Genomic DNA, 57,671 nt, shown 5'->3' on the forward strand with positions numbered 1-57,671 from the left:
ACAAATGAAAAGTTTTTGCCTTGGAGAATCCTTAAAAGTTCTCGGACAAAAACGTTCCTTACACTATCATTTTACGACAGCAGCCATAGCTGCTCCCACTCCAATCCCGCAAGCCTTGCCGAGATTTTTCATTGTATCCACTTTCGTGCATTTCACATTGTGCTGTTCACACAGTGCAATGATTTTGGAAGTGAGCTGCGGATCACTATCTTCTGCGACATAGACTTCGGAAGCCATACCTGTCTGCACCATCCGCATGGTCTGTTTGGTACCAATTTTGACATGAGCATCTTGCAAGGCTTTTTCATTAGACATTGTGCATTCCTCCGAATAGAACCATGTACAATCAGCTGCCCACGCACCTTTGATATATTAGCATCTAGCGCAAGCAATGTCAATGCTAATCCTAAAACATTTTTTCAAAAGTTTACGCACATCAGGAATCGTCCACCTGTATTATACAAGCGTCCGCCTCCTGACGTACAAAACTTTCATTTTCCTCTAAAAGAGAAGAAATCTATTTAATCAACCGAAACTGGCTCAAGCTCTTCTACTGAAGATTGACCATCTTCTGGTTCAGCAAATTTGATGCTGCGGTAACGGTGCATACCAGTACCTGCAGGAATCAATTTACCGATGATTACATTTTCCTTCAGACCGAGCAACTGATCGACTTTACCTTTGATCGCTGCATCTGTCAATACACGTGTAGTTTCTTGGAACGAAGCCGCCGAGAGGAAGGAGTCTGTTTCCAGGGACGCTTTCGTAATACCGAGCAGGATTGGTTTAGCAACCGCTGGCTCTTTATCACTAAGAATCGCAATTTTATTAGCTCTTTCGTACTCATGCGTATCTACGAACGATCCTGGCAACAGCGTTGTATCCCCTGCATCTACGATGCGGATTTTACGCAGCATTTGACGGATCATAACTTCAACGTGCTTGTCATTGATTTCTACGCCTTGGTTACGGTATACGCGCTGTACTTCCTGCAAAATGTAGTTTTGTACGCCACGTACGCCTTTGATGCGCAGCATTTCTTTCGGATCGATGGAACCATCTGTCAACTCGTCACCAGCTTCAATTTCCATGCCTTCGCTTACGCGCACACGGGAACCGTAGGTAACGGAGTATACTTTGGATTCAGCTTCACCTTGAATTTCAATTTCACGACGATCTTTCGCTTCGCGAATCTCTTTAACTACACCATCAATCTCACTGATTGTTGCTTGACCCTTAGGATTACGAGCTTCAAACAACTCTTGGATACGCGGCAAACCTTGCGTAATATCGTCTCCGGCTACACCGCCGGTGTGGAACGTACGCATTGTAAGCTGTGTTCCCGGCTCACCAATGGATTGTGCTGCAATAATACCAACCGCTTCACCAATCTCCACGTGTTTACCTGTCGCAAGGTTACGACCGTAACACTTCTTGCAGACACCATGACTTGCACGGCAGCTGAGTACGGAGCGGATTTGCAATTTGGTGATTCCCGCTTTGATGATCGCTTCTGCTTTATCGGAGTCAATCAATTCATTGCGACCTGCAATGATTTCTTTCGTTTCCGGATGACGAACTGTCTCGAAGCAGTATCTGCCTTCAATACGGTCGTAGAGATCTTCGATAACCTCTTTACCATCCTGGATACGACTTACCGTAAAGCCTTTATCTGTACCACAATCGTCATCACGCACGATTACGTCTTGGGCTACGTCTACGAGACGACGAGTCAGGTAACCTGAATCCGCTGTACGCAGGGCTGTATCCGCCAAACCTTTACGCGCTCCGTGAGTGGAGATAAAGTACTCGAGTACTGTCAGACCTTCACGGAAGTTCGATTTGATTGGGAGTTCGATAATTCGACCGGATGGGTTGGCCATCAGACCACGCATACCGCCCAATTGGGTGATTTGCGATTTGTTACCCCGTGCTTTGGAGTCTACCATCATCATGATCGAGTTGTATCGATCCATGGACTTCATCAGGATCTCAGTGATGTCATCTTTGGATTTTGACCAGATATCAATGATACGGTCATAGCGCTCTTCATTCGTAATCAGACCACGACGGTACTGATTCGTAACGATTTGTGCTTTTTCCTCAGACTGTCTAAGAATTTCAAACTTCTCAGGCGGAACGATAACATCAGATACCGCAACCGTAATACCGGCACGAGTAGAGTACGTGAATCCAAGTTGTTTGATTTTATCCAGAATAACGGCTGTTTCCGTTGTATGATAAATTTCAAAACAACGTGCAATGATGGAACCGAGATATTCTTTGCCGACACCGCCAGCCAGAGGAGCATTCATAATAGCTTCTCTGAGATCAGCTCCTTTTTCATATACAAATGAGTGATCTGCAGTACCTTGGTACAGGTTCGCACGAGTCGCGTCATTGATATACGGGAAGCTTGCCGGGAAAATTTCATTAAAGATAATTTTACCGATGGTTGTCAGCAACATTCCTTCTTGCTGTTCTTCCGTGAAGCTTGTTTTACCAAGCGCCTTAACCGGAATAGCCACACGCGCATGCAGACCAGCAGTGCCGCGTTGGTATGCCGATACAGCTTCGTTAACTGTACGCAGGATCATACCTGTGCCCTTTTCTTCCTTGTTGTCCATAGTGAGGTAGTAAGAACCAAGCACCATATCCTGGGAAGGAGTAACAACCGGTTTACCGTCTTTCGGGTTCAAAATGTTACCCGATGCAAGCATCAGGATACGTGCTTCCGCTTGGGCTTCAGCGGACAACGGAACGTGCACGGCCATTTGGTCACCGTCAAAGTCGGCATTGTATGCCGTACATACGAGCGGGTGAAGACGAATTGCTTTACCTTCAACGAGAATCGGTTCAAATGCTTGAATACCGAGTCTGTGAAGCGTAGGGGCACGGTTCAACAGAACCGGATGCTCCTTAATTACTTCTTCAAGAACATCCCATACTTCAGGACTTACACGCTCAACTTTACGTTTCGCGCTCTTGATGTTGTGGGCAAGCCCTTTATTTACAAGCTCTTTCATAACGAAAGGCTTGAACAATTCAAGTGCCATATCTTTTGGCAGACCACACTGATACATTTTCAGGTAAGGTCCGACAACGATAACGGAACGACCAGAATAGTCAACCCGTTTACCGAGCAAGTTCTGACGGAAACGTCCTTGTTTACCTTTCAGCATGTGGCTGAGGGATTTCAAAGGACGGTTACCAGGACCCGTTACCGGGCGTCCGCGACGACCATTATCAATCAATGCGTCAACAGCTTCCTGCAACATCCGTTTTTCATTTTGCACGATAATATCTGGCGCGCCAAGATCAAGCAGACGTTTCAGACGATTATTCCGGTTAATTACACGGCGGTACAGGTCATTCAGGTCAGACGTTGCAAAACGTCCACCATCCAACTGTACCATCGGACGAAGTTCCGGCGGGATAACAGGAAGTACATCCATGATCATCCACTCAGGCTTGTTGCCGGAGTTGCGGAATGCTTCGATAACTTCCAGACGTTTGATTGCACGATTACGACGTTGTCCTTGTGCAGTGCGGAGCTCTTCCTTCAGGAATTCAAGCTCTTTATCCACATCAAGGTCTTGGAGCAGTTTTTTAACCGCTTCTGCGCCCATGCCAGCCTGGAAACCATATCCGTATTTTTCACGGTAGCTGCGATATTCTTTCTCGGACAACAGCTGTTTTTTCTCCAGTGGAGTTTCTCCTGGATCAGTTACAACATATGATGCAAAATAAATAATCTCTTCGAGTGATCTTGGAGACATATCCAGCGCAAGACCCATACGGCTCGGAATACCTTTGAAGTACCAGATATGCGATACCGGAGCAGCGAGCTCAATATGGCCCATCCGTTCGCGGCGTACTTTCGCACGTGTTACTTCAACGCCACAACGATCACAGACAACGCCTTTATAACGGACGCGTTTGTATTTACCGCAATGACATTCCCAGTCTTTTGTAGGGCCAAAAATCTTTTCGCAGAACAGCCCTTCCTTTTCCGGTTTCAACGTACGATAGTTGATCGTTTCCGGTTTTTTCACTTCTCCGCGGGACCAAGAACGAATTTTCTCTGGGGAAGCAAGCCCGATCTTCATGTATTCGAAATTGTTGACGTCCAACAAGGAGCAACCCTCCTTAACCAATTCCTGTATTCTAGGTTACGCCCTCTCCGGCCGAAGCCGGAGCAAGACGCGAGCCTGATGAAAAACGCCGGTCATCATGCGCTCGAAGCGGTTTATTCCGCTCCGACCTCTGTACCCTCAAGGTTGAGGCTGAGCTTATCGCTCGCAGCGTCATCTTCATCGTCCATTTCTCTCATTTCAATCTCTTGCTCATCTTCACTCAAAATCTTAACGTCCATACCCAAGCTTTGCAGCTCTTTGATCAATACTTTGAATGATTCAGGAACGCCTGGTTCCGGAACATTCTCGCCTTTGACGATGGATTCATACGTTTTAACCCGACCAACAACATCATCGGATTTAACAGTCAAGATCTCTTGCAGTGTATAAGCAGCACCGTATGCCTCAAGCGCCCATACTTCCATCTCCCCGAAACGCTGTCCACCGAATTGGGCTTTACCACCCAATGGCTGTTGCGTAACAAGTGAGTAAGGACCCGTGGAACGGGCATGGATTTTATCATCAACCATGTGTGCCAATTTGATCATGTGCATGACACCTACGGTAACTTCACGTTCAAACTCTTCACCTGTACGACCATCATACAGGACGGTTTTACCATTACGTTGCATTCCTGCTTCTTCCATCGTATCGAAGACGTCATACTCCTTCGCTCCGTCGAATACAGGAGTTGCTACGTGAATACCCAGTTGCATCGCCGCCATACCCAAGTGAACCTCGAGTACTTGACCGATATTCATCCGGGAAGGTACGCCCAGTGGGTTAAGAACGATCTGAACCGGTGTACCGTCTGGCAGGAAAGGCATATCTTCTTCCGGCAAGATGCGGGCCACGACCCCTTTGTTACCGTGACGTCCGGCCATTTTATCACCCTCGGAAATTTTCCGTTTTTGAGCGATATATACACGAACGAGTTGGTTAACACCTGGAGGCAGCTCATCACCGTTTTCACGGGTAAATACTTTCACGTCTACTACGATACCGTCAGTACCATGTGGTACACGCAAGGAAGTATCACGTACTTCACGTGCTTTCTCACCGAAGATCGCATGCAGGAGACGTTCTTCTGCAGTCAGCTCTGTCACACCTTTAGGTGTTACTTTACCAACTAGAATGTCGCCAGCGCTAATCTCAGCACCGATGCGGATAATACCGCGCTCATCCAAGTTACGCAACGCTTCTTCCCCTACGTTAGGGATATCACGTGTGATCTCTTCAGGTCCGAGCTTAGTATCACGTGCTTCTGACTCATATTCCTCGATATGGATGGATGTGTATACATCTTCCTTAACGAGTTTTTCACTGAGCAAGATCGCATCCTCGTAGTTGTAACCTTCCCAAGTCATGAAGGCAACAACGACGTTACGTCCCAGAGCCAATTCACCCATTTCCGTTGAAGGACCATCAGCGAGGATATCGCCAGCTTTGACAGCGGCACCTCTTTTGACAATCGGACGCTGGTTAATGCATGTTCCTTGGTTCGAACGCATAAATTTGTGTAATTTATATTTAACGATATCGCCTTTAACTTCCTGACCGTCCACTTCTTCAACACGACGGAGCCAAATCTCGTTCGCAGAAGAACGTTCAATAATTCCGTCATAATCGGAGACAATACATACACCAGAATCTTTTGCAGCTTTGTGCTCCATACCTGTTCCTACAAGTGGCGCTTTAGGAATCAAGAGTGGAACCGCCTGCCGCTGCATGTTTGATCCCATGAGTGCACGGTTGGAGTCATCGTTCTCAAGGAACGGGATCAGCGCTGTAGCGACGGATACAACCTGTTTAGGAGATACGTCCATGTAGTCAACTCGCTCACTCGGCATCGTAAGGATGTTATCCGACTGTTTGTTGTAACGTACAATGATCGCTTCTTCTTCAAATGTACCGTCTTCGTTCAACTTCGCATTCGCTTGTGCGATGACATAGTTGTCCTCTTCATCCGCTGTCAGGTAATCAATTTGTTCGGTTACAATACCTGTCTTCGGATCAACCCAACGATATGGAGCTTCAATGAAGCCATATTCATTTACACGGGCGAATGTTGACAAGGAGTTGATCAAACCGATGTTTGGTCCCTCTGGAGTCTCGATTGGACACATCCGGCCATAGTGGGATGGATGGACGTCACGCACTTCCATACCTGCGCGCTCACGCGTCAAACCACCGGGTCCGAGTGCGGACAAACGACGTTTATGTGTCAACTCACCCAGTGGGTTCGTTTGATCCATAAACTGTGACAATTGAGAGCTACCAAAGAACTCTTTAATCGATGCAATAACAGGACGTATGTTGATCAATGCCTGTGGTGTAATTACGTTAGCATCCTGAATGGACATTCTCTCACGAACCACACGCTCCATACGGGACAAACCGATACGGAACTGGTTCTGCAGGAGTTCACCCACCGAACGCAAACGACGGTTACCCAGATGATCGATATCATCCGTGCTACCAATTCCCTGCAGAAGGTTAAGGAAATAACTGATGGAGGAAATGATATCCGCCGGAGTCACGTTTTTAACGGACTTGTCAATGTTTGCATTGGCAATCAGTTTGACCACTTTACCGTCTTCAGTTGGTGAGAACACATCAATCGTTTGCATAGGGATTTCATTAGCATCCAGAACGCCGTTACCCACGTGATACGTGCGGAAACCAACGCTCTTCTCAAGATACGGCATGATTTCATCCAACAAGCGACGATCCACCATTTGACCTGCTTCAGCAATAATTTCGCCTGTTTCAGCGTCAACAAGTGACTCAGCCAAACGCTGGTTAAACAAACGGTTTTTGATGTGAAGCTTTTTATTCATTTTGTAACGACCTACATTAGCCAGGTCATAACGTTTTGGATCAAAGAAACGTGCTACGAGCAAGCTTTTCGCGTTATCAAGCGTTGGCGGCTCGCCCGGACGAAGACGCTCATAGATTTCAATGAGTGCTTTCTCCGTTGAATCCGTGTTGTCTTTGTCCAGTGTGTTGCGGATATATTCGTCATTACCGAGCAGATCCAGAATCTCAGCATCTGTGCCAAAACCAAGTGAACGCAGGAGAACCGTAACCGGTATTTTACGTGTACGGTCGATCCGGACGTAAACAACATCCTTCGCGTCCATCTCCAGTTCCAACCAAGCGCCGCGGTTAGGAATAACTGTAGCGGTATACGTTTTTTTGGCGTTTTTATCTACTTTGGTACTGAAGTAAACGCTAGGAGAGCGAACCAACTGGCTGACAATAACCCGTTCCGCACCATTAATAATAAATGTGCCCGTGTTGGTCATCAGCGGGAAATCTCCCATGAATACTTCCTGCTCTTTGACTTCGCCGGTTTCCTTATTAATGAGCCGGACTTTAACCCGAAGCGGTGCTGCATACGTAACGTCACGCTCTTTCGCGTCGTCTACTGTATACTTCGGTTCACCGAGACTGTAATCGATAAATTCCAAAATCAAGTTACCTGTAAAATCCTGGATCGGCGAGATATCTTGGAACATTTCGCGCAACCCTTCCTCCAAAAACCAATCATAGGATTTTTGTTGGATTTCAATCAGGTTCGGAACTTCGAGTATCTCGTTAATTCGTGCATAACTGCGCCGAGTGCGTCGACCATATTGAACAAGATGTCCTGCCAACTTAAACTCACCCCTCAATGTCTACTCACTTTAAAAATTTCGTTGCGAACCTCTGTTTGTAACCTTATAATGGTACACATACAGAGCAAAGCAATGCATCCACAAATAAAGAAAAGCCCTTACTCGAAATGTCGTTCGAAAAAAGAGCAACTTTGATCGGCGGATGTCTTTCCAAATCATTCTTATCCCCAGTTTGCCCAAAATGTACATATTATACGCCAAACGTAGGCATAATAAGCCCGTTCGGCGTAAAAAAAAGGTTGACATTTTTAGTTAGCTAAAGCCAAGTAGGGCATCTTAATACTGACATTTTACAATAATACCACGGCCTGAATTTCAAGTCAATAGTCCTATTGCAAAAAAAATGCTCCCCTGCTTACTTTACAAACTCGGATTCAGCTTTTGGTAGATACCTCATCCAATTTCACAGCTTTGAAAATCCGATAGCCTTTATCCTTCGTCACTTCTTCCACTCTTCCAAACAAAGATTCCAATTTTGCTTTTGCTGACGGGGCCCCTTGTTTCTTCTGAATGACAATCCACAACGAACCGCCTACCTTCAGATGGCGATGTGCCTGTTCGAAAATAGTATGAACCGTCTCTTTCCCAGCCCGTATAGGCGGATTGGTAAGTACAACGTCAAAATCTTGCTTTTTTACTTCAGCCAGTAGATTACTTTGTAACACGGTGACATTGCTAATTCCGTTCGCTTTTGCATTTTCCCTGGAAAGTTCAACGGCTCTCTCGTTGATATCGATCATGGTGACATGCCCATCCGGTACAAGTTTGGCTGCTGTAAGACCCATTGGCCCGTATCCACAGCCCACATCGAGAACATGAGCCCCTGATGGCAACTCTATCGCATCAATCAATACTCTGCTGCCATAATCGATTCCATTTTTGGAAAACACACCGGCGTCCGTCACGAATCGCAGACTGAATCCGCGAAGAACCGCTTCAGTTGCTCTGCGATCATGCGCTACTTGCGGTTTGTCCGAATAATAATGATTGGACATGCCCTCACTCACTTTCCATTTACAATTACAGCAACAAACCCCTTGATATAAGTCAAGGGGTTTGTTGTTTTGTTCATCTAGCTTATAAAAGCTAAATTATTTAACTTCGATTGTAGCGCCAGCTTCTTCAAGCTTAGCTTTAACCGCTTCTGCTTCTTCTTTAGCAACTTTTTCTTTCAATGCTTTTGGAGCGTTGTCAACCAGTTCTTTTGCTTCTTTCAGGCCAAGACCTGTGATTTCGCGAACTGCTTTGATAACGTTGATTTTGGAAGCACCAGCGTTAGTCAAGATTACGTCGAACTCGGATTGCTCAGCTTCAGCAGAAGCTACTGCACCTGCAGCAGCTACTGGAGCTGCAGCAGTTACGCCGAATTCTTCTTCGATTGCTTTAACAAGATCGTTCAATTCCAGTACAGTCATGCCTTTGATTGCTTCCAAGATTTGCTCTTTACTCATGAGTGAACCTCCATATATAATATTATTTTTTTTTAATTCATTGCCACCTAAGCAGCATTCAGATCAAGTTGCTTACGCGCCTTGTTCTTCTTTTTCCGCAACTGCTTTAACCGCAAGCGCGAAGTTGCGCACTGGCGCTTGAAGCACGCTGAGGAGCATGGAGAGGAGACCATCGCGGGATGGCAGTTCTGCCAATGCTTTAACTTCCTGTACTCCGATTACGCGACCTTCTACAACTGCACCTTTCAATTCCAGTGCATCGTTCTTTTTCGCGAAGTCGTTCAGAATTTTAGCTGGAGCCACAACGTCATCTACGCTGAATGCAATTGCAGTAGGACCTGTAAGAACACTATCGAGTTCTGTCAGTTCTGCTGCTGCAGCTGCACGGCGAAGCAACGAGTTTTTCAGCACTTGGAATTCGATCCCTGCTTCACGAAGTTGCTTACGCAACTCAGTTACTTGGGCAACGTTCAATCCGCGATAGTCAACAACAACAGTTGTAACGCTCTCGCGCAATTTTGCTGTTACTGCATCAACGGACTCTTGTTTTGCTTGAATCACTTTTGCGTTTGCCAATCTGTACACCTCCTGATCAAATTTATCCCATTAAGAAAAGCCTCCGTAGAATCACGAAGGCTTGATATATACTCATCATCGATTTGCATCGTTCTAAGTTCTATAATCACACCTCGGCAGGAAATTAAGCCAAATGGCACCTACTGTCTACGGCAAGCATATTCAAATGTCAACGGTCAGTCACTCGGACTCACAACTTTTATATCTTATCAAAAACAGGACAAGCCTGTCAAGAGATATTATCTAAAAGCTGCTGCGTTCACGCGTGCGCCAGGGCCCATCGTGGAAGAAAGACTAACATTCTTCAGATAAACACCTTTTGCTGCCGCTGGTTTAGCACGATTCAGAGCTTCCATGAGAGCTTTAAAGTTCTCATTGAGTTGCTCAGAAGAGAAAGAAGCTTTACCAATCGGTGCATGAATTTGACCTGCACGATCCAGACGATATTCGATTTTACCGGCTTTAATTTCTTGAACAGCCTTAGTTACATCGAAAGTTACCGTTCCGGCTTTAGGGTTAGGCATCAGACCTTTACCGCCGAGCAGTCGGCCCAATTTACCTACTTCACTCATCATATCTGGTGTCGCTACGCAGACGTCGAATTCGAACCAGCCTTGTTGGATTTTGTTGATCATGTCTGCATCACCAACATAGTCCGCGCCAGCCGCTTCCGCTTCTTTCGCTTTGTCACCTTTTGCAAATACCAATACGCGTTGTGTTTTACCTGTGCCGTGTGGCAAGACAACAACACCACGTACAGCCTGGTCTTGCTTACGAGGGTCTACGCCCAAACGAACTGCTGCTTCGATTGTTTCATCGAATTTTGCAGTAGCTGCCTTTTTCACAAGCTCTACAGCTTCTGAAGGCTCGTAAGTTGCTTCGCTGTCAATCAGCTTAGCAGCTTCCAGGTATTTTTTACCGTGTTTAGCCATGTTTTATTCCTCCTTTGTGGTGTTAGCGGATATACCTCCCACATCAACCGGTCGCGAATCGACCGGTTTTACGAAGCCATGTTTCTTATGAAAATTAGTCTTCGATGGTGATACCCATGCTGCGGGCAGTACCTTCGACCATACGCATAGCGGACTCAACGTCTGCTGCATTCAGGTCAGGCATTTTTGTTTCTGCGATTTGACGTACCGCATCACGTTTAACAGTAGCAACTTTTTTCTTGTTCGGTTCGCCGGATCCTTTTTCAACTTTAGCTGCCACTTTCAACAGAACTGCTGCTGGTGGAGTTTTAGTGATGAAAGTAAAGGAACGGTCCTCGAATACAGAAATTTCAACTGGAATAATCAATCCCGCTTGATCAGCTGTACGAGCGTTGAATTCTTTACAGAATGCCATGATGTTGACACCTGCTTGACCCAAAGCTGGACCTACTGGTGGTGCTGGGTTTGCTTTACCTGCTGGAATCTGCAGTTTTACCATTTTAATAACTTTTTTCGCCATGATTGACACCTCCTTGCAAAATAGTGGTTAACGGGTTTTTCAACCCTCCCACAAGAAACTTGAAGAGACTATATCTTCTCCACTTGCGTGTATTCCAACTCAAGCGGTGTTTCCCGTCCAAACATGTTCACGTGCACTTTCAACTTGCTTTTGTCTACCAAAATTTCTTCCACGGAGCCTACGAAATTCGCAAAAGGACCGACTTTAATACGTACGGATTCCTTAATATCGAACTCAATTTTCGGCTTAGGTTCAACCATACCCATGTGCTTCAGAATTTGTTCCACTTCTTCAGGCAACAAAGCAGTTGGTTTGGACCCAGAACCTGTCGAACCGACAAATCCTGTAACACCTGGTGTGTTGCGAACAACATACCAAGAATCATCCGTCTGTACCATTTCCACCAAGACATAACCAGGGTAAACTTTACGCATAACGGTTTTTTTCTTACCGTCCTTGTTTACCACTTCTTCTTCCATAGGAACAAGAACGCGGAATATCTTGTCTTCCATGCCCATAGACTCTACGCGTTTTTCCAAATTGGCTTTGACCTTGTTCTCATACCCTGAATAGGTATGAACGACGTACCATCTTTTTTCCATATCAAGCCACCGGAACCCTTCTTAAATAATCGCTTCGATCACAAAGGAGATGCCAATGTCAATGACCCAAAAAAACAGCGTCATAACCACAACAGTACCAAGTACGATCAATGTGTAGTTGGTCAGCTCTTTACGATTAGGCCAGCGAACTTTTTTAAGTTCAGCCCAGCTTTCTGAGAAAAAGGAAATCAGAGATTTGAAACTTCGTTTCACGCCGACACCTCCAAAAACTATCTGGTTTCGCGATGAGAAGTCTGCTCGTTACAAAACTTGCAAAATTTCTTCATCTCCATGCGGTCGGGGTGATTACGCTTGTTTTTTGTCGTAGTGTAATTTCTTTGTTTGCAGTTAGTACAAGCCAAAGTAATAATTACCCGCATGATGTACACCTCCCGAAGACTTCCACATTCAAGCAGAGTCTCTAAATTGATCCTGAAAAAAAGCCATAAATTTAGGCCTACCTAAAACACTTTATCACAAGGGTATAACCATGTCAATGAAAGAATAGCCTTTCATTCACTGGGTATTACTTCCGTACAACGTACTCTCGTTTCACATCTCTGTTTTTCTCTTCTCCTGCATGGACCGAGCGATTACTAGTATAAACATTCTTTGATTTTATAAACTTGAGACACTAAAAAAAGACTCAAACACCGAGCCTTTTCCGTCAACGACAACATGTGTTTAATTATCTCGAACTTCCAGGTACTTTTCAAGCTTGCGCTTCACGCGCTGTAGTGCATTATCAATGGACTTCACATGTCTGTCCAAATCTACTGCAATCTCTTGATAAGATCTCCCGTCCAGATACAACATCAATACTTTACGTTCCAGATCACTCAGAATCTCGGACATTTTATCTTCCAGGCCCACAAACTCTTCCTGATTGATGATAAGCTCTTCCGGATCACTGACCTGGGTTCCACAAATCACATCGAGTAACGTACGATCAGACTCTTCGTCATAAATTGGCTTGTCCAGAGATACATAAGAATTAAGTGGAATATGCTTCTGACGTGTTGCTGTCTTAATCGCCGTGATGATCTGTCTTGTAATACACAGTTCGGCAAAAGCCTTGAACGAAGCCAGCTTGTCCCCTTTGAAATCTCGAATGGATTTGTAGAGTCCAATCATTCCTTCTTGAATAATATCTTCCCGGTCTGCCCCAATCAGAAAATAAGATCTTGCCTTGGCGCGTACAAAGTTACGATATTTGTTAATCAAAAACTCTAACGCTTCGCTTTCGCCTTCACGGAAAGCTTCGACAATGTCTTCGTCACTTTGGTAATCATACTTGGATAACATGATATCTTTGAGGTCGACACTCACAGACAATCCCTCCGGCTGCAACGCAAGGTACCCCGTTACTCTACTCTATGAAATATACGATCAGTATATATGATGGCACCTCACACCGTCAACCACGCTCTGCCTAAAAAAGAACATCAATAACATAAATGTCAAGACTTTCAATATTCTAAATATTGTAAAAAGCGTGCTGTTATTCCCGCCGCCATCGCTCAAACTCTTTCAATACATCGGGACTTAACTTGCCCCCGAGTGTATTCCGTGTCGTCTTCGCCTGATCTTCTTCCAGTCGTTTCTTTAATTCTTTTTCGTTCTGCTCGACTTCAATCAGCAATTCCCTTGCAGATACGCGTAGCGCTCCCTGCCCAAATATGACATGTTGCTCTACCATGTCGCTCGTAGCCACATAGATTTGGCGTCTTCGCATGCTTAGTTCCCGAACGAGTCTCTCAATGCATTCGTCTGCCGTCTCTTTTTCCTTTGTAAAATAGATCTGTACTTTGCTCTGTGTAAAGGATTTACCGAGTCCAGGCACGAGGTAGGCGTCAAACACAACAATGACCCGCCGGCCGGAGAACGCCTGATAGTCAGCGAGCCGAAAGAGAAGCCTGTTACGCGCCTCTTCGAGCCCACTTTCAGCCAGTCTGGTTAACTCCGGCCAGTCACCAATCATGTTGTACCCGTCTACAAGAAGCACATCACGGGAATCAGCCATACCTTCTATTCCTGCGCTTGACGCGAGCGGAGCACTTCATACATGACAACACCCGCTGCCACGGAAGCATTCAGGGAATTAATCTGACCTTGCATCGGTAATTTGATCAGTACATCGCATTTCTCACGAATGAGTCGTCCCATTCCCTTGTTTTCATTGCCGATTACCAATGCCACAGGGCCAGTGAAGACTCCGTTACCAAAGACACCTTCATGAGCCGTGACATCTGTCCCTACAACCCACACACCTTCTTCTTTAAGGCGATCGATAGTCTGGCCGAGATTACTCACACGAGCCACTGGTACATACTCTACGGCGCCTGCTGACGTTTTGGATACCGTCACTGTTACCGCTGCCGAGCGACGTTTGGGTACAATGACACCATGCGCACCCGTGCAATCTGCTGTCCGCAAAATGGACCCCAGGTTATGAGGATCTTCAATCTCATCCAGCAGGATCAGGAAAGGATGCTCATTCTTCGCTTTTGCTGCGGCAAGAATGTCTTCAACCTCCACATAAGCATAAGGTGCCGCTTGTGCGACTACCCCTTGATGCTGAATGCCTGGTACTGTTTGGTCCAACTTACGCTTGTCCACGTGTTGAATGACAATACCGAGTTTTTTAGCTTCCGAGATAATAGGTTGAGTCAGATGTTTCTGTGCTGTATCGGCAATCCATATTTTATTAATGGTCCGGCCTGAACGCAGCGCCTCCGTCACGGAGTGTTTACCGGCGATCCATTCTTCTTCCATCGTTGTTCGATCCTCTCTGTAATGCGTTGTTTTGTTGAAATTTCTATTTTTTTGTCGGTGATGGCGATTGTTGTTCCGCGTGCTCAATGCCATGCCCGATCAGTTCAATCATGCGATCATGATGACCACTACTGTAGAGGTAACCAATGAGACATTCAAAAGCCGTGGCATGTCTGTACTCCAACACATCTGCATTTTTGGGTACACTCCCCGACTTGGCATTCCGCCCTTGCCGGACGATATCCCGTTCCTCTTCTGTCAGTTCAGCCTCAATCGTTGTAAGTATGCGGCTCTGTGCCTTCGCTGATACCAATCCGGTTGCACTACGGTGCAAATGATTGGGACGCATGTTGGCCTTCGACAACAGATATTGACGAACAGCCACTTCATATACCGCATCACCAATATAGGCCAGTGCAATAGGAGGAATCAACCTGGCAGGTCTGGAAGGGGGATACGGGAACCATCCTCCCTCTGTGACCTGCTCCTGTTGTTTTGGTGTATTTGGATGTCCTTCGCTCATTTGCGCCGCCATCTCATGCCCTGCGCCGTATCCTCAAGCAGAATACCACGTGCAGACAATTCATCGCGGATTTCATCCGCTCTTGCCCAGTTTTTGGACTTGCGCGCTTCTACACGTTCTTCAATCAGACGCTCTACTTCTTCATCCAAAAGTTCTGGCTCTGCGTCAGTATAGATGCGCAGTACAGCATTCAATTCACTGAACAACTCGAGGAGCGCACGAATGTCAGCCGCATTGACTACTTCTTGCTGCAACAGTTGGTTGGCTTCCCCTGCCCACTCAAACATTGCTGTAATTGCATCAGGTGTATTGAAATCGTCCTGCATCTTCTCGTGATACTGCTGACGAATTTGGTCGAGTCTTGCCGCAAACTCTGTTGAAATATCCTGATCTACAGTCACCGCATTCAGACGATGGTTCAGGTTACCTACAGCATTCGCAATCCGGTCCACACTGTTCTGTGCCTGCTCCATCGTATCATCCGTAAAGTTCAATGGATTGCGATAGTGGGTAGACAACATGAAATAACGAATCGCTTCGCGTTTATATTGATTCCGCAAGTCTTTTACAAGAACACCATTGCCAAGCGATTTCGACATTTTCTCGTTATCGATTCGGATAAAACCATTATGCATCCAGTAGTTGGCAAGCGGTTTGCCTGTTAATACCTCGGATTGGGCGCATTCGCACTCATGGTGCGGGAACTGCAGATCCTGTCCGCCCCCATGAATGTCTAGTGTATCCCCAAGGTACTCCCTAGCCATGGCGGAGCACTCAATATGCCATCCTGGTCGACCATCACCCCAAGGACTGGACCAGTAGATCTCACCTGGTTTGGCTGCCTTCCAGAGCACGAAATCTTCGGGATGCTCTTTGCGCTCGTCCACGCCTACACGGATTCCGAATTGCAACTCCTGCAGGTTTTGTTTCGAGAGTTTACCGTATTCGCTGAATTTGCCTGTACGATAATAGACGTCACCGCCATTTTCATATGCAAATCCCTTTTCAACCAACTCACGGATAAAATCAATAATGAGCGGCATGTTCTCTGTAACTCGCGGATTGCTGCTTGCCTTCGGAATACCCAGTCCTTCAAGGTCTTCATAATAGGCCGCAATAAACTTCTCTGCGACATGAGGTACGTCTGTTCCAAGTTGTTCTGCTTTGCGGATAAGCTTGTCGTCGACATCCGTGAAATTCACCACATAGTTCACTTCATGTCCTGTCTGTTCAAGGTACCCGCGAACCGTGTCGAAAAAGATAACCGGGCGTGCATTCCCGATATGGATGTAGTCATATACCGTTGGTCCGCACACATACATTTTTACTTTCCCTGGCTCTTGGGGAACAAAATCCTCTTTTGTACGACTCATCGTATTATAAATTTGAAGCGTCATGGTCACTTATCCTTTCATCCTATACTACCTATATTTATTGTATCACGTATCACGCACAGTCTCATTTTCACGGGCATTCTGCAGTGTACGTATCTCTTGCTGCAATCGTTCGAGTTCTTGTTGCATACTACGCAAGGAGTCAACGACCGGATCGGGTAACTGTTGACTGAGGCGATCTACCCGTCGACCATCCTGTTTAACAATTCTACCCGGTATGCCTACCACGGTACTGTTGGAAGGGACTTCCTTAAGTACAACGGAGTTCGCACCAATGTTACATTGATCCCCCACGCTAAATGAACCCAGCACTTTGGCTCCGGATGAGATAACCACATTATTACCAATGGTCGGATGTCTCTTTCCTTTTTCTTTCCCTGTTCCGCCAAGGGTAACCCCCTGATAGATAACGACATCATCGCCAATCTCACATGTTTCTCCAATAACGACGCCCATTCCATGGTCAATAAACAACCGATTTCCGATCGTAGCTCCAGGGTGTATCTCAATTCCTGTCATAAAACGACTAACCTGCGAAATGAACCGGGCAACTGAGAACCATCTTCGCTTGTATAAAAAATGAGCGATCCGGTGTGCCCATATTGCATGCAGCCCTGAGTAGGTGAATACCACCTCAAACCATCCTCTGGCCGCCGGGTCGTTTTCAAACACCACCTGGATATCTGATCTGATCTTCTTGAACATGCTCGTTCCCCTCTTGTTCAGGTTCCCGTCCTCCGGCTTACCGGACGGCGCGTTCCTTGGTAGTGTACTGCACACTCGCCTAAACAAAAAACGCCCCTGCAGCATTTAGCTGCAGAGGCGTTTATCGCGGTCCCACTCTGCTCGGTTCATCCTCAAATAGAATGAGCCCTCAAGCGGTTTGGTAACGGAAACCAATCGTCACAACCTATCCTAACGTTTTCCCATGTCAAGATGACAAAGGCGGGGCTGGATTCGGCTGTGCAGCTCACGGGCGCATTTCGACTGCTGGACAGTGGATGGCTCACAGCCACCGCAACCAAAGAAATCTTCCTTTGCTGCGGGACCATCCTCTCTGAATCTGTCCGGGTCAGTCTACTCCTCCCGATCTTTGCTGTTCTATTAGATAAATCATATCAATTATTCGTTGTGTTGTTATTATAGCGAAAAGGCCTCAGACTGACAACAGCCTCCTACGTAATCCATACATCATAAGACTGTGCTCAGATTCCAAATTAATGGAATATCGTCGATTAAGCTTATTTTACTTGCGCAAGCAAACGTTCGATCACCGTATCACGGCCCAGAAGCACAATCGTTTGATTCAAATCCCGTCCATGCGTCTGTCCAGTCAAGGCTACACGAATTGGCATAAAGAGCTGTTTGCCCTTAAAGCCGGTTTCTTTCTGTACTTCCTTGATCAATGCAGCCATTTTGCTTGGAGTAAACTCTTCGCTCGCCTGCACTTTATCCGCAAATGCCTTCAGTACAGTTGGCACCTGTTCCTCCGCAAGTACTGCTTCTCCTTCGCTTTCCAGCTCCAGATTGGAACGGAAGAACACTTCCGACAATTCGACAATATCGGAGGCAGAATTCATCTGCTCCTGGTATAAGTGTACCAGCGTATATGCCCATTCTTTTTGTTCAGCAGATAGCTCGGAAGAAATACGTCCAGCCTTTTGCAGATGTGGAATGGCCATTTCGGCAATACGTTCCGGGTCAGCATGTTTGATATAGTGGTTGTTCAAGTGCGCCAGCTTGTGGGTATCAAATACCGCCGGGCTCTTGGACAGACGTTTCGTATCAAAAATGGAGATCAGTTGCTCTTGCGAGAAGATCTCTTCTTCCCCTTCTGGCGACCAACCAAGTAAGGAAATAAAGTTAAACATCGCTTCAGGCAAATAGCCGAGCTGATCATACTGCTCAATAAACTGAATAACGGACTCATCCCGTTTACTCAGCTTCTTGTGATTTTCATTCACGATCAGCGTCATATGACCGAATTGCGGCGGCTCCCAGCCGAGCGCTTCATAGATCATCAGTTGACGCGGCGTGTTCGAGATGTGATCTTCCCCGCGCAGAACGTGGGAGATCTTCATCAAGTGATCATCCACAGCAACGGCATAGTTGTATGTGGGAATGCCGTCTTTTTTCACAATGACGAAGTCGCCGGACTCCTTACTGTTGAATGAAATTGTGCCTTTAACCATGTCATCAAACGTATATGTGCGCTCTTCCGGTACACGGAAACGAATACTCGCTACGCGGCCTTCCGCTTCAAACGCACTAATTTGCTCTGGAGTCAGGTCACGGTGTTTGCCCGAATAACGTGGTGTTTCTCCACGTGCTGACTGTTCCTCGCGCTCTTGCTCCAATTCTTCTTCCGTACAGAAGCAGCGGTAAGCCAGACCCTTATCCAGCAATTCCTGCGTATATTTACGATAGAGATCCAGACGTTCCGTTTGACGGTATGGTCCGTATTCTCCGCCCACGTCAATACTTTCATCCCACTCGATTCCAAGCCATTTCAGGTATTTCAGTTGGCTTTCTTCACCACCGGCAATATTCCGTTTCACGTCCGTATCTTCAATACGAATAATGAATTTACCGTTATTATGTTTGGCATATAGATAGTTAAACAGCGCCGTACGGGCATTCCCGATATGCAGATGTCCCGTTGGGCTCGGCGCGTAACGCACACGAATTTCCGTGCTCATATGATCCCCTCCGTCACGAATTAATTGATGATATCACACACGTACAAGGCAAACAACGGATTGAGCGGCAATGCCCTCTCCCCGTCCCGGGAATCCCAGTTGCTCTGTCGTTGTTGCTTTCACGTTCACCTGTGTTACATCCGCTTCCAGTGCCTTGGCAATAACCTCAGCCATCTGTGGGATATAAGGAGCCATCTTTGGCTTCTGGGCAATAATCGTTGAATCGATATTCCCTAGCTTATACCCGCGATCCTTCACAAGCTGCCATACATGCTCCAGCAATTTCAGGCTGTCGGCGTCTTTGAATTCCGGATCGGTATCCGGGAAGTGTTTGCCAATATCCCCAAGTGCCAGCGCACCCAAAATGGCATCACTAATCGCGTGCAACAGCACGTCTGCGTCCGAGTGACCCAGCAGTCCTTTTTCATAAGGAATCGTTACTCCGCCAATAATGCACGGGCGTCCCTCTACCAGCTGATGTACATCAAATCCCTGTCCTACACGTATCATCGCTTCTTCTCTCCCCCCAGCAAAAACGCAGCATATTGCAAATCTTCCGGCGTTGTTAATTTGATATTGGTATAATTGCCTTCCACAACCTTGACCGACATTCCCTGACGTTCAGCCAGCATGGCGTCATCTGTCCCCAGAAATCCGTCCTGCTCGGCTGATTCGTAGGCGGAGAGCAGGGAAGAAAGACGAAAAGCCTGCGGGGTTTGAATGCTCCACAGACTGCTGCGGTCTGGCGTCGCCGTAACGACACCTTCCGCATTCACTTGTTTGATCGTATCCTTCACGGGAACGGCCAGTACAGACGCTCCACCAGATATGGCGGCCTCCATGCACCCCTTGATCTGCTCATGTTTCACAAAAGGACGTACCCCGTCGTGAACGAGAACCCAATCCGTCCCAAGTGCCTTCAGGCCTTTATGGACAGAATGTTGTCTCTCTTTCCCTCCGGGGATAACACGGACACGTGAATCCAGTTGGTATTCTTTTACCCAATCTTGGCAGCGTTCAACATCTGCAGCTCCTGTGACCAGCACCATCTCGTGGATCTCGTCCAGTGCAGCAAATACCTCAAGCGTATGTATGAAAACGGGCTTGTCCTGCAGCAACAGAAACTGCTTGCTCTCGGTCGTCCCCATCCGGGTTCCGCGACCTGCTGCCACAATGACAACGCCCCACCCTTTATCCATGCCGCAATCCCTGCCTTGTCTGTCAGTTTATCGTTCAGAGATGTAAAATATCTATCCGCGATATAAAATCTCGTTCAACGATACACTACCCATCATACCGCTTTATTGGGCTTTTTCCAACAGTTTCGGCTTGGCAAAAATCATTCGTCCCGCTGAAGTCTGCAGCACACTGGTCACCAGCACTTCCATCATCATGCCGATATACTCGCGTCCACCCTCCACAACGATCATTGTGCCATCATCTAGATAAGCTACACCTTGACCATGTTCCTTGCCATCCTTGATGATCTGCACCATGATCTCCTCACCCGGCAGAACGACTGGCTTGACCGCATTGGCGAGATCATTAATGTTCAGCACAGATACACCCTGGAGTTCACATACTTTGTTCAGGTTGAAGTCATTAGTGACCACTTTGCCCTGAAGCACTTTAGCCAGTTTAACCAATTTGCTGTCTACCTCAGAGATTTCCTCGAAGTCCCCCTCGTAGATCAGGACTTTGACATCGAGTTCCTTCTGGATTTTGTTCAAAATGTCCAGTCCACGCCGTCCTCTGTTCCGCTTGAGCAGATCCGATGAATCGGCAATATGCTGCAGCTCCTCCAGAACGAATTCGGGAATTACGATCGTGCCTTCAATAAAACCCGTTTTGCATATATCAGCGATACGCCCATCGATAATAACGCTGGTATCCAGAATTTTATGTTCTTCCATCCGTCTATCCTCGTCCACCTCCGGATGACCCCATCGCCCAGACATCCAAAAGGCCCCCAGATCGTCTTTCTTCGCCATGGCAAGGGTGTAGCCGGAATAGGCACTAATCACCGTCAGCGCCACTTGCAGCACTTCTCCTGCCGTCCCCATCCATCCCACAACAGGGTAGAGCAACAAGGCCACGAGCAATCCTGCAACGGTACCTGCCGCACCTGCAGCCAGTTCGTTCATAGGTACTTTTGCCAATGAATCAATTCCACTATGCAGCCTGTCTGCTATCAATGTACCACCAATGTTACATACAGCCATAAACATTACAGCTCCCAGCAGCGTCGATATCCCAGCTCCCAGTAATCCTGCTGACTGAATCCACTCCGCCATCCATGGGACCGATTTTCCTGCCAGATGATATGCCGTGTAGCCGAACCATGCACCGCACAATCCTGTAAAAGTTAAAATGCCTTTTTTCCACATTAGTCCCTGCACCTCCTTCAATGTATCTTGATCTTTATATCCAGTATGATCCAATTCCTGAATTGCTAATCCCATCCGCAAGAACTTTTTGGAAATGTTGCAATCGTCAGTTGAAAGTAGGTAAATTATTGGCATATAATGAATTCAATTCATATCCCGAGGTGAGTGGCAAAATGAGTACGCTAAGTTTACAGGCTTTCCAGGATCAAGTTTCTGAACTGTTGCTGCGTCATCGCAGCCTGATTGATGTACTGTCCAAAACGGGACAAGCCGGAGCGTCTGTTAACCGTGCCGTGTCCAAAGCCATTACCGAATGCGGCTGCATCGAGCTGCACGCCACCAAGCAGAAATATGCCCCGGAGAGCGATATCGCTCAAACCAAGGGCTTGCTGGAAACGCATGTGGAAGGTGAGTTGTGCGAGAACTGCCGAGAGGTCATCAGCTCTGAGCTGGGCCGGAACCTGTTCTACATGTCGGCTCTCTGCAATCTGCTGGACATCAACATGGAAGAGGTCGTGAATCACGAATCACAGAAGTGTTCGACGTTAGGGATGTTTAATCTGTCGTAAGAAGATATGTATGTCGTTCGTAAGGATTTCTTTTGCCGTAAATAGATCTGAATAAACAAAAAGCACGCATTCTCCTATTCAGGAGCGTACGTGCTTTCTTTGTATTGTGTCTGTCCCCAATGCGCAATGCTTAACGATCAGAAGGACGGGAAGATTTCTCATCTTTGCGCTTTTTGGCCCGGCTACGCGAGGCCGCTGTTCGCACATTATGCTTCATTCCATACAAGGCGTATAACACCAGCGGAATAAAAATCAATTTGGATAACTGCTCCGGGAAAATAACGGCTACGGCTATCGCAAATAACACAACCCATGGTGCAATCCAGATTGCCTTACGCGGCAAACCAACCTTTTTGAAATTGGGATACTTAAGCGAACTCACCATCAGGTAGGATAACAGCAACGTAGCAATCATCATGCTGATCGGACCGATATCCTTGTTAAACAAGGACAGTGTAGCCAGCACTCCGCCGGCTGCCGGAATCGGCAGACCTGTGAAATATCCGGGAATTCCGGGACGAACATTAAACCGAGCCAGACGAATGGCTCCACAGATCGGAAAAGCAGCTGTTGCAATCCAGGCGAGCATCGGCATCGAATCTTGAAATGACACCATAAATATGATCAGGGCTGGTGCTGCACCAAAGGAAACCATATCAGACAAGGAATCCAGTTCCTTGCCGAATTCGCTTTGGGCATTGAGCGCACGTGCCACACGGCCATCCAGACCGTCCAGCAGCATCGCTACAATGACCATAATAGCAGCCAAACTGTAATTTCCATCAATCGCAAGCAAAATCGCCATCATTCCAAGAAACAGATTACCCAGGGTAAAGAGATTCGGAATGAATCTGGTTAGCATTGTTGTTTCACCTCATCCATTTCAAGCCTTTATATAGGCAAACCCTTACATCTGTCTGTCGATAAACATCTGCTCCTGCAAACGTTTGAGGCCTTCCTTAATGGTCCGGGCACGAACTTCACCAATACCGTCCACTTCGTCCAGTTCTTCAATTGTAGCCATAATGACATGAGGCAATTGTTCGAATTGATCCACCAGGTTATGGATAATGACATTCGGCAGGCGGGGGATCTTATTTAATACCCGGAATCCGCGAGGTGCAACCGAATCTTCCGAAGTAGCCGCTGATGAAGGGTAGCCGAGCAGACGAACAATATGATGTGCATCCAGCAATTCATCATCCGACAACCTTTTCAGTCCCACGATAATTTCACGGATTTTGTCATCACTGTCGTCACGGGCATAGTCTTTGTATAGCAACCAAGCTTCTTCTTCCGTTGTGCCCACGAGCTCTTCCATTTGCATGGAGATGAGTCGTCCCTCATTCCCAAGTTCATGAATGTATCGTTTGATTTCCGTTTTGATCCGCATCACCATTTCGGTACGCTGAATCACATTGACCACTTCAGGAATCGTCACCAGTTCCTCAAATTCAGAGGCACTTAGATTCGTAAGGGACTGTGTTAATACAGCTTTGTATTTCTCCAGAGTTTGAATCGCTTGATTCGCTTTGGTCAAAATAACCCCGATTTCCTTGAGGGAATAACGAAGTGTTCCCTGATACAAGGTGATGATATTCCGACGCTGTGATATGGAAACCACCAATTTACCCGTTTGCTTCGCTACACGCTCTGCCGTCCGGTGACGAATCCCCGTCTCTGATGAAGAGATCGAAGAGTCCGGGATTAACTGGGTATTGGCGTAAAGAATACGCTTCAAATCCTCACTAAGAATAATGGCTCCATCCATCTTGGCGAGTTCGTACAGATAGTTCGGGGAGAAATCACAGTTTATCGAGAAACCCCCATCCACCACTTCCATTACTTCAGGGCTGTATCCTACAACAAGCAGTGCGCCCGTCTTGGCGCGCAGCACATTTTCCAGACCTTCGCGGAAAGGTGTACCTGGTGCGATCAGCCTTAACAACTCATTCATATTATCCAGTTGGCTCGAATCTTTCATCTTGTTATGCCCCCTAATCTAAAGCAACCGCTAGTGCATCTGCCACGGTATTCACACCGATCAGTTGTATCCCGCGAGGATGTTTCCAGCCCTTTAAGCTTTTTTCCGGTAAAATGACTCGCTTGAAGCCCAGCTTCGCGGCTTCCTTCACTCGTTGTTCGGCCCGTGATACGGCTCGAACCTCACCTGTCAGACCAATCTCGCCAAAGATGACGTCATCCGGCTTGGTCGGTACATCTCTCAAACTGGATGCAATGCTGACAGCAACCGCCAAATCGACAGCCGGCTCATCAAGCCTTACTCCTCCAGCTACATTCAGATACGCATCCTGGGTCTGTAAAAACATACCCATTCGTTTCTCCAGCACAGCAATGATCAGATTCAACCGATGCAGATCCACCCCTGTTGCCATACGGCGAGGAGAAGGGAAATGGGTCGTGGAGATCAACGCCTGCAATTCCACAAGCAGAGGGCGTGTACCCTCCATACTGGCAACTACCGTTGAACCTGCTACCCCTAGTGGACGTTCCGACAAAAAGAGTTCGGACGGATTGCCCACCTCACGAAGTCCATCCTCGCCCATTTCAAAAATACCAATCTCATTGGTGGAACCAAAACGGTTCTTCACCGCACGCAGCAAGCGATACGTATGATGCCGTTCTCCTTCAAAATAAAGCACGCAATCCACCATATGTTCTAACATACGTGGACCGGCAATGGCACCTTCTTTGGTAACATGCCCCACAAGAACCGTTGCAATGCCTCTGCCTTTGGCAATCCGCATGAACCTTGACGTACATTCCCTTACCTGTGCTACACTACCTGGCGCACTGGTAACTTCGGGAAGATATACCGTCTGAATGGAGTCGATGACAAGAAAATGCGGCTGGATCTGATCCACCGCTTCCTCTACACGTTCCATATTAGTTTCACACAGCACATACAACTCGGCAGAGAGTGCCCCGAGACGGTCCGCCCGCAATTTGGTTTGCTTGACTGATTCCTCACCGGAAACATATAACACACGCAAACCCGAGTGCGTCAACGCATGGGACGTCTGCAACATCAACGTTGATTTACCGATACCTGGATCTCCGCCCACCAGAACGAGGGAACCTGGAACGATTCCGCCACCCAATACCCGGTTCAACTCTCCGATTCCAGTCTGCACACGCGGTTCCTGACCGCTATCTATATCTATGATAGGAAGCGGTTTATCTTTACTGTCAAACAGGGGAGAATTTCTCCCTTGTGTTTTGACCACCGTCTCTGTTTCTTCCACCATTGAATTCCATGACTGACAACCCGGACACTTACCGTACCACTTGGGGGCTTCATAGCCGCATTCCGTACATTGAAACTTGGTTTTAACTTTGGCCACTTCAGCACTCCTATAATTTAGTTTTATAACAGCATTTTGCATTATTCGACGAATTTTGCCCAAACTCCCTGACGTGCAGGGTTACTAAAAGTTTACCATTGTTTGAGATTTTTCGTAAAGGATTATCGCAAACTTTACACATGTTCCTGACATAATCATGTCCGTCTTCTGTCCAAAATGCAAAAAATCCTTCCCGGCCGAAGCCGAGAAGGATTAAGGATCCACTACAAGCTGGAGTTCAACTCCAAAGCTTGTTATATATTATTTGGTTTCGATTTCCTCATTCGAAGGAACAACCACGTCTTTTTTCGTAACAGACAGTGCACCGTTCTCTTCGTCGATGAGCAATGAATCCCCTTTGGTTACGTTACCTGTGAGCAACTCTTCAGACAATTTGTCCTCGATATGCTTCTGAATTGCCCGACGAAGCGGACGTGCACCGTAAGCTGGATCAAAGCCGGCTTTGGCAAGGAAGTCCTTCGCATTGTCGGTGAGTTCGAAGTCAACTTCGTATTCACGCAGCCGTTTGCGAAGTTCCTCACTCATGAGGGTAACAATCTCTGCAATGTGTTTTTGTTCCAGAGAGTGGAATACGATAATTTCATCAATCCGGTTAAGGAACTCTGGACGGAAGCTTTTCTTCAGCTCATCCATAACTTTACCCTTCATGTTATCGTAATCCGCACCTGCATCCACAACCGCTGTGAAACCAAGTGTAGAGTTACGTTTGATCGCTTCGGCACCCACGTTGGATGTCAGGATAATCAGCGTATTCCGGAAGTCAACAACGCGACCTTTGGAATCCGTCAGACGACCATCTTCAAGCACTTGCAGCAAGATATTAAATACTTCTGGGTGTGCTTTCTCGATCTCATCAAGCAGGACTACAGAGTATGGTTTGCGACGAACTTTCTCTGTCAGCTGGCCACCTTCTTCGTATCCAACATATCCTGGAGGCGCTCCGACGAGTCGGGAAGTCGAATGTTTCTCACCATACTCAGACATATCAATCCGGATTACTGCATTTTCATCACCGAACATTGCTTCAGCCAGAGCACGAGCAAGTTCTGTTTTACCTACCCCAGTAGGACCGAGGAAGATGAATGAACCCATCGGACGTTTTGGATCTTTAAGTCCCGCACGAGCACGACGAACCGCACGGCTGACCGATTTCACAGCCTCATCTTGGCCAATGACCCGTTCATGCAGAATGGATTCCAGATTCATCAGACGTTGTGTCTCTTCTTCTTTTAGCTTGTTCACCGGAATTCCTGTCCAGTTGGCTACCACTTGTGCGATATCCTCAGGTGTTACTTCAGAATCCGTGCGACCTTGTTTTTCTTTCCACTGATTCTTCGTTACATCCAGCTCTTCACGGATTTTTTGTTCCGTATCACGAAGCGCTGCGGCTTTTTCGAACTCCTGGCTTTGAACTGCAGCGTCTTTTTCTTTACGGATATCTTCCAGACGGCTTTCCAGTTGTTTCAGGTTTGGTGGGATCGTGTAAGAATTCAATCTTACTTTGGAACCCGCCTCATCAATCAGGTCAATCGCTTTGTCTGGCAGGAAACGGTCTGTGATGTAACGGTCAGACAGTTTAACCGCCTGTACAATCGCTTCGTCCGTAATTTTCACGCGGTGATGCGCTTCATAACGGTCACGCAAGCCATGCAAAATTTGAATCGCTTCTTCCGGAGAAGGCTGATCGACAGTAATCGGTTGGAAACGACGCTCAAGCGCTGCATCCTTCTCGATGTATTTACGATATTCATCCAGTGTTGTCGCACCGATACATTGCAGTTCTCCACGGGCCAGAGCCGGTTTCAAAATGTTAGAAGCATCGATGGCACCTTCAGCTCCGCCTGCACCAATCAAAGTATGCAATTCGTCGATAAACAGGACAATGTTACCTGCTTGGCGAATCTCATCCATGATTTTTTTCAGACGATCTTCAAACTCACCACGATATTTGGTTCCAGCGACTACTGAACCCATATCCAGGGTCATTACACGTTTGTCGCGCAATGTTTCCGGAATCTCATTTGCAATGATTTTTTGTGCAAGGCCTTCAGCAATCGCTGTTTTACCTACACCTGGCTCACCGATCAATACCGGGTTGTTCTTGGTACGACGGCTGAGCACCTGAATGACACGCTCAATTTCTTTGCTACGTCCAATAACCGGGTCCAGGTTGTTCTCTCTGGCATAAGCCGTGAGGTCACGTGCCAGACTATCCAGCGTTGGTGTGCTTACATTGGCAGGTGTTCCATTATGACTGGATACAGCTTCACTGCTGCCAAGCAATTGCAGCACTTGTTGACGTGCTTTGTTCAGGCTAATTCCCAGGTTATTGAGCACACGTGCTGCAACACCCTCGCCTTCACGAATCAATCCGAGCAGGATATGCTCTGTGCCTACATAGGTGTGGCCCAATTTACGAGCTTCATCCATAGACAGTTCAATTACTTTTTTCGCACGTGGCGTATATGCAATGTTGGTAGGTTGCTCTTGGCCACGGCCAATCAGCGTTTCTACTTCATCCTGAATTTTTTCCAATCCGAGTCCCAGGCCGATCAGTGCTTTGGCTGCGATGCCTTCGCCTTCACGAATGAGGCCGAGCAAAATATGCTCAGTACCGATGTTATTATGACCGAGACGGACAGCTTCTTCCTGCGCGAGTGCGAGCACCTTTTGGGCCCGTTCCGTAAATCTTCCAAACATCATATCTCCTGCACCTCCATGGTTTTGGATAAAACGAGGGTCATGTAATAAAATAACCGTCGTATTCTTCATATCATTTTTGTTTGCAGCCGTGCTGCGAATAAAGTCATTTGGCATTCGTACATGCCTTATTATATAAAAGCCGCAATGCGGCATGAAACCATAATTCAATACAATATCAGGCTAAGCTAGGACTGCTTCGCTGCATTGATCGTATCACGAATCAACTGAGCACGATAGATGTCACGCTCATCTGTGCGCATATCTTCCCCGAATGTTTTCTGCAAAAATCCCGGCTGTGTCATCACATTCAACTCATTCATTACCGTAATGGACAATCCATCCAGTAAGCCGAGATCCACGCCAAGGCGTACATCCGATAAGCGCTGTGCAGCTTCCTTGGAATCAACAATAGCTGCATGAGACAATATGCCGTAAGAACGCATGACACGATCCGTAATCCGAAGTCTGGAGTCGGTAATTAACCGTTCTCTGGCTGTACGCTCATGACCTATCATCTGTAATACAACACCATGCAGGTTCTCGATGACTTCCTGTTCGGTCTGTCCCAATGTAATCTGGTTCGAGATCTGGAACAGGTTACCCATCGCCTCACTGCCTTCACCATATATCCCCCTTACAGTTAATCCCACTTGGGAAACTGCGGTTAGAATACGGCCTATCTGTTGCGTCATCACTAGGGCAGGCAAGTGCATCATAACCGATGCTCTAACACCTGTACCTACATTGGTAGGACAGCTGGTTAAGTATCCTCTGCGATCATCAAAAGCATAGTCCACGTGCGCTTCAAAAGCATCATCTATTGCGGAAGCTTTCTCCCAGGCTTCTTTCACCTGGAACCCCGGATAGAGGCACTGGATACGAAGATGATCCTCTTCATTAATCATAATACTGACCGACTCATCCTCACTGAGAATAACCGCACCATTCCTGGATTCATTCGCAAGACTTGGACTGATGAGATGTTTCTCCACCAGCACCCGTTTGTCGAGTTCGTCAATATCGATCAGATCCAACGTATGAAAATCCCCAAAGGCATGAACGTCATCGTATTGAAGTACTTCGCTCAGCTTATTCAGCACCTCTTCCGATTGCTCATTGGAAGCCAGCATCGGAAACGGAACATGCTGAAGGTTGCGTGCAATCCGGACACGGCTGCTAATGACAATTTCGGAATCAGCCGCATCACTGCGCATCCAGTCGCTGAGCGCCTTCTCTGTAAAGCGCAGATTAGGCATTACGCATCCCTCCTACTCATGACAAACTTTACTCCTGAGCTATTCCTTTTTCAAGTCCTCTGATCTGGTCACGGATCTGAGCCGCCTCTTCAAATTCCTCTTGCGCGATGCTCTCCTGGAGCTCACGCTTCAGATCAGCGATTTGCCGTTTCACCTTGATGCGACCACCAGCTCGTGCAGGCACTTTGCCTACATGGGACGTACTACCATGAACCCGCTTGAACAAAGGGTCCAGACGGCTGTCAAAATATTTATAACATGAACTGCAGCCAAATCGACCGATCTTGCTAAATTGTGAGTACGTCATACCACACTCTTCACATTGAAGTGCTTTTGCAGGTGGTGTTCCTGCCGATCCACTCTTGCCAGCTGGATCAAAATCAAGCAATCCTGACAACAAGTTGTGAATGGAAAATCCACCTGCTGTTCCAGGGATCATCTCCCCTTTTTCACGGGCACATGACTCACAAATATGGAATTCCGTCTTCTCTCCATTTACAATCTTCGTAAAATGAAGTGTCGCCGGACGTTTATTACATTCTTGGCACAGCATATTGATGTACCTCCTTTGACCCCGATAGTTTTCATTTACCGAGCAAAGATATTAACATCGCCTTCAACATTCTGGCACGAATTTGATCCCGGTAAGGAAGTTTGACCAATATAACCTCTCTAGATACAGCTGCTCGCATCAACCCGGCTTCCCGCTTGCTCAAGAAACGCGCTTCTTCCAGTTGATAGATCAGACCTTCGGCAGCTGTCTGCCCGATCTCATCACCAATACTATGATGCAAATGATTATGCAGAGCTGATTGGGCCGGTAATTCAATGCGCTGTATGCGAACATAACCACCACCGCCGCGTTTACTCTCTACCAGGTATCCCTTCTCGAGGGTAAAACGTGTGCTGATGACATAATTGATCTGGGAAGGTACACATGAGAATTGATCTGCCAGATCATTACGCTGAATTTCAACCATTCCTTCGGGACTTTCATGCAAAATACTCTTCAGATATCGTTCGATAATATCAGAGATATTACGCATCCAATCATCCTCCACTGTCTGAAACGTTAAGTCAATAAGGACCCACACGCCCCCACAGAGTACACCTCCTCTACCCATTTAACCAATCAGGAAAACAGCGAATCTTGCTTCCACAGGTATCAACAGGAGAGCGAAGGAAGCACGAAGGTCCTTTAATATTTCCTTGATCCTCCGATAAAATGAATCCCGTATATTGGCGATCACCCATCAGATTGTAGAAAGAAAGCTACTTAAGTATTAAACCTTTAGTTGACTTTGACTTTCTTTGACTTTATAACCATTATAGCATATTTTGTAGGTTTGCCAAGTGGGGTCACTATTCATTTTTTACGATTTTACACGAAATATTCCCCAGACACAAAAAAACCTCTCCAAAATTGCTGGAGAAGTCCTTTTGTCTTTCGATAACGCCGTATTTCTATATAATCTAATCAAGTTGAACAGAACAGCGAGAATAGGAATCAGAAGAAATCGAGCAAGTAGGTTTCCCTTACAGGAATCGCTTGTTCCAAAGCCTTGATTGCTGCTTCTGGTCCGTAAATTCTTCCGATCCGTGCCATTTCTGTTGGTCTGCGATATCCCATCAGCACCGCCGTGAGAGCTTGAATATCTACCTTAATGGTCTGATCATCAGTAATTGGCTCGGATGTTTTCCATATGGACGCCGTTCCGTTCATCGCCACGTTTAGTTGCCATACCCCTTCATTCCACTGAGCGTGGGTATCTTCTACCTGAAGAGCAATCTGTACCGGTGAATCCTGGCTTGCAAATGGATACTGAGATATAAACTGCTCCACACTAACGATACGCGCCATAAAATAAGGTACGATCTCTTGCTGAATCCGTGGGTTATCCAATTGGAAAGCAAGCGTATCACTGGCAGGTGCCTGCAACGTAACTTCCTGGATCATGGAATCATGATTGGCAATGAAGGTCCACAGCCCTTGTCTAGCCTCTTCATTCAGATAGATGATCTCTTTAATGGTAAACTTATTTTCCTTAACCTCATATAAAAGATAACCTTGTGCTGCATCAGATTCATCGTAATATACAGCCTTCTGGCTGCTCCCATTAACAAGAACCGAATTTTCCCACCTTGCATCATCCCGAACCAGAGTTCCGTTATAACGCTCAGCATAAGCACTGTATACTTCCTTTAATATGCTGAGGCCCGGATCCCCACGCCGAATTGTTCCCGGTGTCGCTTTTTTCAGAGGCAAATGAGCTGTAGGTACTTTATAACGTTTAAATTCAACATAAGTCTCCCATCCATACTTCCGATAGAAACCAAAAGAGAATGGATGCAAGAACGATATACTTTGTTTGTTACGATTCATTTCTTCCAACGCATGCTTCAGCAGACCCGCTACCCAGCCTTTGCGTCTATACTCTGGCCAGGTGGCTACACCCGCAATACCGCCCATTTCGAACGATCTGCCATGAATATAGGTTTGAAAAGGGATAATGTGAAGTTTGGCGCCTAGCTGCCCGTCCTCATATACACCCCATATATCCTGTGACGAAAATTGACTCCGTCGACTTTCTTTTTGTTCATCACTCATTACTACTTGAAAAGCATATTCGGAGAGTGCCATCGCCGGTTCAAAATCGTTTACCGTCAATTTTTGAATTTCCATGTCGTCCTACACCCCGTTCTCTAGAATGTTGAGATCATTTTCAATATGAAAGTCTGATACGCCATCTATGTATCCACTATGAGTGTGTCAGAGGATTATTGCAAAGTCAAATAAGAGATGCTCGCGCATCCCCTAAAATAAACAAATAAAAACCACCACCGAATAACATCGGCAGTGGTTCTTCGCTTGGCGGCGTCCTACTCTCCCAGGACCCTGCGGTCCAAGTACCATCGGCGCTAGAGGGCTTAACGGTCGTGTTCGGGATGGGTACGTGTGGAACCCCTCCGCCATCGCCACCAAACGCGGTGCTTACATTTCAGAGTGTTGTTCTCTGAAAACTAGATTCGAAACGAAACTTACGCGATCAGAACTTGCATATTTGGATAAGCCCTCGACCGATTAGTACTGGTCAGCTCCATGCATTGCTGCACTTCCACCCCCAGCCTATCTACCTCGTCGTCTTCAAGGGGTCTTACATACTGGGAAATCTCATCTTGAGGGGGGCTTCACGCTTAGATGCTTTCAGCGTTTATCCCGTCCGTACATAGCTACCCAGCGGTGCTCCTGGCGGAACAACTGGTACACCAGCGGTACGTCCATCCCGGTCCTCTCGTACTAAGGACAGCTCCTCTCAAATTTCCTACGCCCACGACAGATAGGGACCGAACTGTCTCACGACGTTCTGAACCCAGCTCGCGTACCGCTTTAATGGGCGAACAGCCCAACCCTTGGGACCTACTTCAGCCCCAGGATGCGATGAGCCGACATCGAGGTGCCAAACCTCCCCGTCGATGTGGACTCTTGGGGGAGATAAGCCTGTTATCCCCAGGGTAGCTTTTATCCGTTGAGCGATGGCCCTTCCATGCGGTACCACCGGATCACTAAGCCCGACTTTCGTCCCTGCTCGACTTGTAGGTCTCGCAGTCAAGCTCCCTTATGCCTTTGCACTCTTCGAATGATTTCCAACCATTCTGAGGGAACCTTTGGGCGCCTCCGTTACTCTTTAGGAGGCGACCGCCCCAGTCAAACTGCCCACCTGACACTGTCCCCGCACCGGATTACGGTACCAGGTTAGAACCTAGATACGATCAGGGTGGTATCCCAACGTTGCCTCCACACAAGCTGGCGCTCATGCTTCAAAGGCTCCCACCTATCCTGTACAGATCGTACCCAAATTCAATATCAAGCTGCAGTAAAGCTCCATGGGGTCTTTCCGTCTTGTCGCGGGTAACCTGCATCTTCACAGGTATTAAAATTTCACCGGATCTCTCGTTGAGACAGCGCCCAAGTCGTTACGCCATTCGTGCGGGTCAGAATTTACCTGACAAGGAATTTCGCTACCTTAGGACCGTTATAGTTACGGCCGCCGTTTACTGGGGCTTCGGTTCACAGCTTCGGATTGCTCCTAACCACTCCCCTTAACCTTCCAGCACCGGGCAGGCGTCAGCCCGTATACTTCGCCTTACGGCTTCGCACAGACCTGTGTTTTTGCTAAACAGTCGCTTGGGCCTTTTCACTGCGGCCCCCTCGTGCTATTCACACTACCGGGGCACCCCTTCTCCCGAAGTTACGGGGTCATTTTGCCGAGTTCCTTAACGAGAGTTCTTCCGCGCGCCTTAGAATACTCTTCTCGCCTACCTGTGTCGGTTTGCGGTACGGGCACCATCACCTGGCTAGAGGCTTTTCTTGGCAGTGTGAGATCATGACCTTCGCTACTGTAATTTTCACTCCCCATCACAGCTCAGCCTTACAATGTGCGGATTTGCCTACACATCAGCCTTACTGCTTGGACGGACATCCATCAGTCCGCGTCACTACCCTACTGCGTCCCCCCATTGCTCATAACGGCTTACGGTGGTACAGGAATTTCGACCTGTTGTCCTTCGACTACGCCTTTCGGCCTCGCCTTAGGTCCCGACTTACCCTGAGCGGACGAGCCTTCCTCAGGAACCCTTAGGCTTTCGGCGGATCAGATTCTCACTGATCTTTTCGTTACTCATACCGGCATTCTCACTTGTATAATGTCCAGCGCTCCTTACGGTACACCTTCAACCCTTATACAACGCTCCCCTACCCCTGATGCAAAGCATCAAGCCATAGCTTCGGTGGTGTGTTTAGCCCCGTTACATTTTCGGCGCAGAGTCACTCGACCAGTGAGCTATTACGCACTCTTTCAATGGTGGCTGCTTCTAAGCCAACATCCTGGTTGTCTGTGCAACTCCACATCCTTTCCCACTTAACACACACTTGGGGACCTTAGCTGATGGTCTGGGCTGTTTCCCTTTTGACAATGGATCTTAGCACTCACTGTCTGACTCCCGGAAGTAAGTCTATGGCATTCGGAGTTTGACTGAGCTTGGTAACCCTTGCGGGCCCCGCACCCAATCAGTGCTCTACCTCCACGACTCTGTTTTCCGAGGCTAGCCCTAAAGCTATTTCGGGGAGAACCAGCTATCTCCGAGTTCGATTGGAATTTCTCCGCTACCCCCACCTCATCCCCGCATTTTTCAACATGCGTGGGTTCGGGCCTCCAGTGCGTGTTACCGCACCTTCACCCTGGACAGGGGTAGATCACCCGGTTTCGGGTCTACGTCCACGTACTAAGTCGCCCTATTCAGACTCGCTTTCGCTGCGGCTCCGGCTCTTCACCTTAACCTTGCACGGGAACGTAACTCGCCGGTTCATTCTACAAAAGGCACGCCATCACCCCTAAAACGGGCTCTGACTTTTTGTAAGCACACGGTTTCAGGTTCTATTTCACTCCCCTTCCGGGGTGCTTTTCACCTTTCCCTCACGGTACTGCTTCACTATCGGTCGCTAGGAAGTATTTAGCCTTGGCAGATGGTCCTGCCGGATTCATACGGGGTTTCACGTGCCCCGCACTACTCGGGATCCGTCTCGGAGGGAACAGACTTTCAATTACAGGGCTTTTACCTTCTTTGGCGGGCCTTTCCAGACCTCTTCGCTTAACCGGTTCCTTTGTAACTCCATGTGAGACGTCCCACAACCCCAAAGAGCAAGCTCTCTGGTTTGGGCTTCTCCGCGTTCGCTCGCCGCTACTGACGGAATCACTATTGTTTTCTCTTCCTCAGGGTACTTAGATGTTTCAGTTCCCCTGGTATGCCTCTACATAACCTATGTATTCAGTTATGAGTAACTGGAAATTACCCCAGCTGGGTTTCCCCATTCGGACACCCCCGGATCAAAGCTTGCTTACAGCTCCCCGAGGCAGTTTCGTTGTTCGCCACGTCCTTCATCGGCTCCTAGCGCCTAGGCATCCTCCGTGTGCTCTTAGTAGCTTAACCATTTTGTTCCGGTTTCGGTCGCTCGCTTCCCTTGGTTTGGACTGCGCCCAAATCCAAAAGTCGCTCTCACCCGATACCATCACAAAAGCAATTTAACTACCTTTATACACTTGACTTGTTTGCACAAGTTCAGCTTAAAGGAATGTTCTAATTCGCGTTTGTTTCGTTTCGATATCTAGTTTTCAAAGAACAAGCCAAATAGATGAAATTGTTTGGTGGAGCCAAGCGGGATCGAACCGCTGACCTCCTGCTTGCAAGGCAGGCGCTCTCCCAGCTGAGCTATGGCCCCTCAAATTCCATCAAAACTGAACAAATGGATAAGTAACTGTGTTGCTGTCGCAGATTCTAAGAACCTGCGTATTTGAATGTTTCCACGCGGGAAACGATTCTCCATAGAAAGGAGGTGATCCAGCCGCACCTTCCGATACGGCTACCTTGTTACGACTTCACCCCAATCATCTATCCCACCTTCGGCGGCTGGCTCCTTGCGGTTACCCCACCGACTTCGGGTGTTATAAACTCTCGTGGTGTGACGGGCGGTGTGTACAAGACCCGGGAACGTATTCACCGCGGCATGCTGATCCGCGATTACTAGCAATTCCGACTTCATGCAGGCGAGTTGCAGCCTGCAATCCGAACTGAGACCGGCTTTGTTGGGATTGGCTCCATCTCGCGATTTCGCAGCCCGTTGTACCGGCCATTGTAGTACGTGTGTAGCCCAGGTCATAAGGGGCATGATGATTTGACGTCATCCCCACCTTCCTCCGGTTTGTCACCGGCAGTCTATCTAGAGTGCCCATCCGAAATGCTGGCAACTAAATATAAGGGTTGCGCTCGTTGCGGGACTTAACCCAACATCTCACGACACGAGCTGACGACAACCATGCACCACCTGTCTTGAATGTTCCGAAGAAAAGGTACATCTCTGTACCGGTCATTCAGATGTCAAGACCTGGTAAGGTTCTTCGCGTTGCTTCGAATTAAACCACATACTCCACTGCTTGTGCGGGTCCCCGTCAATTCCTTTGAGTTTCAGTCTTGCGACCGTACTCCCCAGGCGGAGTGCTTAATGTGTTAACTTCGGCACCAAGGGTATCGAAACCCCTAACACCTAGCACTCATCGTTTACGGCGTGGACTACCAGGGTATCTAATCCTGTTTGCTCCCCACGCTTTCGCGCCTCAGCGTCAGTTACAGCCCAGAGAGTCGCCTTCGCCACTGGTGTTCCTCCACATATCTACGCATTTCACCGCTACACGTGGAATTCCACTCTCCTCTTCTGCACTCAAGTCACCCAGTTTCCAGTGCGATCCGGGGTTGAGCCCCGGGATTAAACACCAGACTTAAATGACCGCCTGCGCGCGCTTTACGCCCAATAATTCCGGACAACGCTTGCCCCCTACGTATTACCGCGGCTGCTGGCACGTAGTTAGCCGGGGCTTTCTTCTCAGGTACCGTCACCTTGAGAGCAGTTACTCTCCCAAGCGTTCTTCCCTGGCAACAGAGCTTTACGATCCGAAAACCTTCATCACTCACGCGGCATTGCTCCGTCAGGCTTTCGCCCATTGCGGAAGATTCCCTACTGCTGCCTCCCGTAGGAGTCTGGGCCGTGTCTCAGTCCCAGTGTGGCCGATCACCCTCTCAGGTCGGCTACGCATCGTCGCCTTGGTGAGCCGTTACCTCACCAACTAGCTAATGCGCCGCAGGCCCATCCCCAAGTGACAGATTGCTCCGTCTTTCCAGTTCTCTTCAGGCGAAGAAAACAACTATTCGGTATTAGCTACCGTTTCCGGTAGTTGTCCCAAACTTGAGGGCAGGTTGCCTACGTGTTACTCACCCGTCCGCCGCTAACCATCAGAGAAGCAAGCTTCTCTTCAAGTCCGCTCGACTTGCATGTATTAGGCATGCCGCCAGCGTTCGTCCTGAGCCAGGATCAAACTCTCCAATAAAGTATTGAAAAGAGCGATAAGCTCATTTTGAATCTGACGATTCATTGTGAATCAAAAGTTACTATCCATTTGTTCAGTTTTCAAGGAACTTGTATGTCCTTTTATGTTGATGTTTGTCAACCAGACAGGAATCTTATCATATAATGTTAACTAACTTACTGTCAACACTTTGTTTTCGTCACCTTTCAAATGATTATGACAATCATTCGTTTGAAGCGACAAGAAATAATATATCATGTAGCGATTTATTTAGCAAGCATTTTTAATCTACCATTTGATATTATATAAATCTTCAACAACGGTATCTTGCCTTCAGCCTATATGCGGCACATTAACACAATATCTGAAACAAAAATGGAACCCTATTAAAGGCTACTTTATATCCAAGAAACATGTCCTTTCTATAATATTGATTTCTAAAACCATACGTAATAAGGATCTAGATGAAAGACAGCTAGAGTGCCCGATTTGGATAATGAGCCCTGCCCTTCTATTGGTTTGAAGAAAGTGATCCAAAAACTCTATAATAAGGTATATAGATATAGAGATAAGGCTAAGCAATCAAGTGTACTTCTTCATACGTAGTTATGAACAATCGTTAATCGTCTCGTATAAGTACCTTTACACCGATAACGCACTCCATTTGCAGTTGGCTATTACATATTAAAGTTCTGAATAAACTCATTACTAACCTATATGGGGTGATCGCACTTGAAACAATGGTTGAAGAACATGCGCAAAGGTTATGGCAAAAAGTTGGTTTCCATCCATGCTTGGAATGCCTGGATTGTTGTGATCCTTGCTATATCAGGTCTTATGCTGGTAGGCGGCTTTTGGCGAGAGATACTCGGGATCGGTCGTGTCTGGTTAAAATGGCTACATATCATCGTTGGGCTAGCTATGCTGGCACCCGTAGTATATTACTTGATTTTGGCCGGAAAGCACTGGAAACAGCTTCGTAATAGACCTTGGCAAAGGGTGAACACCATCTTTGTTCTTGCGCTGCTGGTAGGCTGGCTACTCTCGGGTATTGTGTTATGGCAGTTCAAGCTAGCTGGACCTCGATGGTCGAATGCTGCACTTTTGATCCATGACCTGCTGACTTGGGTGGGCTTGCCTTATATTATCTATCACTCCATAACTCGGACCAAATGGTTAAAGGACCCTGCACGTCGTGCGGTTAAAACTACTACAACTTCAACACAAACTCAAGATACAGCTGATCCATCTGATTCAATATCGGATGAAAAAGAAACTCCGGCTGCTATATCTTCTTCCCAGTTTGATCGCAGTTCCGAGAGAGATCCCCTCAAATCAGAGGAGCGACCTCAACCGGTGTATACACGACGAGCTTTCATCCGTTCTGCTGTCGGCGTTGGCCTCGCCGTGACTCTTGGACCTACATTTATATCCTGGGTAGGGCGAAATCTCAAGATCGATAACAGTATTGATAGCATGCTGGAGAACGATCCTAACCGTATGGTTCCTTTGCCACAACCGTTGTCTGCCTCATCACCTCCCATTGGAGGCGGAGCTGAAGGTCATTTCCGTGTATATACGGTTACGCCTATACCTTCCTTCTCCAATGCAAACTGGTCTTTCCGAATTGACGGACTGGTTGAACGGGCACAGGTTTGGAACTGGGAACAGTTTGTGAAGCTCGCGCGTACCGTACAGGTTAGTGATTTTCACTGTGTAACGGGCTGGTCTGTATATAAGAATACCTGGGAAGGCATTTCTCTTGCTCAGCTTTTGAAACAAGCCGGGGTCAAACCGGAAGCTCATAGTGTTAAGTTTTATTCCGGTGACGGCGTGTATACAGATGCCATTACAATGGATCAAGCGCAAATGGAGGATATTATGGTCGCTGTCATGCATGATGGCAAACCCATCCCGGCTGATCTTGGCGGTCCCGTACGGCTGGTCATTCCTCAGATGTATGCCTATAAATCAGTAAAATGGTTAAATCGCATTGAACTCATCGACAGCGAACATATTGGTTACTGGGAAGAGCGAGGGTATGATAAGGATGCATGGCTTACAGGCGCATCTCAACGCATCCCTAACAATTTAAGTGGATCAAGATAAGATAAGATAAGATAAGATAAGATAAGACTGGTGAGCTTTCATTCGTTGGGAGAAATAATTTAGATAAAAAGAAAAAGCCCCCGATCACATATTCGTGTCTTCGGGGGCTTTCTTATATGAACTCTTTTGTTCACCCTAGGGATTCAAAAGACGTACAAGTTCGTCCTCATCCTCAATCGTAGGAATACCAAGATCATGGGCTTTGGTTAGCTTACTACCTGCCTTCTCTCCGGCAATCACCAGATCTGTCTTTTTCGACACACTGCCTGTCACCTTCGCTCCGAGCGCTTCCAGTCTTTGCGTTGCCTCTTCCCGCGTCAATTGATGCAGCGTTCCGGTCAAGACAACCGTTTTACCACTGAAGAAGGAATCTTCCACAACAGCAACGGCTGGTGCCTCAGGTGCCTGAGCTTTCACACCCAAGTTGAGCATTTTCTCAATTGCAGCCTGTGTAAACGGATCTGCAAAAAAGTTTACGATGCTCTCTGCCACAATACCACCGACGTCGGGTAGTTCAACCAGTTCTTCCACGGTTGCATTCATAATGGCGTGCAAATCTCGATAATGATCAGCGAGCATGCGCGTTGTCGATTTACCTGTGTTCGGAATACCCAGTGAGTATAAGAAGGAAGCCAAGTCTCTATCTTTACTAAGCTCAAGCGCAGCGATAAGGTTGTTCGCTTTCTTTTCCCCAAACCGCTCCAGCTTCACCAGATCATCAAACTGTAACGTATACAGGTCGGCAGGCTCACGTACGTTCAATTCATCATACAACTGAATCGCTGTTTTCTCACTGAACGTCTCGATGTCCATAGCATCCCGGGAAGCAAAATGGGAAATACGTGCCACCGTTTGCGGTTTACACGCAAGCCTATTGTTACAGAACAGATGCGCTCCGCGTTGCTCCAGTGGGAATCCACATGCAGGACACTGCTCAGGGAAGACGATCTCCTCGCCATCACTCTCCTCTGTCACTTTACCCAGAATTTCTGGAATGACGTCATTGGAGCGACGGATAAAGACCCGTGTGCCCAGAGCGAACTTCAGATTTTTGCGCTCAATATCGCCGACATTGTTCAGAGTACAGTTCTGTACCGTTACCCCGGCAAGTTCAACGGGTTCTACCCGTGCCAGCGGAGTTACTTTGCCAGTACGACCCACATTCCATACCACAGCGTTAAGAACTGTCGTGGTCTCTTCTGCCTCGAATTTATATGCCACTGCCCAGCGAGGGAATTTATCGGTATACCCTAGCACCTCGCGTGTGCGCATGTCTGTAATTTTGATAACAGCTCCATCGATCAGATAGTCTAGCTGCCCCCGGTTCTCCTGAATCGCGGCCAGTTGTTCCATCACATCATCAAACTCATGGAAATAAGTAATCGATGGATTAACTTTGAAGCGGTTCTCACGTAGGAAGTCCATCATCTGCTGATGATTGGCAAATTGAATGTCATCCGAATAACCTACATTATAAAAATAAGCATTCAACCGTCGCTCAGCCGTCGCCTTCGGATTCAGGTTGCGGAGCGCTCCTGCTGCTGCATTACGCGCATTCTTGAGTGGCTCTGCCGCTGTCTCATTGTATCGATCCAAGACAGACAAATTCATGATGCCTTCACCCTGTACTTCAATCGTACCGCTTGTATAAGGAATTTTGAGCGGAACGGATCTGATCGTTCTCACCTGTGCCAAAATCCCTTCTCCTACGGTACCGTTCCCTCGTGTAGAGGCTTGCACCAATTCGCCGTTGGTATACGTCAGGTTCAGCGTCAATCCATCAAACTTCAACTCAATGACATAACCTGGTTCCGGTAAAGGCGTATCGGGATTTTTACTGTTATAGTCATTAATCAGTTTCAGTACACGAGTATTCCAGCTGCGCAGCTGCTCAATATTCTGCGCTTTGTCCAGACTCCATAATGAGGATAAATGGCGATGTGGGGTAAACCCCTTGAGCAGTTCGCCGCCCACACGCTGTGTTGGAGAATCAGGCAGAACGATGCCACTTTCCTGTTCCAGCGTAACCAGTTCATCGTACAGAAGGTCATACTCCTTATCGCTGATCTGTGGCTGATCCATCGTGTAGTACTGATAGTTATGCTGATTCAGCTCGGTAACGAGTTGCTCCATCCGGTGCATCGGGTCCATACAGGGCCATCCCTCCGTTAATTTGATCTATATATGTAGAACGAACACTCCTATTGCACGTGAACTCCGATAACAAAATAACGTTCCATCGTTGATATCACTACATAATTTCAATGAATGAATATCCACACCGACACTCCGATAACAGAATAACTTTCCGATCGCTGTTATCCCCGGATTTCTTTCAATCCATTTTAAAAGGTGGATATCCGGGGATAAAGGCGAACGCCTTGCTTCTTCAAGTTATTTCTGTTCTCTCCGTTATCACGCAAAAGGAAGTTTCGTTCAAAAATTATTCTACTTTCGTGATAGGGGCAAAGCCGGCAAGCAAACGTTTCACACCAACTGGAGCCGGGAAGGCAATCTGCAGTTCGGTATCATTACCTGTACCTTTAACTGCAACAATCGTACCTGTCCCCCATTTACCATGCTGCACTTTGTCTCCTGCCTTGAACCCTGCTTCACCATTAGAAGCTACCGGCTTGGAAGCAGATGATGGTGTAGAGTATGCTGGGCGAGACGTGCTCGTGGTCACACGCGAAGTTGGCGTGGAAGATGTAGCAGATGAACCGCTCTTGCTTTGGTGATCAAAGAGCTTGGTTCCACCACCGAAGTTACTTCCTCCACTGGAACCTAACCCACGTCCACCATATGAGCCGCCTCCGCTACTGCCACGACGGTAACGATCACGAGCCATAGAGGTGTCTTCCTTCAGCTCATCCGGAATCTCATCCAGGAAGCGGGAAGGTGGATTCGCTGTGGTACGTCCAAACAAGGTACGCATCTGGGCACAGGACAGGAACAGTTGCTCTTCCGCACGGGTGATCCCTACATAAGCAAGTCGGCGTTCTTCTTCCAATTCTTCATTGTCCATAAAGGCACGGCTATGCGGGAAGACCCCTTCCTCCATACCTACGATAAAGACAACCGGGAACTCCAGACCTTTGGCGCTGTGCATGGTCATCAGGGTAACAGCGTCGCTCTGATCCTCTTCATCATCGTTCATGCTGTCGATGTCAGCAATCAATGCAAGATCGGTGAGGAACGAAACGAGCGTTTTGTCTTCATTATTTTTCTCAAATTCCATCGTTACCGACAGGAACTCTTCAATGTTCTCCAGCCGTGCACGGGATTCGAGTGTGTTTTCATTTTGCATCTCAAGACGGTATTGGCTCATCTCAAGTATCTTCTCGGTTAATTCAGTTACAGACAGATATTCTACCATCTGATGCAGCGCAGCGATCATGTCATAGAACTCCACGAGCGCATTGCGCGTACGGCCAGCAAAACCAAGATCATCCACGACCTGCAGTACTCGGAAAATGGAAATTCCACGCTCTCCTGCCGCAGCCGCAAGCTTCGCTACCGTTGTATCACCGATGCTACGCTTCGGTACATTAATGATCCGAGTGAGACTGATATCATCGTCGGGGTTAGATAACAGGCGCAGATACGCCAGAATGTCCTTGATCTCTTTACGATCGTAGAACTTGATGCCGCCGACAATCTGATACGGAATATCAGACTTGATCAGAATTTCCTCTATAACCCGGGACTGGGCGTTGGTACGGTACAAAATCGCATGGTTCTGATAGGATTTGCCGTTCTTCACATTTTTACTAATCTCGGAAGTAACAAAATACCCCTCATCATGTTCGGAATCCGCACGGTATACCTTGATTTTCGAACCACCCTCTTTGTCCGTCCACAGTTTCTTCGGTTTACGGCCTGTATTCAGGCCAATCACTTCATTTGCTGCATTCAGGATATTGGAAGTAGAACGATAGTTCTGCTCCAGTAAAATCGTGTTTGCTTCAGGGTAATCTTTCTCAAAGTTCAGGATATTGCTGATATCCGCCCCACGCCAGCGATAGATCGACTGGTCACTATCCCCTACAACGCAGATGCGGTGGTGGCTGTCAGCGAGCATGCGGCACAGCATGTACTGTGCACGGTTCGTATCCTGATACTCGTCCACGTGAATGTACTGGAATTTCTTTTGGTAAAAGTCGAGGACTTCCGGTACTTCCTTGAACAGTTGAATCGTCTGCATAATCAGATCATCAAAATCAAGTGAGTTGTTGGCTCTTAACCGTTTCTGATACATCTTATATATCTTCGCTACAATACCCTCGAAATAGTCTCCTGCCTGCTTCTCATATTGCTCCGGACTGATCAGTTCATTCTTGGCCGTGCTCATCATCGATTGAACTGCTTTGGGTTCGAATTTCTTGGTATCGATATTTTGGTCTTTCATACAGCTGCGAATAACAGATAATTGGTCCGATGAGTCCAAAATACTGAAATTGGAAGTGAAGCCGATACGTTCAATATCACGGCGCAGAATACGCACGCACATGGAGTGGAAGGTGGATACCCAAATGTCGCGGCCTTGTGAGCCACCAACTAGTTGGGATACCCGGTCTTGCATCTCACGAGCGGCTTTGTTCGTAAAGGTAATCGCTAAAATGCCCCACGGGGGTGCCTTCCGTGTTGCAATGAGGTAGGCAATCCGGTGTGTCAGTACCCGGGTCTTGCCGGAACCGGCTCCAGCCATAATCAGCAACGGGCCATCCGTCGCCTCGACGGCTTGCCGTTGAGGGGTGTTAAGCCGTGCAACGGCATCATGTATATTTACAGGTTGCATGCATGCATGCTCCTTTCGTTGGTTGGTCTATAAAGCAAAATTAATAGGTTACACTCGTCACTAAGATGACAGAATAATCTTCCGATCGCTGTTATTCCCGGATTTTTCGATCTACTTTTCAAAGGTGAAAATCCGGTAATAAAGGCGCACGCTCCGCTTCTCCAGCTTATTTCTGTCCTCTTCGTTCTCGTGTAAAAATTAGTTTAGCTTATATTTAAGGAAAGTAAAAATAGAAGAGAGAACACTTCGTTTCCGTGTACACATAGTCCCTGTATACGAATTTCTTAAACAAGAAAAAATATCGGGTAATAAGAGTATGCTTAGGATTTAGCTTTCTTACAGAAAGCTTTTAACGAGCACTTCGTTTCGCCAGCTAACTTCTGTCCACTTTGTTCTCGTGTAAATGACAATACGCTCATATTTAGTCAGGGCAAGGTTCTATTTTAACAGATCATAAGGGGAAAATGGGGGATTGGTAAACTAAACCGATTAAACCGTTCCTTTCACAACCAACACCGTCTCAAGAGCCTTATTCAAATCGCTGTACACAATATTACCTACCACTACGGTATCTGCCACCTGGGCAGCTTGCGCGGCTTTCTCCGGATCATCAATTCCGCCGCCGTAGATAAGGTGTGCCCGATCCAGTTGTCTATATGTCTCACCAACAAGCTCCAGATCTCCGAACGTTCCGCTATACTCCATGTATACGATTGGCAGATTGAGCAGACGCTCTGCAGCCTGGGCATATGCCACCGCAGCTCCTGTCGTCAGTTCCGTATCTGCACCAGTCAACCGAGCTACCGTGGAGTTTGCATTGAGCACAATATAACCCTCGGCAATAAGCAAATCCCACGGGATGAGATAACCATAACGCTCTATCGCTTGCTGGTGGTGCCCAATCATCCATTTGCTGTCCGTTGCATTCAGGACCATCGGGATCAAATATCCGTCAAACCCGGGAACAACGGCTTCCAGATCAGATACTTCAAGCACACATGGCAACTCATAACGACGCACACGGGACATCAGGTCTACCGTGTTATCATAAGTAATTCCAGAAGATCCGCCGACGATAATCGCATCGGTCCCCGACATACAGACCAGATCGAGTTCTTCGTCCGTAATTTCCCGGTCCGGGTCAAGCTTAAATACATGTCTCCACTGCTTAATCATGTCTATCAACGAACATTCCTCCAGAGGTTCTTCTGCATCCTAGAAAGCTTGTAAACTAAGTCTAAGTCAGCAGGCAGTGAGTGTCAATGTTCGTATAAAAAGGGGAACAGAAAAAACATGAATTTTTACGGTTTCCAAGCAAAACGTGTGTTCATCTCATCCAGTTCCTGCTCCGTCAGCACGTCAGAGTATACCCCGTACACGCCCCATTTCTCATAGTTAGCCACCTGTTCAGTGTCATTGATGGTATGCACGTAGGTGACTGAGCCAGCACTATTCAGCTTGGCAACGAAATTCTGGTTCACTTTATATTCCGGCATGGTAACCGCATCAATATCATTCTTCTGCACAAAATTAACAACCTGAGCTTCTGTATCCTGTGTGGCATATAACGTATATATAATCGAAGGGAACGCATAGACTTCTTTCACCGTTTCAAGCATCGGTTCGTTATAGATTTGTACCACCACCCGATTCAGCACAGAGGGGTCATGTTCTTTGGCTGCATCCACCAGGGATCTTAACACCTGCTGAATATCCTCGTCCTTCTGTTCCTTGGTATCAGTAACGATATACATATCCGGATACTCGGCTAGTACATCTACAATGCCATCGGCATCCATGGGTTGATACATGCCCAAAATAGGCGTATTCATAAATTCATCATGTGTCAGCGCCCCGGCTTGTTTATCCTCCGGAAGCTCTTCGTCTTGTCCTAGCATTTTGCTCATATTAGCGGTCCATTCATGTCTGGCCACGGCTTTACGATCCGATGTCAGCATAAAGTCGATCTCAAATACACGTGTGCCTTTCTCGTAATTGGCGATCATCGCTTCATAGGCGTTGGTATATGGTTGATCACGAATGCTGCCCATTGCATGGGCGATTAATCTATATGCTGTAAATCCGTCCCGTTGTTCCTCACTCTCACTTTCATAGGCGAAAAAGAGTGTGCCCACGGTAACGATCATTAGTATTAACACGGCGGCAATGCGTTTCATATCACATTCACATCCTCAGTACCTTTTTGTTAGCTAACTACCCGAATTGAGGAGGTGTAAAACAAAACAGCCGCCCGGAGGCGACTGTTAAATGGTGGGATAGACTACGGATATTAATAACGTACGTTAATGTTCTCAGTCTGTTTTTTGCACACTCAACTCATTCAAAAACGCAATCAGTGCCTCACGCCAAGGTCTCAGAGGTTTCAGACCATTCGTTCGAATCGCCAGATGATCCATTACAGAGTATGCAGGACGCGGAGCTGGACGTGGAAACTGATCGGTTGTGCATGGATTAAGTTCGGCCGTTGGCTTGAATACACCATGCTTATTCGCTTCTTCGCTAATGGCCTGCGCAAACTCGTACCACGTGCAAATTCCCGAATTGGAAGCATGATAGATACCATATTTTTCACTAGCAGAAAGGGTATGAATGAATCGGGCAAGATCCACGGTATAGGTGGGCGAACCTTGTTGATCATGAACGACTTGCAGTTGTGGACGTTTCTCCATAAGTCCCAGCATGGTTTTAACAAAATTACTGCCAAATACGCCAAACACCCATGATGTTCGAACGATAAACCATCGCGTACACAAACTTTGAACCAGCCGTTCCCCAGCAAGCTTCGACTTGCCATAAACACTCTGCGGATTAGTTACATCGTACTCTCGGTAAGGTGTGCTCCCGCTCCCATCAAATACATAATCGGTACTGATATATACCAATTTTGCTTTCACACTCTCGGCGGCAACCGCAATGTTTCTAGTACCTGATGCATTGATAGCATATGCTGTATCCTCATCTACCTCAGCCTGATCGACCGCCGTGTAGGCAGCACAGTGAATAATGATGTGAGGCTGGAACGTCGTAATCATGTCGGTGCACTGCTGTTGATCGGTAATATCCATCTGATTTCTATCACAGGCCAGTACTTGATGCCCCTCTGTTTGGAAGGTCTTCACCACATCATAACCTAGCTGTCCCGCCGATCCAGTCACCATAACTCTATAGTTCATTGGGGCGAATCACCCATCCGCTTACCGTATTGAAGCTGGACATAATCCTGATACGCGCCTGATTGAATTCTGGTCCACCAATCCTGATGATTCAGATACCACTGAATCGTCTCTCTGATCCCAGTTTCAAAATTGTGTGCAGGTTGCCAGCCGAGCTCTGTACGTATCTTGGTAGGATCTATACCGTAACGCCGGTCATGTCCCAAGCGATCCTGTACATGTTTAATCAAACTCGCTGGTTTGCCCAGTTGCTCCAAAACAGTCTGCACAATATACATATTAGTGCGTTCGTTATTACCGCCAACGTTATATACCTCACCCGATTGTCCATTATGAATCACGAGATCAATCGCACTGCAGTGATCCTCGACATAAAGCCAGTCACGAATATTGAGCCCATCACCATATACTGGGATGGCTTCATCATTCAATGCACGGGATATAATCAGCGGAATCAGTTTCTCCGGGAATTGAAAAGGTCCATAGTTGTTGGAGCAACGTGTAATGTTTACAGGAAGTCCAAAGGTTTCATGGTAGGATCTTACAAGCAGATCCCCACCAGCTTTACTGGCAGAGTAAGGACTGTTAGGCATCAAAGGTGTATCTTCAGTAAATAAACCTGTTGCACCTAGTGATCCATACACCTCATCCGTCGATACCTGAACAAACTTGGTGACTTGATACTTCTTTGCCGCATCCAGCAGAACCTGAGTACCCATCACATTGGTACGGACAAAGATATCCGGGGACAGAATACTACGATCTACATGAGACTCGGCAGCGAAATTCACAATCACATCGATGCCTTGGGCAAAAATAGCTTCCATCTGCTGTACATCTGCAATATCTGCTTTGATAAATGTATATTGAGGATTAGACTCTACTGTATGCAAATTCTCCAAATTCCCCGCATACGTTAATGCATCAACATTGATAATTTCATAACTCGGATGTTCACGAAGCATATATAGCACAAAGTTGCTGCCGATAAATCCGGCCCCACCCGTAACCAGTAGTTTCATGCTGTCTCTCTCCCTCTGCCCCCAGATACAGAAGTATCTGAGAAGTCTGTTTATTTAGTCGAAGTTCAGTTCGGCATCTTTCAGTAAAGGATGCTTTTGGTCCTTCTCCGATAATATAGGTTTCGTCACAGGCCAATCAATGCCGAGCGCAGGATCATCCCATAAAATTCCACGATCATGTTCAGGCGAATAATAGGCGTCTACTTTATAAGTTACCTGAGAATGAGGTACCAAGGTGCAGAATCCATGAGCAAACCCCTGAGGAACAAGCAGTTGCCGCTGGTTGTACTCACTTAGAATGACACTTTTCCATTGTCCAAAGGTTGGGGAAGATTTCCGCACATCCACAATTACATCATATATAGCCCCAGATATAACCCTCACCAGTTTAGTCTGCGCCTTGGGATGAAGTTGGTAATGAAGTCCACGCAGAACACCAGCTTCAGCTGACAAGGATTGATTGTCCTGAATAAAGACGTGTTGTATCCCATTCTCATGCAGAACCTGTTCATTATAACTCTCCATAAAATATCCACGATGATCACCATAAACCTTGGGTTCTAAAATGGCTGCGCCATCCATAAACAGCGGAATTACCTTCATGACATCCCTCCGTTTTGCTGTTGACATCATTTCTTCATATTGACTATGTATATGTAAGGTGTCGGGTAAGTGTTTGTTCATTGGCCTGTATAACCCTTATATTTAATCTTCCATAAGATAAACCAAAGCCCAGCCGCGATATCATGCTTCGGCTGGGCTTCAAGAGAAAAAGGAAAACTATTATTGATTCTTTACGACCTGCTCCAAATACTTTAAGAGATCTTTCCGCAGATCCGGGCGTTGCAACGCATAATGTATGGACGTTTCAATAAAACCTAACTTCTCACCAACATCATGACGGAGCCCATCAAAGTGATATGCCAGAATCTGTCGCTGTTCATTCAATCGGGACAAAGCATCTGTGAGTTGGATTTCTCCGCCAACGCCAGCAGATTGTTGACCTAGTATCTCAAAGATATCCGGTGTAAGAATATAACGTCCCATAATAGCCAGGTTAGAGGGGGAATCTTCGGTCTTCGGTTTCTCAATTAAGCGGCGGGCGCGAAAGACACGTTCATCGGTACGAGTTAGCAACTCTCCGTCTACAATCCCGTAGCGGGATACCTCATTCCAATCGACAGGCTGTACACCAACGATTGGAGACTGCAGTTCATCATAAACCTCGATCATCTGCTTCAGGCAGGGATGGTCCGCTTCCACAATGTCGTCCCCTAACAGGACGGCAAAAGGTTCGTTGCCAATAAACTTGCGGGCGCACCAGATGGCGTGACCAAGTCCCTTCGGTTCCTTTTGACGGATATAATGAATGTCTGCCATCTCGGAAGGTTTGCGTACTTCGTTGAGTAGGTCCCATTTCTGTTTGCCCGCCAAATTCTGCTCCAGCTCAAAAGAATAGTCGAAGTGATCTTCAATGGCCCGTTTCCCTTTACCCGTCACAATAATGATATCTTCAATGCCAGAAGCTACGGCTTCTTCAATAATGTACTGGATCGTCGGCTTGTCCACGATGGGCAACATTTCTTTCGGCATCGCCTTAGTGGCAGGCAGAAACCGGGTACCCAACCCTGCGGCTGGAATAATCGCCTTGCGAATACGCATACGAACCCACTCCTTTTGCTAGATACATATTTTAATATATTTAATGATTCTGAGTTCTAGGATGCTTGGACTTCATTATACCATCAACAATTCGCGGATATCCTGTTCGGATAAGGTCGTCGATCCCCCGTCTCCCGGTTCAATCACTTCGGCAATTAAGTCCTTCTTCCGCTGCTGGAGTTCCAAAATCTTTTCCTCGATCGTACCCTCGGTAACCAGACGGATAACTTGCACCACTTGTTTCTGTCCCATACGATGGGCACGGCCAATGGCTTGTTCTTCCACCGCAGGATTCCACCATAGATCATATAATATAACGGTATCTGCACCCGTTAAGTTTAGCCCTGTTCCCCCAGCCTTCAGTGAAATCAGGAACAATTCAGCTTCGCCCTCATTAAATCTGCGGCACATCTCGACGCGGCTCTGTGCAGGTGTCTGACCATCGAGGTAGAACAGGTTTCTCCCCTGTGCTGCGAGTGTCTGACGAATCAGGTTCAACATGCTCGCGAATTGGGAGAAGATAAGAATACGTTTGCCTGCCGCCAAACAATCCTCGACCGTTTCGAGCAACTGTTCCATTTTCCCGGAATCGCCTTGGTACCCTTCGACAAAGAGGGCCGGATGACAACACAACTGACGCAAACGTGTGATGCCTGCCAGAATTTTGATACGATTCTTCTGGAAACCATTATCCTCCATATCCTTCGATGCTTCATCCTGAAGCTCAGAGAGGTACGCGGCGTACAGTTTCTTCTGTTCAACCGTAAGCTCTGAACGCTGTACCGTTTCAATGCGATCCGGCAATTCTTCCAGCACATCCTTCTTCAGGCGGCGCAGAATAAACGGACGCACCATCCGTGAAATCCGTTCTGGAGGAAGATCGCGGAATCTTCTGTAACTTGGAAACAACCCAGGGAACACAGCTTCAAAAATGGACCATAATTCATCCAACGAGTTCTCCACAGGCGTACCTGTGAGTGCAAAACGGCGCGGGGCCTGAATTTGTTTCACTGCCTGCGCGGTCTGGGAAGAAGCATTTTTAATCGCCTGAGCTTCATCCAGAATGAGCGTATGGAATGTTCGGCCCAGGTACGTGTCTAGATCCCGGCGTAACAAAGGATACGACGTAACAATCACATCTGCCTCATCCATACCTGACAGCATACTAGCTCGCTCTTCTTTCTGGCCTGCTGCGATCAGCACTTTCAGATGCGGAGCGAACCGCGTAAACTCATTAGCCCAGTTGTAGGTCAACGAAGCAGGCGCCACGACAAGTACCGGAGGATGAATGACCCTCGTTCGAATTGTCAATCCACCCTGCTGCACCGTGGACCATAAGCCCTCTGTATTCTCTGAAGCCAACTTATCCAATGGGATTCCAGTTTCGGGATCGATGTCGGAAGTCGCCAACGTTTCACCACCCCGTAATGATCCGCTCTCCCGGTATTTATCACCGCCCGTATGGTCCATATTGTACTCAGGCTTCTCCTGAAGCACCGCTGTAATATAGGCGATGCTTTGCAATGTTTTTCCAAGTCCCATATCATCCGCGAGAATGCCGCCAAAACGATAATAAGCGAGGGTACGCAGCCACTGGTATCCACTGTTCTGATAATCACGTAGGATAGGAGTGAGAGCTTCCGGTAACGCAAAATCCAGCCGCTCGGGATCTCGCAGATCATCGAGGAAACGTTTCAGGGAGCCTCCCCACTTCACATTTCCGGAAACTTCATCCCTGCCCGGCAATTGTAACGCCCGAACAGCTGGCAGCCGGATATGGCTGCTCTTAATGTCACCTGCTCCAAGTCCGAGTGAATCGGCCATATGAGCGAAGCTGTCTGCACCTTCATTTTCAAGCGAGAGAAAGACACCGCTCTTGAGACGGAAATATGGTTTCTTTTCCACAATGCGACGCATGAGTTCCTGAAGCTCCTGCTCGTCGACACCTTCCATCTCGAATGAAATCTCCAGCCAGTCCAATCCTTTTCCTAAGTCTGCCCGGACTTTCAGCGGTGTGGGATAGGATTGCACCATGGCCTTCACGGCGTTAGGCATATAGATGTCTACCTGTTTTTCAAGCTCAGGCAAGAGATGATACATGACATCATAGATGGCATCTTCACGTTCGCTCGCCCAGACACTACCATCCCTTTCGAGAAAGGATCGATCAAGCCGTTCAATCAGATTTCGCTCTTTGTATCGGTCACGCACCAAAATAACCTTTTTCTCTTCTTCTTCTATCAAGTACTCTGCCAGCGGATTAATAACCATGACCTCATAGTCGAATTCCAGACGCGCTGTGATCCGTTCACGATAGAAGTCGATGTACAGCTTTGGTGAAAGTTCTGGTTCCGCGATCTGTTCACGCACCCGCGAATCAATGGACAAATGCCCAAGCGTACGCAGTTCTGGCACGACATGCTGTACGAATTCATCCACCTGCTGAGTCGAAATATCGATGCTTTCCTTGATTCCATACGACGTGAGCGCCCCACTCAAGTCCTCCAGACTTTGCATCTGCATCGGTTCTAACATATGCAACTGTCCTTCCACTACGGCAGCATCATAGGCAGGAAGAAGAATCAGCTCACGCAGTCCGGAAATTTCAAGCTGATATCCTTCATTCGCTCCCTGGGCGATCCGGTAAAATAAAGGAAGTACCCCCTCACCCAGTGTGAGTGGTCCATTGGCAAATCCTGTACCCTCCATCCGACTGTCGGCCTGTAGCAGCAATTCCAGCAATGGCTTCCATACGAGCGGAGCAATCAGTATATCCCGTCCGTCCGAAGCTCCAAGATAACCGGAGATGGATTGGCGATAGGCCTCCTCACTCTGTCTCATTCGAATAAGCATCGAGAGAATCGCCTGATCCTGCGGAGTGAAAACATGCATCAGTGGATCATAGTGGAACAACTTGGTAAATGACATCGGCTCGCCCTTCTCAATACAGTTCAGGAATTGCTTCACTTTCTGCACGACATACAGTCGTTTGTTACCCACTTTCAATTCAAGAGCGAGTTTCCCGCCACCCTTGTGAACTTGTATCAGCTTGAGTATAAACTGAATCTGCAACTCTTCCCGCAAGGAGGATCGGCTGACAGGAGCGGTGTATTTACGGTCATTTCCGTGCAGGGTTCTCCGATCCTTGGCAAACATAGACAGAATCTGATCCGCCGTACGGTAAGAAGGTTTATCTGCTGATCGGCCCCAACCCGAAGCTGAGCTTGGACGACCTGCCTGGGCAAAGTGAACCGGAGGAGGCTCTGGAGCATTATTCAGTTGTTCTCGTTGTGAAAAAGACTGAGGGCGCTCCCACATGCTCTCTTCGACCAGCGTCCCTACCCTGGACTTGGAACCTGAGCTGGAACCAGGTCCTTGCCCTGTAGAAGGCGGAGAGGTCTTCCCCGAAGCAATCGTGGCATTACGCTCCTGCTGCTCACCCCATTCGTGAATAGCCAACAGGACAGCGGCCACATGTTTGCAATAGTCATAATGCCTGCCATCACCCGGACAGCTGCAGCCTGCCACAATCTCACCCGATCCATCTACATCCACCGTCACCTGATAACGCTCCGATCCACGTACCTGTGCCTCGTAATGGAGCTGATCTTCACTGACCACCAGATTGGTCACCCTGCCAGATTGGTTATAATCTTCTCCACGCTTGAATGCCGTGACCCCGCACAGCAATTTGATATCCATGATTGTGAATGGCGCCACGCTTCTTCGCCTCCTGTGTCATGATGTGAAAAAACCCCAAGAGCTCCTTAAAGCAGAGTTTGGGGTTGCTTCATGCTTGCTTGTAAATGTTGATGTAACACACAATCCGTTTATTTCACCAATTGACCACGTGTAACGCCCAGTTGGTTCGTTGCTTTTAGTGTTTTCCACACTTGTGTACCACTGATCTCACCGCGCAATGCACGGTTGTACAGATCAATTACTTCGCGCACCTGCTCCGGTGTCTCTTCCAGGAATTCCACACGGTAACGGGATACACCCAGATCCATAAAGTTAGTCAGATACTCGGCACCTGACTGTTCCACGGCATTGTATACCGTATTGCGGCAACCTTCATCCACACGTACCGGGTGAGACATGCCGATCCGGTCTTGCAGGGATGCACGCTGTTCCTCACAAGGACGTCCACAGTTCGTAAAGTCCGTTCCTTCACTCATGAACGTACAATATACACAGTGTTCGGTGTGGAACATCGGCAGATGCTGATGGATAACCACTTCGGTCTGACTTGTACGGGAGTGGCCCAGCAAATCAACCATTTGTTGAATGTTCAGGTCATAGGATGGGGTAATCCAGTCACATCCTGCTTCTAGGAACAATTCTACTGCTTTGTGATTGGCGATGTTCAATGAGAAGTCACCGATAAGTTCCGGGTGCTTCGCATCCGGGTTTTCCATCCGGTGGCGCAGGTAGAAGTACAGTGCGCCTGTATTACGTACCAATACCGCATCCGGCTTCAGACGCAGGATGTTGTTATGATATCCGTTCTCCCCAGGCATGTGAATACGCGGTGTTGCCAGCGCGATCTTGCGACCAGCGGCATGCACAGCTTCCACGGCTGCCGGGAACTGCTTGATAAACTCGAAGTCGGCATAGATCATGCCGATTCCTGCTTCAATCGCTGCCTCCACTTGTGGCAGGCTACGACAGAGCGCGGTTAACTCCGCTTGACCGCGAGCGACTGGCGATGCCGGTTTAACCGAATCGCCGTACACATCTACCGCTCGTTTCACGTAGACGGGCGGTTTAGGACGCTCGCCCGCGAGTTGTTCTACCGCCTGACGGCGAATGTTATTCAACTCGCGCATTGGGATGATAACGTCACCGTGCAAGTTGACGTCCATTCCTTCCAACTGGAACACCGTGCCTCCCAGACGTCCGAACTGCTCCTCGAGCAATTCATGCGTCATTGGACGCTTCTGTGCAATGTCCAGTTCCATCTCGGAATCAATACGGACGGTCGTGCCCTTCTGTACGTCTGTCCACCACGTGCTAAGCGGCTGCCCTGGGCTGCCGATAACTTTTACTTTCACTGGGAATACGCGGTACGGCTTCTCAGTCTCGAAGCTTTGACGCAGACGTTTATCTAGCGCCGGGTCATTCGTTTTCCACACTTTGTCGCCAACTTTCACGCGACGCAGATCCACGTCACTGCGGCCTGGCACAACGTCAACGATCCAGCCCTCTTCGGCTTCGCCTTCGAGTTTTACGCCTTTGCGACGCACATCGTATACACGTCCGCCCTCTTCCTTCTGAGTCGGGTCTCCAGCGTCGAATACAATCCCGTCTCCACGTTTCACGGGTGCATCCAGCTTAAGAACCACACCATCGCGCAATACTTGATCTACACGACCAAGATAGACACCACGGCTTTTCGGGAATGTTCCATCCACCAGTTCTTTGTTGTTTGTACCGCTCAGGAAACCATGCGTAAATCCACGGGAGAAGCTCTGCTGCAATTCGCGAACTTCTTCCTTGCTTGGCGGTGTGTTATCTCCATCAAAATAACGGTCAATCGCTTTACGATATTTGCTTACTACGTTTGCTACGTATTCAGGCGTTTTGAGACGTCCTTCAATTTTGAAAGAAGTTACTCCTGCTTCGATCAGTTCCGGCATCAGATCAATCGCTGCCAGGTCCTTCGGAGACAACAGATAGGCTACATCACCCATCGGCTTGTGCACTCCATCCACCATCAGGTCGTATGGAAGACGACAAGCTTGTGCGCACTCCCCACGGTTGGCAGAACGTCCTCCCCACATTTCAGAAGTCAGACACTGCCCAGAGTAGGATACACACAGCGCACCATGAACAAATACTTCCATTGGAAGCTTCGCCTGCTCACCGATCTTCTGGATCTGCTTCAGGTTGTTCTCTCGTCCCAGAACGACACGTTCCATATCAAACGGCTTCGTAAACTCAACCGCTTCTGGTGACGTAATCGTCATCTGTGTTGAACCATGAATCGGGAAATCCGGAGAAATCTCGCGGATCATCTTCACCAGACCCAAGTCCTGAACAATTACAGCGTCCACACCTGCATCGACACATGCATCAATCAGCTCTTTGGCATCCGTCAATTCATTTTCAAAAATCAATATATTAAAGGTCAAAAAACCTTTTACGCCATAACTGTGCAAAAACGCCATAATCTCCGGCAGCTCGTCCATACGGAAATTGTTCGCCCGTGCCCGTGCATTAAACTTTTCGACTCCGAAGAAAATTGCATCTGCGCCATTGGCTACCGCCGAACGCATACAATCCCAGTCACCAGCGGGTGCCAGAAGTTCAACGTCTTCTCTTCGTATTGTTGCTGTTTTCATGTAGATCCTCCCCATAACCAGCTATCCGCCGGATTTCATCCCTATATCCTTAAATGCCTGAAGTCACCAAGCCTAAACCTGTACCTAATGCGGTACACCTGCATTGTCACTGTATTGCTATATCTATACATTATGTCTGTATTGCCTGAACTCCAAGCTTACAGTCATCCATATTCATCAGATCAGCAGTCATAACTCCTGAACTAGTATAGTGTACCACTTCTGCACCGACTCTTCTACGCTTTCCTGAAAAAACCGTTTACCATTTTCATTTCCAGCACGACAAAAAAACCGAAAGGTCCTTTGACCCTCCGGCTCCACTATAGTTATTTAATAAAAGTAAATGAGTTCACTGCTTTTTCCAAAGCGGCTGCCTGGACTTCTGTCTTATTGGCATCATTCAGACCACTTGTGATCGTATAGGTTGTTCCGTCCTTTTCAAACACGATCTGGCGACCCGCATATGGCACTCCCTTGTCCAACTCATGATACGTAAAGGAAAATGCAGGCACACCCGCAAACGTCAGCTCCTCACTGCCAAGCAACTTGAAGTTCTTACGGGTTTTGGTGGCTTCGGCATAAGCTTCTCTCAGTTGACTTACCGTCATTTCGATCGACTTATCTTCGCTCGCCGCAATGGAGAATTCTCCGCCCGTGAAGGTGTACACCACAGGTGAATATTCGAATCGATCACTGTATGGCGTCCAGTACCGCGGAATATCCACACTGTAATGATAACGTTTGGACGTACGTGTAAGTGTCTTCGTTTTATCTGTCAAATAAGGATCTTCATCCAGCTGACCGAAATTATCGGCAACCGTGTCAAAATCAATCTCCACGCTCTTCATAATCCGTTCAAACCATGCCCTATCCGCAACCTGCTCCTCAGGGAACGTATACTCTGCATAATATCGATACCCATTCTTCTGCAAAAGAACATCGAACTCGGTCTGCCAACCCCCGCCAAAGTTATAACGGAATTCATTCACCTCGGCAGTCTCTCCCGAGATATCCATCGTATATGAGCCAATCGGCTC

42 protein-coding genes, 1 tRNA gene, 3 rRNA genes and 1 other annotated feature (1 of these 47 only partly in view) are annotated in these 57,671 nt (G+C 47.5%); of the genes, 2 read left to right on the forward strand and 44 right to left on the reverse strand.

Annotated elements, in window-relative coordinates:
- Positions 1-66: 66 nt before the first annotated feature.
- The 21 genes from MKX75_RS25820 to MKX75_RS25920 form a co-directional block, all read right to left on the reverse strand.
- A complete protein-coding gene (locus MKX75_RS25820) occupies positions 67-315 on the reverse strand; it encodes a ribosomal L7Ae/L30e/S12e/Gadd45 family protein (RefSeq protein WP_017692069.1) in 249 nt (82 codons plus the stop codon).
- A gap of 206 nt (positions 316-521) precedes the next feature.
- Positions 522-4,136 (reverse strand): DNA-directed RNA polymerase subunit beta', encoded by a 3,615-nt coding sequence (gene rpoC / locus MKX75_RS25825; RefSeq protein ID WP_062836179.1) that lies wholly within the window; start codon positions 4,134-4,136, stop codon positions 522-524.
- A gap of 113 nt (positions 4,137-4,249) precedes the next feature.
- On the reverse strand, positions 4,250-7,795 hold the full coding sequence (gene rpoB, locus MKX75_RS25830) for a DNA-directed RNA polymerase subunit beta (RefSeq protein ID WP_062836178.1): 3,546 nt from the start codon (positions 7,793-7,795) through the stop codon (positions 4,250-4,252).
- A 395-nt stretch (positions 7,796-8,190) separates the two neighbouring features.
- On the reverse strand, positions 8,191-8,811 hold the full coding sequence (locus MKX75_RS25835) for a class I SAM-dependent methyltransferase (RefSeq protein WP_076334123.1): 621 nt from the start codon (positions 8,809-8,811) through the stop codon (positions 8,191-8,193).
- A 96-nt stretch (positions 8,812-8,907) separates the two neighbouring features.
- Positions 8,908-9,267 (reverse strand): 50S ribosomal protein L7/L12, encoded by a 360-nt coding sequence (gene rplL / locus MKX75_RS25840; protein ID WP_062836176.1) that lies wholly within the window; start codon positions 9,265-9,267, stop codon positions 8,908-8,910.
- A gap of 72 nt (positions 9,268-9,339) precedes the next feature.
- Complete coding sequence (gene rplJ / locus MKX75_RS25845) at positions 9,340-9,843, reverse strand: 50S ribosomal protein L10 (RefSeq protein WP_062836175.1); 504 nt, start codon at positions 9,841-9,843, stop codon at positions 9,340-9,342.
- A gap of 23 nt (positions 9,844-9,866) precedes the next feature.
- Positions 9,867-10,014: a sequence feature (ribosomal protein L10 leader region), on the reverse strand.
- Between the two features lie 68 nt (positions 10,015-10,082).
- Positions 10,083-10,775, reverse strand: a complete 693-nt coding sequence (gene rplA / locus MKX75_RS25850) for a 50S ribosomal protein L1 (RefSeq protein WP_017692063.1) — start codon at positions 10,773-10,775, stop codon at positions 10,083-10,085.
- 94 nt (positions 10,776-10,869) lie between these two features.
- On the reverse strand, positions 10,870-11,295 hold the full coding sequence (gene rplK / locus MKX75_RS25855) for a 50S ribosomal protein L11 (RefSeq protein ID WP_017692062.1): 426 nt from the start codon (positions 11,293-11,295) through the stop codon (positions 10,870-10,872).
- Between the two features lie 68 nt (positions 11,296-11,363).
- Positions 11,364-11,897 (reverse strand): transcription termination/antitermination protein NusG, encoded by a 534-nt coding sequence (nusG, locus tag MKX75_RS25860; RefSeq protein WP_024633599.1) that lies wholly within the window; start codon positions 11,895-11,897, stop codon positions 11,364-11,366.
- Positions 11,898-11,918: 21 nt separating this feature from the next.
- Complete coding sequence (secE, locus tag MKX75_RS25865; protein ID WP_017692060.1) at positions 11,919-12,110, reverse strand: preprotein translocase subunit SecE; 192 nt, start codon at positions 12,108-12,110, stop codon at positions 11,919-11,921.
- A 17-nt stretch (positions 12,111-12,127) separates the two neighbouring features.
- The gene (rpmG, locus tag MKX75_RS25870; RefSeq protein ID WP_072735843.1) at positions 12,128-12,277 is read right to left on the reverse strand and encodes a 50S ribosomal protein L33; all 150 of its coding nucleotides are present in this window, start codon (positions 12,275-12,277) and stop codon (positions 12,128-12,130) included.
- 304 nt (positions 12,278-12,581) lie between these two features.
- Positions 12,582-13,226: an RNA polymerase sporulation sigma factor SigH gene (sigH, locus tag MKX75_RS25875; protein WP_017692059.1), complete on the reverse strand. Its 645-nt coding sequence runs from the start codon at positions 13,224-13,226 to the stop codon at positions 12,582-12,584.
- Positions 13,227-13,398: 172 nt separating this feature from the next.
- The gene (locus MKX75_RS25880) at positions 13,399-13,920 is read right to left on the reverse strand and encodes an NYN domain-containing protein (protein ID WP_062836174.1); all 522 of its coding nucleotides are present in this window, start codon (positions 13,918-13,920) and stop codon (positions 13,399-13,401) included.
- Positions 13,921-13,925: 5 nt separating this feature from the next.
- Complete coding sequence (gene rlmB / locus MKX75_RS25885) at positions 13,926-14,672, reverse strand: 23S rRNA (guanosine(2251)-2'-O)-methyltransferase RlmB (RefSeq protein ID WP_017692057.1); 747 nt, start codon at positions 14,670-14,672, stop codon at positions 13,926-13,928.
- Between the two features lie 43 nt (positions 14,673-14,715).
- Complete coding sequence (locus MKX75_RS25890; RefSeq protein ID WP_076334124.1) at positions 14,716-15,195, reverse strand: ribonuclease III domain-containing protein; 480 nt, start codon at positions 15,193-15,195, stop codon at positions 14,716-14,718.
- The gene (gene cysS, locus MKX75_RS25895; protein ID WP_076334127.1) at positions 15,192-16,592 is read right to left on the reverse strand and encodes a cysteine--tRNA ligase; all 1,401 of its coding nucleotides are present in this window, start codon (positions 16,590-16,592) and stop codon (positions 15,192-15,194) included. The genes MKX75_RS25890 and cysS overlap by 4 nt, the downstream gene beginning before the upstream one ends.
- Before the next feature lie 42 nt (positions 16,593-16,634).
- Positions 16,635-17,294, reverse strand: a complete 660-nt coding sequence (gene cysE, locus MKX75_RS25900; RefSeq protein WP_062836172.1) for a serine O-acetyltransferase — start codon at positions 17,292-17,294, stop codon at positions 16,635-16,637.
- A 536-nt stretch (positions 17,295-17,830) separates the two neighbouring features.
- Positions 17,831-19,288: a glutamate--tRNA ligase gene (gene gltX, locus MKX75_RS25905; RefSeq protein WP_076334125.1), complete on the reverse strand. Its 1,458-nt coding sequence runs from the start codon at positions 19,286-19,288 to the stop codon at positions 17,831-17,833.
- A gap of 33 nt (positions 19,289-19,321) precedes the next feature.
- On the reverse strand, positions 19,322-19,798 hold the full coding sequence (gene ispF, locus MKX75_RS25910) for a 2-C-methyl-D-erythritol 2,4-cyclodiphosphate synthase (RefSeq protein ID WP_017692052.1): 477 nt from the start codon (positions 19,796-19,798) through the stop codon (positions 19,322-19,324).
- Positions 19,795-20,487 (reverse strand): 2-C-methyl-D-erythritol 4-phosphate cytidylyltransferase, encoded by a 693-nt coding sequence (gene ispD / locus MKX75_RS25915; protein ID WP_339167368.1) that lies wholly within the window; start codon positions 20,485-20,487, stop codon positions 19,795-19,797. Before ispD ends, ispF begins: the two co-directional genes overlap by 4 nt.
- 102 nt (positions 20,488-20,589) lie before the next feature.
- Entirely contained in the window at positions 20,590-21,675 is a 1,086-nt protein-coding gene (locus tag MKX75_RS25920) for a PIN/TRAM domain-containing protein (RefSeq protein WP_339167370.1), read from the reverse strand.
- A 173-nt stretch (positions 21,676-21,848) separates the two neighbouring features.
- Here MKX75_RS25920 and MKX75_RS25925 point away from each other — a divergent pair, with 173 nt between their 5' ends.
- Positions 21,849-22,244 carry a hypothetical protein gene (locus tag MKX75_RS25925; protein ID WP_017692049.1) on the forward strand — a complete coding sequence of 132 codons (396 nt, stop codon included), beginning with the start codon at positions 21,849-21,851 and terminating at the stop codon, positions 22,242-22,244.
- Positions 22,245-22,374: 130 nt separating this feature from the next.
- Here the strand turns inward: MKX75_RS25925 and pssA are convergent, their stop codons facing one another.
- The 12 genes from pssA to MKX75_RS25985 form a co-directional block, all read right to left on the reverse strand.
- Entirely contained in the window at positions 22,375-23,106 is a 732-nt protein-coding gene (gene pssA, locus MKX75_RS25930; protein ID WP_062836169.1) for a CDP-diacylglycerol--serine O-phosphatidyltransferase, read from the reverse strand.
- Positions 23,107-23,151: 45 nt separating this feature from the next.
- On the reverse strand, positions 23,152-24,228 hold the full coding sequence (disA, locus tag MKX75_RS25935) for a DNA integrity scanning diadenylate cyclase DisA (protein ID WP_062836168.1): 1,077 nt from the start codon (positions 24,226-24,228) through the stop codon (positions 23,152-23,154).
- Between the two features lie 13 nt (positions 24,229-24,241).
- Entirely contained in the window at positions 24,242-25,609 is a 1,368-nt protein-coding gene (radA, locus tag MKX75_RS25940) for a DNA repair protein RadA (RefSeq protein WP_036671578.1), read from the reverse strand.
- Positions 25,610-25,870: 261 nt separating this feature from the next.
- Positions 25,871-28,333, reverse strand: coding sequence for an ATP-dependent Clp protease ATP-binding subunit (locus MKX75_RS25945; protein WP_062836200.1), 2,463 nt, complete (start codon positions 28,331-28,333; stop codon positions 25,871-25,873).
- Between the two features lie 185 nt (positions 28,334-28,518).
- Positions 28,519-29,589: a protein arginine kinase gene (locus MKX75_RS25950; RefSeq protein WP_036607140.1), complete on the reverse strand. Its 1,071-nt coding sequence runs from the start codon at positions 29,587-29,589 to the stop codon at positions 28,519-28,521.
- A 28-nt stretch (positions 29,590-29,617) separates the two neighbouring features.
- Positions 29,618-30,142 (reverse strand): UvrB/UvrC motif-containing protein, encoded by a 525-nt coding sequence (locus tag MKX75_RS25955; protein ID WP_062836166.1) that lies wholly within the window; start codon positions 30,140-30,142, stop codon positions 29,618-29,620.
- A 31-nt stretch (positions 30,143-30,173) separates the two neighbouring features.
- Positions 30,174-30,635, reverse strand: a complete 462-nt coding sequence (locus tag MKX75_RS25960) for a CtsR family transcriptional regulator (protein ID WP_062836165.1) — start codon at positions 30,633-30,635, stop codon at positions 30,174-30,176.
- A gap of 461 nt (positions 30,636-31,096) precedes the next feature.
- The gene (locus MKX75_RS25965; RefSeq protein WP_339167373.1) at positions 31,097-32,272 is read right to left on the reverse strand and encodes a GNAT family N-acetyltransferase; all 1,176 of its coding nucleotides are present in this window, start codon (positions 32,270-32,272) and stop codon (positions 31,097-31,099) included.
- A 184-nt stretch (positions 32,273-32,456) separates the two neighbouring features.
- A 5S ribosomal RNA gene (rrf, locus tag MKX75_RS25970) occupies positions 32,457-32,573 on the reverse strand.
- 78 nt (positions 32,574-32,651) lie between these two features.
- Positions 32,652-35,577: ribosomal RNA gene (locus MKX75_RS25975) — 23S ribosomal RNA — on the reverse strand.
- A 213-nt stretch (positions 35,578-35,790) separates the two neighbouring features.
- Positions 35,791-35,866, reverse strand: a tRNA-Ala gene (locus MKX75_RS25980).
- Between the two features lie 107 nt (positions 35,867-35,973).
- Positions 35,974-37,526, reverse strand: a 16S ribosomal RNA gene (locus MKX75_RS25985).
- Together the 16S, 23S and 5S rRNA genes with 1 tRNA gene alongside form the textbook arrangement of a ribosomal RNA operon.
- A 711-nt stretch (positions 37,527-38,237) precedes the next feature.
- Here MKX75_RS25985 and MKX75_RS25990 point away from each other — a divergent pair.
- Positions 38,238-39,614: a molybdopterin-dependent oxidoreductase gene (locus MKX75_RS25990; RefSeq protein WP_339167374.1), complete on the forward strand. Its 1,377-nt coding sequence runs from the start codon at positions 38,238-38,240 to the stop codon at positions 39,612-39,614.
- Between the two features lie 135 nt (positions 39,615-39,749).
- Here MKX75_RS25990 and ligA read toward each other — a convergent pair whose 3' ends face one another.
- The 11 genes from ligA to MKX75_RS26045 all read right to left on the reverse strand — a co-directional run.
- Positions 39,750-41,765: an NAD-dependent DNA ligase LigA gene (ligA, locus tag MKX75_RS25995; RefSeq protein ID WP_339167375.1), complete on the reverse strand. Its 2,016-nt coding sequence runs from the start codon at positions 41,763-41,765 to the stop codon at positions 39,750-39,752.
- A 292-nt stretch (positions 41,766-42,057) separates the two neighbouring features.
- Positions 42,058-44,412 carry a DNA helicase PcrA gene (pcrA, locus tag MKX75_RS26000; protein ID WP_076334036.1) on the reverse strand — a complete coding sequence of 785 codons (2,355 nt, stop codon included), beginning with the start codon at positions 44,410-44,412 and terminating at the stop codon, positions 42,058-42,060.
- A gap of 489 nt (positions 44,413-44,901) precedes the next feature.
- Positions 44,902-45,597, reverse strand: a complete 696-nt coding sequence (locus MKX75_RS26005; RefSeq protein ID WP_339167376.1) for a heptaprenylglyceryl phosphate synthase — start codon at positions 45,595-45,597, stop codon at positions 44,902-44,904.
- 116 nt (positions 45,598-45,713) lie between these two features.
- The gene (locus MKX75_RS26010; protein ID WP_339167377.1) at positions 45,714-46,589 is read right to left on the reverse strand and encodes a phosphatidylinositol-specific phospholipase C/glycerophosphodiester phosphodiesterase family protein; all 876 of its coding nucleotides are present in this window, start codon (positions 46,587-46,589) and stop codon (positions 45,714-45,716) included.
- Between the two features lie 135 nt (positions 46,590-46,724).
- Positions 46,725-47,606 carry a dTDP-4-dehydrorhamnose reductase gene (rfbD, locus tag MKX75_RS26015; protein ID WP_339167379.1) on the reverse strand — a complete coding sequence of 294 codons (882 nt, stop codon included), beginning with the start codon at positions 47,604-47,606 and terminating at the stop codon, positions 46,725-46,727.
- Complete coding sequence (gene rfbB, locus MKX75_RS26020) at positions 47,603-48,628, reverse strand: dTDP-glucose 4,6-dehydratase (protein ID WP_339167380.1); 1,026 nt, start codon at positions 48,626-48,628, stop codon at positions 47,603-47,605. Before rfbB ends, rfbD begins: the two co-directional genes overlap by 4 nt.
- A 54-nt stretch (positions 48,629-48,682) precedes the next feature.
- Complete coding sequence (gene rfbC / locus MKX75_RS26025; RefSeq protein WP_339167382.1) at positions 48,683-49,231, reverse strand: dTDP-4-dehydrorhamnose 3,5-epimerase; 549 nt, start codon at positions 49,229-49,231, stop codon at positions 48,683-48,685.
- 180 nt (positions 49,232-49,411) lie between these two features.
- Complete coding sequence (gene galU / locus MKX75_RS26030; protein WP_339167384.1) at positions 49,412-50,290, reverse strand: UTP--glucose-1-phosphate uridylyltransferase GalU; 879 nt, start codon at positions 50,288-50,290, stop codon at positions 49,412-49,414.
- 75 nt (positions 50,291-50,365) lie between these two features.
- Positions 50,366-54,010, reverse strand: coding sequence for a DEAD/DEAH box helicase (locus MKX75_RS26035; protein WP_339167386.1), 3,645 nt, complete (start codon positions 54,008-54,010; stop codon positions 50,366-50,368).
- 110 nt (positions 54,011-54,120) lie between these two features.
- Positions 54,121-56,634, reverse strand: a complete 2,514-nt coding sequence (locus MKX75_RS26040) for a U32 family peptidase (RefSeq protein ID WP_017692029.1) — start codon at positions 56,632-56,634, stop codon at positions 54,121-54,123.
- A gap of 326 nt (positions 56,635-56,960) precedes the next feature.
- A protein-coding gene (locus MKX75_RS26045; RefSeq protein ID WP_339167387.1) for a stalk domain-containing protein crosses the window boundary here: on the reverse strand, positions 56,961-57,671 show its 3' end. Its footprint extends 1,185 nt past the window's final position; only the last 711 of its 1,896 coding nucleotides appear in the window; its start codon lies off the right edge, out of view; the stop codon is at positions 56,961-56,963.

Origin of the sequence: Paenibacillus sp. FSL R5-0341 (assembly GCF_037975235.1) — a bacterium.
GTDB lineage: Bacteria > Bacillota > Bacilli > Paenibacillales > Paenibacillaceae > Paenibacillus > Paenibacillus amylolyticus_A.

What these genes read in the sequence shown, in the direction of transcription:
- MKX75_RS25820 (WP_017692069.1), bottom strand. Translation starts at nt 315, where the DNA reads ATGTCTAATGAAAAAGCCTTGCAAGATGCTCATGTCAAAATTGGTACC.
- MKX75_RS25835 (WP_076334123.1), bottom strand. Translation starts at nt 8,811, where the DNA reads ATGTCCAATCATTATTATTCGGACAAACCGCAAGTAGCGCATGATCGC.
- rplL (WP_062836176.1), bottom strand. Translation starts at nt 9,267, where the DNA reads ATGAGTAAAGAGCAAATCTTGGAAGCAATCAAAGGCATGACTGTACTG.
- rplA (WP_017692063.1), bottom strand. Translation starts at nt 10,775, where the DNA reads ATGGCTAAACACGGTAAAAAATACCTGGAAGCTGCTAAGCTGATTGAC.
- rplK (WP_017692062.1), bottom strand. Translation starts at nt 11,295, where the DNA reads ATGGCGAAAAAAGTTATTAAAATGGTAAAACTGCAGATTCCAGCAGGT.
- nusG (WP_024633599.1), bottom strand. Translation starts at nt 11,897, where the DNA reads ATGGAAAAAAGATGGTACGTCGTTCATACCTATTCAGGGTATGAGAAC.
- rpmG (WP_072735843.1), bottom strand. Translation starts at nt 12,277, where the DNA reads ATGCGGGTAATTATTACTTTGGCTTGTACTAACTGCAAACAAAGAAAT.
- MKX75_RS25880 (WP_062836174.1), bottom strand. Translation starts at nt 13,920, where the DNA reads ATGGCTGATTCCCGTGATGTGCTTCTTGTAGACGGGTACAACATGATT.
- rlmB (WP_017692057.1), bottom strand. Translation starts at nt 14,672, where the DNA reads ATGGAAGAAGAATGGATCGCCGGTAAACACTCCGTGACGGAGGCGCTG.
- MKX75_RS25890 (WP_076334124.1), bottom strand. Translation starts at nt 15,195, where the DNA reads ATGAGCGAAGGACATCCAAATACACCAAAACAACAGGAGCAGGTCACA.
- cysS (WP_076334127.1), bottom strand. Translation starts at nt 16,592, where the DNA reads ATGACGCTTCAAATTTATAATACGATGAGTCGTACAAAAGAGGATTTT.
- cysE (WP_062836172.1), bottom strand. Translation starts at nt 17,294, where the DNA reads ATGTTCAAGAAGATCAGATCAGATATCCAGGTGGTGTTTGAAAACGAC.
- gltX (WP_076334125.1), bottom strand. Translation starts at nt 19,288, where the DNA reads ATGAGCACGGAAATTCGTGTGCGTTACGCGCCGAGCCCAACGGGACAT.
- ispF (WP_017692052.1), bottom strand. Translation starts at nt 19,798, where the DNA reads ATGATACGTGTAGGACAGGGATTTGATGTACATCAGCTGGTAGAGGGA.
- ispD (WP_339167368.1), bottom strand. Translation starts at nt 20,487, where the DNA reads ATGGATAAAGGGTGGGGCGTTGTCATTGTGGCAGCAGGTCGCGGAACC.
- MKX75_RS25920 (WP_339167370.1), bottom strand. Translation starts at nt 21,675, where the DNA reads ATGTGGAAAAAAGGCATTTTAACTTTTACAGGATTGTGCGGTGCATGG.
- MKX75_RS25925 (WP_017692049.1), top strand. Translation starts at nt 21,849, where the DNA reads ATGAGTACGCTAAGTTTACAGGCTTTCCAGGATCAAGTTTCTGAACTG.
- pssA (WP_062836169.1), bottom strand. Translation starts at nt 23,106, where the DNA reads ATGCTAACCAGATTCATTCCGAATCTCTTTACCCTGGGTAATCTGTTT.
- disA (WP_062836168.1), bottom strand. Translation starts at nt 24,228, where the DNA reads ATGAAAGATTCGAGCCAACTGGATAATATGAATGAGTTGTTAAGGCTG.
- MKX75_RS25945 (WP_062836200.1), bottom strand. Translation starts at nt 28,333, where the DNA reads ATGATGTTTGGAAGATTTACGGAACGGGCCCAAAAGGTGCTCGCACTC.
- MKX75_RS25950 (WP_036607140.1), bottom strand. Translation starts at nt 29,589, where the DNA reads ATGCCTAATCTGCGCTTTACAGAGAAGGCGCTCAGCGACTGGATGCGC.
- MKX75_RS25955 (WP_062836166.1), bottom strand. Translation starts at nt 30,142, where the DNA reads ATGCTGTGCCAAGAATGTAATAAACGTCCGGCGACACTTCATTTTACG.
- MKX75_RS25960 (WP_062836165.1), bottom strand. Translation starts at nt 30,635, where the DNA reads ATGCGTAATATCTCTGATATTATCGAACGATATCTGAAGAGTATTTTG.
- MKX75_RS25965 (WP_339167373.1), bottom strand. Translation starts at nt 32,272, where the DNA reads ATGGAAATTCAAAAATTGACGGTAAACGATTTTGAACCGGCGATGGCA.
- ligA (WP_339167375.1), bottom strand. Translation starts at nt 41,765, where the DNA reads ATGGACCCGATGCACCGGATGGAGCAACTCGTTACCGAGCTGAATCAG.
- pcrA (WP_076334036.1), bottom strand. Translation starts at nt 44,412, where the DNA reads ATGCAACCTGTAAATATACATGATGCCGTTGCACGGCTTAACACCCCT.
- MKX75_RS26010 (WP_339167377.1), bottom strand. Translation starts at nt 46,589, where the DNA reads ATGAAACGCATTGCCGCCGTGTTAATACTAATGATCGTTACCGTGGGC.
- rfbD (WP_339167379.1), bottom strand. Translation starts at nt 47,606, where the DNA reads ATGAACTATAGAGTTATGGTGACTGGATCGGCGGGACAGCTAGGTTAT.
- rfbB (WP_339167380.1), bottom strand. Translation starts at nt 48,628, where the DNA reads ATGAAACTACTGGTTACGGGTGGGGCCGGATTTATCGGCAGCAACTTT.
- rfbC (WP_339167382.1), bottom strand. Translation starts at nt 49,231, where the DNA reads ATGAAGGTAATTCCGCTGTTTATGGATGGCGCAGCCATTTTAGAACCC.
- galU (WP_339167384.1), bottom strand. Translation starts at nt 50,290, where the DNA reads ATGCGTATTCGCAAGGCGATTATTCCAGCCGCAGGGTTGGGTACCCGG.
- MKX75_RS26040 (WP_017692029.1), bottom strand. Translation starts at nt 56,634, where the DNA reads ATGAAAACAGCAACAATACGAAGAGAAGACGTTGAACTTCTGGCACCC.